This window comes from Gordonia sp. NPDC003422 (assembly GCF_053588675.1).
This window is the reverse complement of sequence record NZ_JBSFQL010000016.1, coordinates 1-56,324: the sequence shown is the minus strand read 5'-3', so window position 1 is coordinate 56,324 and position 56,324 is coordinate 1. Positions and strand designations below refer to the sequence as shown.

General features: G+C 65.4%; 56 protein-coding genes and 2 tRNA genes. 22 read left to right on the top strand and 36 right to left on the bottom strand.

The genetic code is table 11. The features are described from left to right. Nucleotides 1–105: 105 nt before the first annotated feature. The 4 genes from ACWDTF_RS14830 (at nucleotide 106) to ACWDTF_RS14815 (ending at nucleotide 2,846) form a co-directional block, all read left to right on the top strand. A tRNA-Gly gene (locus ACWDTF_RS14830) sits at nucleotides 106–179 on the top strand. Between the two features lie 83 nt (nucleotides 180–262). Then, complete coding sequence (locus tag ACWDTF_RS14825; RefSeq protein ID WP_240859976.1) at nucleotides 263–448, top strand: hypothetical protein; 186 nt, start codon at nucleotides 263–265, stop codon at nucleotides 446–448. Between the two features lie 293 nt (nucleotides 449–741). After that, complete coding sequence (locus ACWDTF_RS14820; protein WP_449754602.1) at nucleotides 742–1,920, top strand: lipase family protein; 1,179 nt, start codon at nucleotides 742–744, stop codon at nucleotides 1,918–1,920. Between the two features lie 287 nt (nucleotides 1,921–2,207). Next, on the top strand, nucleotides 2,208–2,846 hold the full coding sequence (locus ACWDTF_RS14815; RefSeq protein ID WP_308221060.1) for a L,D-transpeptidase: 639 nt from the start codon (nucleotides 2,208–2,210) through the stop codon (nucleotides 2,844–2,846). Nucleotides 2,847–2,912: 66 nt separating this feature from the next. On the opposite strand, the gene sthA is transcribed toward ACWDTF_RS14815, so the two are convergent. Together sthA and ACWDTF_RS14805 are read right to left on the bottom strand one after the other, a co-directional pair. Next, nucleotides 2,913–4,358 carry a Si-specific NAD(P)(+) transhydrogenase gene (gene sthA / locus ACWDTF_RS14810; protein ID WP_449754594.1) on the bottom strand — a complete coding sequence of 482 codons (1,446 nt, stop codon included), beginning with the start codon at nucleotides 4,356–4,358 and terminating at the stop codon, nucleotides 2,913–2,915. Nucleotides 4,359–4,464: 106 nt separating this feature from the next. After that, nucleotides 4,465–5,352: a PE-PPE domain-containing protein gene (locus ACWDTF_RS14805; protein ID WP_240860058.1), complete on the bottom strand. Its 888-nt coding sequence runs from the start codon at nucleotides 5,350–5,352 to the stop codon at nucleotides 4,465–4,467. A 244-nt stretch (nucleotides 5,353–5,596) separates the two neighbouring features. Here ACWDTF_RS14805 and ACWDTF_RS14800 point away from each other — a divergent pair, with 244 nt between their 5' ends. Beyond that, a complete protein-coding gene (locus tag ACWDTF_RS14800) occupies nucleotides 5,597–5,731 on the top strand; it encodes a hypothetical protein (RefSeq protein ID WP_276615064.1) in 135 nt (44 codons plus the stop codon). Between the two features lie 28 nt (nucleotides 5,732–5,759). Here ACWDTF_RS14800 and ACWDTF_RS14795 read toward each other — a convergent pair whose 3' ends face one another. Both ACWDTF_RS14795 and ACWDTF_RS14790 read right to left on the bottom strand, forming a co-directional pair. Beyond that, nucleotides 5,760–6,566, bottom strand: coding sequence for a DNA-formamidopyrimidine glycosylase family protein (locus tag ACWDTF_RS14795; RefSeq protein WP_433259060.1), 807 nt, complete (start codon nucleotides 6,564–6,566; stop codon nucleotides 5,760–5,762). After that, nucleotides 6,567–7,040 carry a ribose-5-phosphate isomerase gene (locus ACWDTF_RS14790; RefSeq protein ID WP_240859985.1) on the bottom strand — a complete coding sequence of 158 codons (474 nt, stop codon included), beginning with the start codon at nucleotides 7,038–7,040 and terminating at the stop codon, nucleotides 6,567–6,569. It lies immediately after the preceding gene. A gap of 22 nt (nucleotides 7,041–7,062) precedes the next feature. Here ACWDTF_RS14790 and ACWDTF_RS14785 point away from each other — a divergent pair, with 22 nt between their 5' ends. Continuing rightward, nucleotides 7,063–8,094: a M48 family metallopeptidase gene (locus ACWDTF_RS14785; protein WP_240859987.1), complete on the top strand. Its 1,032-nt coding sequence runs from the start codon at nucleotides 7,063–7,065 to the stop codon at nucleotides 8,092–8,094. A gap of 8 nt (nucleotides 8,095–8,102) precedes the next feature. On the opposite strand, the gene ACWDTF_RS14780 is transcribed toward ACWDTF_RS14785, so the two are convergent. Beyond that, the gene (locus tag ACWDTF_RS14780; protein WP_240859989.1) at nucleotides 8,103–8,726 is read right to left on the bottom strand and encodes a DsbA family oxidoreductase; all 624 of its coding nucleotides are present in this window, start codon (nucleotides 8,724–8,726) and stop codon (nucleotides 8,103–8,105) included. A gap of 146 nt (nucleotides 8,727–8,872) precedes the next feature. Here ACWDTF_RS14780 and pepN point away from each other — a divergent pair, with 146 nt between their 5' ends. Then, entirely contained in the window at nucleotides 8,873–11,449 is a 2,577-nt protein-coding gene (gene pepN / locus ACWDTF_RS14775) for an aminopeptidase N (RefSeq protein WP_240859991.1), read from the top strand. A 3-nt stretch (nucleotides 11,450–11,452) separates the two neighbouring features. Here pepN and ACWDTF_RS14770 read toward each other — a convergent pair whose 3' ends face one another. After that, nucleotides 11,453–12,172 carry a response regulator gene (locus tag ACWDTF_RS14770; protein WP_240859993.1) on the bottom strand — a complete coding sequence of 240 codons (720 nt, stop codon included), beginning with the start codon at nucleotides 12,170–12,172 and terminating at the stop codon, nucleotides 11,453–11,455. After that, on the bottom strand, nucleotides 12,169–13,749 hold the full coding sequence (locus ACWDTF_RS14765; RefSeq protein ID WP_449754593.1) for a sensor histidine kinase: 1,581 nt from the start codon (nucleotides 13,747–13,749) through the stop codon (nucleotides 12,169–12,171). The genes ACWDTF_RS14770 and ACWDTF_RS14765 overlap by 4 nt, the downstream gene beginning before the upstream one ends. 160 nt (nucleotides 13,750–13,909) lie before the next feature. On the opposite strand from ACWDTF_RS14765, the gene ACWDTF_RS14760 reads away from it, so the two are divergent. Then, nucleotides 13,910–15,316 carry a cation:dicarboxylate symporter family transporter gene (locus tag ACWDTF_RS14760; protein ID WP_240859996.1) on the top strand — a complete coding sequence of 469 codons (1,407 nt, stop codon included), beginning with the start codon at nucleotides 13,910–13,912 and terminating at the stop codon, nucleotides 15,314–15,316. An 86-nt stretch (nucleotides 15,317–15,402) separates the two neighbouring features. Here the strand turns inward: ACWDTF_RS14760 and ACWDTF_RS14755 are convergent, their stop codons facing one another. The 3 genes from ACWDTF_RS14755 to ACWDTF_RS14745 form a co-directional block, all read right to left on the bottom strand. Beyond that, nucleotides 15,403–15,897, bottom strand: coding sequence for a DUF5130 family protein (locus ACWDTF_RS14755; protein ID WP_240859998.1), 495 nt, complete (start codon nucleotides 15,895–15,897; stop codon nucleotides 15,403–15,405). Beyond that, nucleotides 15,884–16,138 (bottom strand): aa3-type cytochrome oxidase subunit CtaJ, encoded by a 255-nt coding sequence (gene ctaJ / locus ACWDTF_RS14750; RefSeq protein WP_276615065.1) that lies wholly within the window; start codon nucleotides 16,136–16,138, stop codon nucleotides 15,884–15,886. Before ctaJ ends, ACWDTF_RS14755 begins: the two co-directional genes overlap by 14 nt. 143 nt (nucleotides 16,139–16,281) lie before the next feature. Continuing rightward, nucleotides 16,282–16,860: an HNH endonuclease gene (locus tag ACWDTF_RS14745; protein ID WP_449754592.1), complete on the bottom strand. Its 579-nt coding sequence runs from the start codon at nucleotides 16,858–16,860 to the stop codon at nucleotides 16,282–16,284. A 127-nt stretch (nucleotides 16,861–16,987) separates the two neighbouring features. Here ACWDTF_RS14745 and ACWDTF_RS14740 point away from each other — a divergent pair, with 127 nt between their 5' ends. Further along, on the top strand, nucleotides 16,988–17,434 hold the full coding sequence (locus tag ACWDTF_RS14740; protein ID WP_355276109.1) for a globin: 447 nt from the start codon (nucleotides 16,988–16,990) through the stop codon (nucleotides 17,432–17,434). A gap of 73 nt (nucleotides 17,435–17,507) precedes the next feature. Further along, nucleotides 17,508–19,454: a glycoside hydrolase family 13 protein gene (locus ACWDTF_RS14735; protein ID WP_449754591.1), complete on the top strand. Its 1,947-nt coding sequence runs from the start codon at nucleotides 17,508–17,510 to the stop codon at nucleotides 19,452–19,454. A 7-nt stretch (nucleotides 19,455–19,461) separates the two neighbouring features. Here ACWDTF_RS14735 and ACWDTF_RS14730 read toward each other — a convergent pair whose 3' ends face one another. The 10 genes from ACWDTF_RS14730 to ACWDTF_RS14685 all read right to left on the bottom strand — a co-directional run bounded on the left by ACWDTF_RS14730 (nucleotide 19,462) and on the right by ACWDTF_RS14685 (nucleotide 33,638). Continuing rightward, nucleotides 19,462–20,154, bottom strand: coding sequence for a hypothetical protein (locus ACWDTF_RS14730; protein WP_240860006.1), 693 nt, complete (start codon nucleotides 20,152–20,154; stop codon nucleotides 19,462–19,464). Then, entirely contained in the window at nucleotides 20,151–20,639 is a 489-nt protein-coding gene (locus tag ACWDTF_RS14725) for an acyl-CoA thioesterase (protein WP_240860007.1), read from the bottom strand. Before ACWDTF_RS14725 ends, ACWDTF_RS14730 begins: the two co-directional genes overlap by 4 nt. Before the next feature lie 62 nt (nucleotides 20,640–20,701). Further along, entirely contained in the window at nucleotides 20,702–25,432 is a 4,731-nt protein-coding gene (locus ACWDTF_RS14720; protein WP_449754590.1) for an NAD-glutamate dehydrogenase, read from the bottom strand. Between the two features lie 54 nt (nucleotides 25,433–25,486). After that, nucleotides 25,487–27,160, bottom strand: a complete 1,674-nt coding sequence (ettA, locus tag ACWDTF_RS14715; RefSeq protein ID WP_449754589.1) for an energy-dependent translational throttle protein EttA — start codon at nucleotides 27,158–27,160, stop codon at nucleotides 25,487–25,489. Between the two features lie 113 nt (nucleotides 27,161–27,273). Next, entirely contained in the window at nucleotides 27,274–27,855 is a 582-nt protein-coding gene (locus ACWDTF_RS14710; protein ID WP_449754588.1) for a recombinase family protein, read from the bottom strand. 963 nt (nucleotides 27,856–28,818) lie between these two features. Then, on the bottom strand, nucleotides 28,819–30,705 hold the full coding sequence (locus ACWDTF_RS14705) for a hypothetical protein (RefSeq protein WP_449754587.1): 1,887 nt from the start codon (nucleotides 30,703–30,705) through the stop codon (nucleotides 28,819–28,821). Nucleotides 30,706–31,107: 402 nt separating this feature from the next. Further along, nucleotides 31,108–31,479 (bottom strand): hypothetical protein, encoded by a 372-nt coding sequence (locus ACWDTF_RS14700; RefSeq protein WP_449754586.1) that lies wholly within the window; start codon nucleotides 31,477–31,479, stop codon nucleotides 31,108–31,110. A gap of 68 nt (nucleotides 31,480–31,547) precedes the next feature. Then, nucleotides 31,548–32,360 (bottom strand): hypothetical protein, encoded by an 813-nt coding sequence (locus ACWDTF_RS14695; RefSeq protein ID WP_449754585.1) that lies wholly within the window; start codon nucleotides 32,358–32,360, stop codon nucleotides 31,548–31,550. After that, nucleotides 32,357–32,716 carry a hypothetical protein gene (locus ACWDTF_RS14690; protein WP_449754584.1) on the bottom strand — a complete coding sequence of 120 codons (360 nt, stop codon included), beginning with the start codon at nucleotides 32,714–32,716 and terminating at the stop codon, nucleotides 32,357–32,359. Before ACWDTF_RS14690 ends, ACWDTF_RS14695 begins: the two co-directional genes overlap by 4 nt. Before the next feature lie 148 nt (nucleotides 32,717–32,864). Next, nucleotides 32,865–33,638 carry a hypothetical protein gene (locus ACWDTF_RS14685; protein WP_449754583.1) on the bottom strand — a complete coding sequence of 258 codons (774 nt, stop codon included), beginning with the start codon at nucleotides 33,636–33,638 and terminating at the stop codon, nucleotides 32,865–32,867. A 942-nt stretch (nucleotides 33,639–34,580) separates the two neighbouring features. Between ACWDTF_RS14685 and ACWDTF_RS14680 the strand changes: the two genes are divergently transcribed. Further along, nucleotides 34,581–36,419, top strand: coding sequence for a hypothetical protein (locus ACWDTF_RS14680; RefSeq protein WP_449754582.1), 1,839 nt, complete (start codon nucleotides 34,581–34,583; stop codon nucleotides 36,417–36,419). Nucleotides 36,420–36,849: 430 nt separating this feature from the next. Continuing rightward, nucleotides 36,850–37,137: a helix-turn-helix domain-containing protein gene (locus ACWDTF_RS14675; protein WP_449754581.1), complete on the top strand. Its 288-nt coding sequence runs from the start codon at nucleotides 36,850–36,852 to the stop codon at nucleotides 37,135–37,137. A gap of 22 nt (nucleotides 37,138–37,159) precedes the next feature. Here the strand turns inward: ACWDTF_RS14675 and ACWDTF_RS14670 are convergent, their stop codons facing one another. Further along, the gene (locus ACWDTF_RS14670; RefSeq protein ID WP_449754580.1) at nucleotides 37,160–37,549 is read right to left on the bottom strand and encodes a hypothetical protein; all 390 of its coding nucleotides are present in this window, start codon (nucleotides 37,547–37,549) and stop codon (nucleotides 37,160–37,162) included. Nucleotides 37,550–37,685: 136 nt separating this feature from the next. Beyond that, a complete protein-coding gene (locus ACWDTF_RS14665; RefSeq protein WP_449754579.1) occupies nucleotides 37,686–38,066 on the bottom strand; it encodes a hypothetical protein in 381 nt (126 codons plus the stop codon). A gap of 132 nt (nucleotides 38,067–38,198) precedes the next feature. Between ACWDTF_RS14665 and ACWDTF_RS14660 the strand changes: the two genes are divergently transcribed. The 4 genes from ACWDTF_RS14660 (at nucleotide 38,199) to ACWDTF_RS14645 (ending at nucleotide 40,949) form a co-directional block, all read left to right on the top strand. Next, on the top strand, nucleotides 38,199–39,308 hold the full coding sequence (locus tag ACWDTF_RS14660; protein WP_449754578.1) for a tyrosine-type recombinase/integrase: 1,110 nt from the start codon (nucleotides 38,199–38,201) through the stop codon (nucleotides 39,306–39,308). Between the two features lie 388 nt (nucleotides 39,309–39,696). Continuing rightward, a complete protein-coding gene (locus tag ACWDTF_RS14655; protein WP_240860012.1) occupies nucleotides 39,697–39,894 on the top strand; it encodes a three-helix bundle dimerization domain-containing protein in 198 nt (65 codons plus the stop codon). 97 nt (nucleotides 39,895–39,991) lie between these two features. Continuing rightward, nucleotides 39,992–40,372 carry a hypothetical protein gene (locus tag ACWDTF_RS14650; RefSeq protein WP_449754577.1) on the top strand — a complete coding sequence of 127 codons (381 nt, stop codon included), beginning with the start codon at nucleotides 39,992–39,994 and terminating at the stop codon, nucleotides 40,370–40,372. Next, the gene (locus ACWDTF_RS14645) at nucleotides 40,365–40,949 is read left to right on the top strand and encodes a hypothetical protein (protein WP_240860016.1); all 585 of its coding nucleotides are present in this window, start codon (nucleotides 40,365–40,367) and stop codon (nucleotides 40,947–40,949) included. Before ACWDTF_RS14650 ends, ACWDTF_RS14645 begins: the two co-directional genes overlap by 8 nt. Before the next feature lie 26 nt (nucleotides 40,950–40,975). On the opposite strand, the gene ACWDTF_RS14640 is transcribed toward ACWDTF_RS14645, so the two are convergent. Next, entirely contained in the window at nucleotides 40,976–41,431 is a 456-nt protein-coding gene (locus tag ACWDTF_RS14640; RefSeq protein ID WP_449754576.1) for a single-stranded DNA-binding protein, read from the bottom strand. A 120-nt stretch (nucleotides 41,432–41,551) separates the two neighbouring features. Next, nucleotides 41,552–43,579 (bottom strand): cytochrome c oxidase assembly protein, encoded by a 2,028-nt coding sequence (locus ACWDTF_RS14635; RefSeq protein WP_449754575.1) that lies wholly within the window; start codon nucleotides 43,577–43,579, stop codon nucleotides 41,552–41,554. Between the two features lie 126 nt (nucleotides 43,580–43,705). Here ACWDTF_RS14635 and ACWDTF_RS14630 point away from each other — a divergent pair. Further along, nucleotides 43,706–43,779: transfer RNA gene (locus tag ACWDTF_RS14630), tRNA-Arg, on the top strand. A 98-nt stretch (nucleotides 43,780–43,877) separates the two neighbouring features. Here the strand turns inward: ACWDTF_RS14630 and ACWDTF_RS14625 are convergent. From ACWDTF_RS14625 to ACWDTF_RS14575, 11 genes are all read right to left on the bottom strand, one after another. Further along, a complete protein-coding gene (locus tag ACWDTF_RS14625) occupies nucleotides 43,878–45,044 on the bottom strand; it encodes a tyrosine-type recombinase/integrase (RefSeq protein ID WP_449754574.1) in 1,167 nt (388 codons plus the stop codon). Next, nucleotides 45,041–45,265, bottom strand: a complete 225-nt coding sequence (locus ACWDTF_RS14620) for a hypothetical protein (RefSeq protein WP_449754573.1) — start codon at nucleotides 45,263–45,265, stop codon at nucleotides 45,041–45,043. The genes ACWDTF_RS14625 and ACWDTF_RS14620 overlap by 4 nt, the downstream gene beginning before the upstream one ends. A 51-nt stretch (nucleotides 45,266–45,316) precedes the next feature. After that, entirely contained in the window at nucleotides 45,317–45,994 is a 678-nt protein-coding gene (locus ACWDTF_RS14615) for a recombinase family protein (RefSeq protein WP_449754572.1), read from the bottom strand. A 37-nt stretch (nucleotides 45,995–46,031) separates the two neighbouring features. Next, the gene (locus ACWDTF_RS14610) at nucleotides 46,032–46,190 is read right to left on the bottom strand and encodes a hypothetical protein (RefSeq protein ID WP_449754571.1); all 159 of its coding nucleotides are present in this window, start codon (nucleotides 46,188–46,190) and stop codon (nucleotides 46,032–46,034) included. Between the two features lie 55 nt (nucleotides 46,191–46,245). Next, nucleotides 46,246–46,767: a hypothetical protein gene (locus ACWDTF_RS14605; RefSeq protein ID WP_449754570.1), complete on the bottom strand. Its 522-nt coding sequence runs from the start codon at nucleotides 46,765–46,767 to the stop codon at nucleotides 46,246–46,248. Further along, nucleotides 46,768–47,109 carry a hypothetical protein gene (locus ACWDTF_RS14600; RefSeq protein WP_449754569.1) on the bottom strand — a complete coding sequence of 114 codons (342 nt, stop codon included), beginning with the start codon at nucleotides 47,107–47,109 and terminating at the stop codon, nucleotides 46,768–46,770. Between the two features lie 464 nt (nucleotides 47,110–47,573). Next, a complete protein-coding gene (locus tag ACWDTF_RS14595; RefSeq protein WP_449754568.1) occupies nucleotides 47,574–47,750 on the bottom strand; it encodes a hypothetical protein in 177 nt (58 codons plus the stop codon). After that, entirely contained in the window at nucleotides 47,747–48,292 is a 546-nt protein-coding gene (locus ACWDTF_RS14590) for a hypothetical protein (protein ID WP_449754567.1), read from the bottom strand. Before ACWDTF_RS14590 ends, ACWDTF_RS14595 begins: the two co-directional genes overlap by 4 nt. A 127-nt stretch (nucleotides 48,293–48,419) precedes the next feature. Continuing rightward, on the bottom strand, nucleotides 48,420–48,737 hold the full coding sequence (locus ACWDTF_RS14585; RefSeq protein ID WP_449754566.1) for a hypothetical protein: 318 nt from the start codon (nucleotides 48,735–48,737) through the stop codon (nucleotides 48,420–48,422). Beyond that, nucleotides 48,734–49,579, bottom strand: coding sequence for a hypothetical protein (locus tag ACWDTF_RS14580; protein ID WP_449754565.1), 846 nt, complete (start codon nucleotides 49,577–49,579; stop codon nucleotides 48,734–48,736). Before ACWDTF_RS14580 ends, ACWDTF_RS14585 begins: the two co-directional genes overlap by 4 nt. Before the next feature lie 150 nt (nucleotides 49,580–49,729). After that, nucleotides 49,730–50,053, bottom strand: a complete 324-nt coding sequence (locus ACWDTF_RS14575; protein ID WP_449754564.1) for a helix-turn-helix domain-containing protein — start codon at nucleotides 50,051–50,053, stop codon at nucleotides 49,730–49,732. A gap of 445 nt (nucleotides 50,054–50,498) precedes the next feature. On the opposite strand from ACWDTF_RS14575, the gene ACWDTF_RS14570 reads away from it, so the two are divergent. Continuing rightward, nucleotides 50,499–50,807 (top strand): hypothetical protein, encoded by a 309-nt coding sequence (locus tag ACWDTF_RS14570; protein ID WP_449754563.1) that lies wholly within the window; start codon nucleotides 50,499–50,501, stop codon nucleotides 50,805–50,807. Continuing rightward, nucleotides 50,807–52,615, top strand: coding sequence for an alpha/beta hydrolase (locus tag ACWDTF_RS14565; RefSeq protein WP_449754562.1), 1,809 nt, complete (start codon nucleotides 50,807–50,809; stop codon nucleotides 52,613–52,615). The genes ACWDTF_RS14570 and ACWDTF_RS14565 overlap by 1 nt, the downstream gene beginning before the upstream one ends. On the opposite strand, the gene ACWDTF_RS14560 is transcribed toward ACWDTF_RS14565, so the two are convergent. Continuing rightward, nucleotides 52,596–53,882, bottom strand: coding sequence for a uracil-xanthine permease family protein (locus ACWDTF_RS14560; RefSeq protein WP_355276125.1), 1,287 nt, complete (start codon nucleotides 53,880–53,882; stop codon nucleotides 52,596–52,598). The two genes, ACWDTF_RS14565 and ACWDTF_RS14560, sit on opposite strands and share 20 nt — an antisense overlap. Before the next feature lie 118 nt (nucleotides 53,883–54,000). Here ACWDTF_RS14560 and ACWDTF_RS14555 point away from each other — a divergent pair, with 118 nt between their 5' ends. The 3 genes from ACWDTF_RS14555 (at nucleotide 54,001) to ACWDTF_RS14545 (ending at nucleotide 56,183) form a co-directional block, all read left to right on the top strand. Beyond that, complete coding sequence (locus ACWDTF_RS14555) at nucleotides 54,001–54,510, top strand: RrF2 family transcriptional regulator (RefSeq protein ID WP_240860041.1); 510 nt, start codon at nucleotides 54,001–54,003, stop codon at nucleotides 54,508–54,510. A 66-nt stretch (nucleotides 54,511–54,576) separates the two neighbouring features. Next, nucleotides 54,577–55,755, top strand: a complete 1,179-nt coding sequence (locus tag ACWDTF_RS14550) for a globin domain-containing protein (protein WP_449754561.1) — start codon at nucleotides 54,577–54,579, stop codon at nucleotides 55,753–55,755. Next, nucleotides 55,752–56,183: a hypothetical protein gene (locus tag ACWDTF_RS14545; protein WP_449754560.1), complete on the top strand. Its 432-nt coding sequence runs from the start codon at nucleotides 55,752–55,754 to the stop codon at nucleotides 56,181–56,183. The genes ACWDTF_RS14550 and ACWDTF_RS14545 overlap by 4 nt, the downstream gene beginning before the upstream one ends. The last annotated feature ends 141 nt before the right edge of the window (nucleotides 56,184–56,324 follow it).

Sequence of the window (56,324 nt, the reverse complement as noted above, 5' to 3'; positions counted from 1 at the left end):
TCCGCCACGACGAAAAACGGGGCGATTTTTTCCTGCGCGCCGAGCCGGGTACAGTCTCAATCTGCACGCGACGCCAATGGCGATCCCATCCGGCGCCGTATGCACGCGGGTGTAGCTCAATGGTAGAGCCCTAGTCTTCCAAACTAGCTACGCGGGTTCGATTCCCGTCACCCGCTCCATCTGCCACCGCACATTTCCGCGACACGGTCGCCGACACATGCGGCTACTGTGATCTGTGCTACATGCGGCGTACGCTGGGGCCATGTCCTCCAGCCACAGCAAGAGCCAGCGCAAGTGTCCGACGTGCGGCGCGAATCTGTTCGTGCGCCGGGATGTCACCCGTTCCGATTCCGGCGTCGAACGTGTCGACGTGATGCTCGTATGCCGGGACGAATCCTGCTCCGAGCAGGTCCGTCACCTTCGCACGGAGCATCCACAACCCGCCTGACCGATCGTTTGTTCGTTGAACGAGCATTCGCGATGACGCATTGGGTCGAGCTGCGACGCGCACCGCGACACATCGCCGACGCCCCAGAATCCCTTGGTCAATCGACCGAGTTGACATGCTCCCGCTGACCCGGATGATTAGCCGAGTCGGGGGTCTGGATCAACTTCATCGGACCTCGCCCTGGGGGATTTACTCGAGCTCCATTTCTTCCGTCGAACTGCGTCACGACGCCGTCGGCAAACACTGGACGCCCGCGCGTACGTGCTGCAGTCGCGGTCACCGCGTCAGCCGCCCTGCTCGGAGCGGGCCTCGTCGTCGGGACCGGAGGTGCACACGCCGAGAACGTCGCATTGCCGACGCCGCTACCGGACAACTTCTACGCCCAGCCCGCAAACATCGCGAAATACAAGCCAGGACAGATCATTCGGGTTCGCGGGCGGGCCAACCCACCCGCGTTCTTCGACGTCCGGACCTATCAGATCAAGTTCCGCTCCACCGACAGCCAGGGCAAACCGATCGCCGCGGTGACCACCGTGCTGGTGCCGAACAACAAGCGCCCCAACGGTCCACTGCTGTCGTTCGAACACATCGTCAATGCCGTCGGCCTGGAATGCGCGCCCTCGCAGGCACTCTGGACGCAGGATCCCAATCTGACCATCCGGGAGGCACCGGCCCTCAACGTGGTCCTCCGGCAGGGATGGACAATCGCCATCCCCGATCACCTCGGTCCGCGCAGTTCCTACGGAGCCGCCAAACTCGGCGGACAGATCACCCTGGACAACATCAGGGCCGTGCAGGCATTCCGGACGGCAAACGTGGCGCACAGTCGTGTTGCGCTCGCCGGCTATTCGGGTGGCGGGATGGCAGCCGCGTGGGCTGCTGCACTCGCTCCGAAGTATGCGCCTGAACTCAAGCTGGTCGGTGCCGCCTACGGCGGTGTGCCGATGAACCTCATCAAGATGGCCGAGGGTCTCGGGTACACCAATCCGCACCCGGCGTTCGGCCTCGCCTTCGCCGCTGCGATCGGCCTCTCCCGCGAGTATCCGCAGCAGATCCCGATGCTGAAGTACCTTTCGCCCCTCGGCTGGCGGATGTTCTCCGAAATGCGCAACGCCTGCACCAACGACATCCTGCGCATCGGCGCCGCACACAGCGCAAAGCAGGTCGCCACCGGCGGCAAGCAGGTGTTCGAGGACAAGACCGCACGACGCGTCGTCGAGGAGAACAGCCTGTCGTGGTATCCCGGGGTTCCTCGTGTGCCGGTCTTCGAGTGGCACAGCCCCACCGATGTGTTGATCCCGGTGGCGTCGATCGACTACACCAAGCGGCGCTACTGCAGCGCCGGAGCGCGGGTGCAGACCCTGCTGACGCCGTCGCCCGATCATCTCAGTGCGGCTGTCATCGGACTCCTGCCGGCACTGCAGTATCTGACCGATCGCTTCAACGGATTGCCGGCACCCAGTAACTGCTGAATTCCGGCGATCCGGACGCCGACGCTCGGCACGACTTATCTGTGATGACCGTCACATATAAGTCGTGTCGAACGCTCGACCATTGCTTTTGCCAACCAGCACCGGCAATTCGCGATCGAGAGGCCGTCGACCGTCGGTAGCTCTTTGGACCCAAGGCAACAGTTGTGTAACGATGGATCAGCGCTCCCGGGGGGTGCGCACGAGACAATCAACCCCGAATCAGAGGTACGAACTCAGTGCTGACCAAGCCCTCTCGCCGAGCCCGACGTGGGCAGGCCCGACGACTGATCGCGGTGTTCGTCGGTGTGATCGCCATGGCGATCACCCTGCCCGGCATTGCCCAGGCTGCTCCGATCACCGTGGTCCCCGGCCTGCCGCCGGTCAACATTCCCGACGGCCTCAACATCCCGGGACTGCCGACCACGCCGCCCAAGAAGACGACTCCCAAGCCGCCGAGCACCACCAAGACGACTCCCGCAGATCCGGCGGCGCCGAATGTCAAGACTTCCACCGGGTGGATCGCGCTCGCGGATGACGCGACCCACAAGATCACCTGGTGGCGCAACGGCCGCGTGGTGAAGACCATGCCGATTTCCATGGGATCGGCAAAGCACCCCACCGCCAATGGCGTCTACCACACCAAGGAAAAGTACCGCGACATGTACATGGATTCGTCCACGTACGGCGTCCCGGTTGACTCCGCGGAGGGATACCGGACCTACGTCGAGTACGCGACGCGTATGTCGTGGGACGGCATCTTCATCCACGCCGCACCGTGGTCGGTGCAGCAGCAGGGTCGTAGCAACGTGAGCCACGGCTGCATCAACGTCAGCACCGCCAATGGGCAGTGGGTGTTCAACAACATCCCGCGCGACACCCCGATCGTGGTGCGCGGCACCGTCGGTGGACGTTACAACGGCACGTAATCTCCAACATCTCCATCAAAACGGGCGGTCGCGATGCGACCGCCCGTTTTGGGTTACAACGTTTGATCAGGCGGGCGCGCCCGCGTCGAGGTCGAGACGATTACCCACGGATCGCACCCGGGCGATCGCACGCATCTTGTTGACCGCGTCGAGCGCGGCCACCTTGTATCCCTCGGCCAGCGTCGGATAATTGAATACCGCGTCCACCAGGTAATCGACGGTGCCACCGAGTCCCATCACCGTCTGACCGATGTGCACCAACTCCGCGGCGTTGCTGCCAAAGGCGTGCACACCCAGCAGTGTGCGCTCTTCGGCATGGACGAGCAGCTTCAGCAAGCCGTAGGAATCCCCCATGATGGCCCCGCGCGCCAGTTCCCGGTAGCGGGCCACACCGACCTCGAACGGAATGTTCGCGGTGGTCAGCTGATCTTCGGTGCGGCCGACAAAACTGATCTCGGGAATCGCGTAGATCCCGATCGGCTGCAGGTCGACGTCGGTCTCGCCGACCGGTTCGCCGAAGGCGTGATAACTGGCGCGTCGACCCTGTTCCATCGAGGTGGCCGCGAGTGCGGGAAAACCGATGATGTCGCCGACCGCGTAGATGTGCTCGACCTCGGTCCGAAAGTGCTCGTCGACCTTCAGCCGGCCGCGCGCGTCCGCGGTGAGACCGGCGTCGGCCACCCGCAGCTCGTCGGACACCCCCTGTCTGCCTGCGGAGTAGAGAACGGTATCGGCCGGGATTTTCTTGCCCGACGCGAGGATGGTGAGTGTGCCCGACGGGTGCGTTTCGACGGTCTGGACATGTTCGCCGAAGCGGAACGTCACCCCGCGCTCACGCAGTTGGTATTGCAGCGCCTCGACGATCTCCCGGTCGCAGAAGTCCAGCATCGCCGGCCGCTGTTCGATCACGGTCACCTTGGTGCCGAGGGCCGCGAACATGGATGCGTACTCGATGCCGATCACCCCGGCACCGACGACCACCATCGATGCCGGGACCCGGTCGAGGTTCAGAATCTGATCGGAGTCCACGACAGTGGCACCGTCGAACTCGACCGATTTCGGCCGTGCCGGGCGGGTGCCCACCGCGACGACGAACTTGTCGGCACTGACGCGTTTGAGATCACCGGTGGCGTCTTCGATCGCGATCTCGTGCGGACCGGTGAAATAGGCGCTGCCGATGAGCATCGTCACCGAGTTGCGGGCGAGCTGGTTCTGGATGACATCGATCTCCTTGCCCACCACATGCATTGTGCGCGCGGACAAGTCGGTGACCGTGATGTCGGACTTGAGGCGATAGGACTGTCCGTAGAGCTCCCGCTGATTGAGTCCGGCGAGGTAGAGCACCGCCTCGCGCAGCGTCTTCGACGGGATGGTGCCCGTGTTGATACACACGCCGCCCACCATGTCGCGACGTTCGACGATCGCGGCGCGTCTACCGAGTTTCGCGGCGGCAATCGCCGCCTTCTGGCCGGCCGGTCCTGACCCGATGACCACGATGTCGTAATGATCCACTGCACATGCTCCGCTCGAGGAAGATACCCGTGGCCACCATGGCCGTCATCAAGTGTCGCGCAGATGGCCGTGACGCACGACTCGAGCGAGCCGATCGGTCCAGTGGTCAGGCGGCCTCGGGCGAGCGGTGCCCGACATCGGAGAAAGTGACCTGGACCTGCAGCCAGTGTGCCATGACCTCACAGCCCGTCGAACTCGGATCCGTGGCCGACGACCGGCGATACGGTTCGACCTCGTATGACGTGTGGCGACCGCCGGTCCGGTTGCGGAATACCATGCCACGCACCGGGATCGTCGCCGGCAGGTAGCACCGCACCGCGTGCCACGCCGAGGAGAGTCGGACGACGTCCCGGCGCCACTGCGACGGACGCAGCGCCGTGCGGCCGGCATTCTGGAAGGCATTGGTACGCAATAGTTCCCAGCCGTCCCGCATCCACTCCCCCATTCCGGTGAGGCACACACCCGCGGTGAGGTCGGCGATGTCGCGCACCAGCGAGTCGGAGTCTGCGTTGCAGATGACGTCGTCGGCCGCGCCCACCCAGCGTGCCGGGATCTGCGGCGGCAGTTGCGGTCCCGGCCCCGCCACACCCCAGCCTGCGCACCCGGCGACCGCACCCGGGGGTTGGTGCGGGTCGGCGACGAATCCGACGGCGATCACGTTGCGCAGCGCCGGATCGTCCTCGCGGGCCATGGCGTGCAGCGCCGTCCGGATCACCACTGCGCCCTGGGAGTATCCGACCATGGCCACCGGGCCGACGATGCCGGATACCGCCGCACGAAGACTCTGGACACCGATCCCCACGCTGGCCAGGAAACTCATCCCCCCGGCGCGTGGCGCGGGGCCGTAGCTGGCCGGATAGCCCACCCAGCGGCAGTCGAATCGTTCGTCGAGCGAGTCGGCCACCGCGCCCAACAGTCCGGTCACCGAGCTGCGCGTGTCACCCTCGAACGACTCCCCGGTGCCGCCCACGAACAGCACAGTGACGGCCGTCATGTTCGCACCGGGAACCGCGAGATCGACTGTCTCGTCGACCGGTGGGGCGATCACCTCAGGTGCCATGACTCCATGATGGGCACGCTCTGTGAGAAAGTCCCCGGGGCGCGCTGAGTGTTCACTGAGTGGTGCTGCCTTCAACCTGATCGGGGTAAGGGAGATCACCCCCGATCAGGTTGATTAACACGTTCGTAACGCGAAGAATCGGATGGGTAGTCAAGTAGTCGCAGGAGCAGTACTCATCATGTCTTTCGCACGAATCCGTGCCCGGTTCCACAACAACGATCAGCGTCGCCTGTACGCGAGCATCCTTCGCGTCGGGAGTTCGACGCAGCGCGAGGAACTCCTCGTCATGGCCCAGCGCGCCGAAGCGTCCTGACCCGACCCTCGGCGACGCGACTGCGCCGTCAGGTCTGACAGACCGGACACCAGTACAGCTTGCGGCCCTCGAGTTCAGCGATCAGCACCGGCGTCCGGCATACCCGGCATGGTTCGCCCGCACGCCGGTAGACATAGGTACGCGGGCGATCCGCCGCGTACGACGGCGCACCGTGATCGTCCTCCGGCCGCACGACGTGGATACGGCCGCGGCGAACACCGACGCGCATCAGCGTGACCAGGTCGGCCCAGATGGCGTCGAAGTCCTCTCGGCTGATCGACGTCCCCGGACGCATGGGATCGACGCCGGCGCGGAACAGTATCTCCGCCCGATAGACGTTGCCGATCCCGGCGACGACCTTCTGGTCCATCAGCAAAGCGCCGATCGAACGTCGTGAGGCAGTGATCGCGGCCCACGCGCGCTCCGGATCGGCGTTTCGGCGCAACGGGTCGGAGCCGAGACGTGCGAGCAGGGCGTCGAGCTGATCGGCGTCGAAGAGTTCACACGCCGTCGGGCCGCGCAGATCCAATCCCACGTCGGGGCCCTCGATCCGCATCCGCACCGCCCCGACGGGCGGTTCCATCGGCACGGGCGATTCGGTGAACGCACCGTAGAGGCCGAGGTGAATGTGGACGAACTGTTCGCGTCGACCGTCGTCGGTGTAGCGGTGTACGAGGTGCTTGCCCCAGGCGTCGGCCTTCGTGAAAACCAGGCCGTCGACGGCGGCAGCACCGGTGGCGAACCGTCCCTGCGGACTGGTCACCCGGACCTGGCTGCCGCCGAGGAGCTTGGTGTGGCGACGCGCCAGCCGATGAAGTGTATGCCCTTCGGGCACTTAGGAACCCGGGACCGCCGGCGGCTGACCGGTGCGCTCGTACTCGGCGAGGATGTCGATCCGCCGCTGGTGGCGCGGTTCCTCCGACCACGGCGTCGCGAGGAACGCGTCCACGATGGCCAAGGCGTCGTCGAGGCTGTGCATCCGGCCACCGATCCCGATCAACTGCGCGTTGTTGTGTTGGCGAGCGAGCTGAGCGGTCTCGACGCTCCACGCGAGTGCACAGCGTGCGCCGGGCACCTTGTTGGCCGCGATCTGCTCACCGTTCCCGCTGCCACCGAGGACGATGCCCAGGCTGCCCGGGTCGGCGACGGTCCGTAGGGCCGCTTCGATGCAGAACGCCGGATAGTCGTCGGCGGCGTCGTATTCGTGGGCGCCGCAATCGAGGGCCTCGTGGCCGTTGGCGGTGAGATGTTCGGCGATCTGATTCTTGAGTTCGAATCCGGCATGGTCGGCACCGAGGTAGACACGCATGGCGTCACTATAGATTGGTCGGGTGGACGCCCAGTCTCCGATCCCCGAATCACCAATCTCTCCGGCCCCGATCCCGAATGTGCCCGGTGTGGCCGATGCGCCGCCGCCGCAGCCCGGCGATCCGAATCGTCAGTGGCTGGCACCGGCGCGTTTCGCGGCTCGGCCGCGCCTGCATCCGTGGGAGATCCCGATGCTCGTCCTCGTGATCCTGACGACGCTGCTGGGCTACGCCCTCATCGTCTTGCTGGTGGCGAGCGGCAGTCTCGACCAGCTGTTCCTCGGTCTTCTGGCCTTCCCGCTGCTGCTGTTCGTCCTGCGTGGTCTGAACTACGCCACACCCCGCGTGAACGGTGTCCAGATGACGCCGACCCAGTTCCCCGAGGGATACCGGATGGTCGTCGAGGCCGCCGCCCGGTTCGGTCTGGAGTACGTCCCCGACGCCTATGTCGTGCTGGGCAACGGCGCGATCAATGCGTTCGCGTCCGGCCATGGGTTCCGCCGATTCGTGGTGGTGTATTCGGACCTGTTCGAGGTGGGTGGTGCAGCCCGCGACCCGGATGCGCTGCGCTTCATCATCGGCCACGAGGTCGGGCACATCGCCGCAGGGCACACGTCCTACTGGCGTCAGCTGTCGACGATCGTCGGCAGCAACATCCCGGTCCTCGGCTCCGCGTTGTCACGCGCGCAGGAGTACACCGCGGACAACCACGGCTATTACACGCAACCCACCGGCGCCCCCGGAGCGATCGGTGTGCTCTCGGCGGGCAAGTACATGCTGTCGGCCGTGGATTTCGACCAGTTCGCCGACCGCGCGACCCACGAAAAAGGGTTCTTCACCTTCGTCGTCAACGCGATGGCGTCGCACCCCGTCCTGACCTGGCGGGCAGCCGCCCTGCGCAACCGGACCAAGGCCGGATCGATGTGGTTCCGTCCCAAACAGATCGTGCGTGGGGTGGGTAGCGGCAACGTCGTACCGATAGAGCCCCCACCCCACCCCGTCACCACCGCGCCCGGCGCACTCCCCAACGGACTGGAGATGCCACCGCGGTTCTAGGGCACGCCCTAGTCGAATGCAGGATCCTCGTCGCGGCTGCGCTTGAGCTCGAAGAAGTGTGGATACGACGCGAGGGCGACCGCACCGTCCCACACCGTGCCCGCAATCTCGCCCCGTGGGATGCGGGACAGCACCGGACCGAAGAACGCCACCCCGTTCACGTGGATCGTCGGGGTGCCGACATCGTCGCCGACCTTGTCCATGCCGGCGTGATGACTCTTGCGGATGGCGTCGTCGTACTCGGTGCTGTCCGCGGCCGACGCCAGGGCGGGGTCGAGGCCCAGTTCGGCCAGGGCGCCCGCGATGACGTCGTCGAAGTCCTTGTTGCCCTCGTTGTGGATTCGGGTGCCCAGCGCGGTGTACAGCGGCGCCAGGATCTCGTCGCCCTTCTGCGCTGCTGCGGCGGCGATCACCCGGACGGGGCGCCAGGCCTGCTTCAGGCCCTCGCGGTAGGACTCGGGAATGTCCTTGCCCTCGTTGAGCACCGCAAGACTCATGATGTGGAAGTTCACGTCGATCGGGCGGACCTGCTCGGCCTCCAGAATCCATCGCGAGGTGATCCAGCACCATGGACACAGCGGATCAAACCAGAAATCGACACGGTCCTTGGTGGTCTGGCCCTCTGCTGACATGCGGTCGTCCTCTCCTCGCGGCAAGTACATACTCGGCAAACATGCCCACGGCCATCGCCGCAGACACTCGTCGATGTAACACCGAATGCGGTGTGCCGTGTTCCCGACCGCCCCGATGATGTTTGCCGGGTCGTTAAGCTGGCCGGGTGACTGCTCCGAACCTCACCCGCGACCAGGCGCGCGAACGCGCCGCCACCATCTCCGTCACCAACTACACCGTCGACCTCGACCTCACCGACGGTGCCGGCGCACCCGGAACCGAGACCTTCCGGTCGTCGAGCACCGTGACCTTCGGTGCCACCGAAGGCGCGAGCACCTTCATTGATCTGGTTGCACCGCGCCTGCTGTCGGCCACGTTGAACGGCACCGACCTCGACATCTCCGACTTCGACGAGTCGGTGGGGATCAAGCTGCCGAATCTGGCCGCCGACAACACGCTGGTGGTCGTCGCCGACTGCGCGTACTCCAACACCGGCGAGGGCCTGCACCGCTTTGTCGATCAGAGTGACGACTCGGTCTACCTGTACTCGCAGTTCGAAACCGCCGACGCCAAGCGAATGTTCGCCTGTTTCGACCAACCCGATCTCAAGGCGACCTACACCCTGACGGTCAAGGCGGCCGCCGATTGGAAGGTCATCTCCAACGCGGCGACCGAATCGGTGACCGACGGGGTACACCGGTTCACCGAGACAGCGCCGATGAGCACCTACCTGGTCGCGCTGATCGCCGGCCCGTACGCCGAATGGACCGACGTCTACACCGACGATCACGGCGACATCCCGCTCGGCATCTACTGCCGCGCATCCCTCGCCGAGTTCATGGATCACGAGCGGCTGTTCACCGAGACCAAGCAGGGATTTGCCTTCTACCACAAGAACTTCGGCACTCCGTACGCATTCGGCAAGTACGACCAGCTCTTCGTCCCCGAGTTCAACGCCGGCGCCATGGAGAACGCCGGTGCGGTGACCTTCCTCGAGGACTACGTGTTCCGGTCGCGGGTGACAAAATACAACTATGAGCGACGCGCCGAGACCGTCCTGCACGAGATGGCGCACATGTGGTTCGGCGATCTCGTCACCATGACCTGGTGGGACGACCTGTGGCTCAACGAATCCTTTGCCACCTTCGCCTCGGTGCTGTGCCAGGCCGAGGCCACCGAGTACACCAGTGCGTGGACGACGTTCGCGAACGTGGAGAAGTCGTGGGCCTACCGGCAGGACCAGTTGCCTTCCACCCACCCCGTCGCCGCCGACATCCCCGACATCGCCGCGGTCGAGGTGAACTTCGACGGCATCACCTACGCGAAGGGCGCTTCGGTCCTCAAGCAGCTCGTCGCCTACGTCGGCCTCGAGGATTTCCTCGCCGGGCTGCGTGACTACTTCGTGAGCCACAAGTACGGCAACGCCACCTTCTCCGATCTGCTTGCGGCGCTGGAGAAGTCGTCGGGTCGCGACCTGTCCGACTGGGGCAACCAGTGGTTGCGCACCACCGGCATCAACGTCATGCGACCCGATTTCGAGGTCGACGACGACGGCAAGTTCACGCGGTTCACCGTCGTGCAGGACGGTGCACTGCCTGGCGCGGGAGAGACCCGTACCCATCGGATGGGTGTGGGCATCTACGCCGACAACGGATCCGGCGCACTGGAGCGCGTACACAGCGTCGAACTCGACGTGTCCGGGGATCGCACCGACGTCGCCGATCTGGTGGGTGTCGAACGCGGTGCACTGATACTGCTCAACGACGGCGATCTCACCTATGCGTCGATCCGGCTCGACCCGGAGTCGCTGGCCACCGCGACCGCGCGCATCGGCGACATCACCGACTCCATGCCCCGCACGCTGGTGTGGTCGGCGGCGTGGGAAATGACCCGTCAAGCCGAGATGCGGGCCCGTGACTTCGTCGAACTGGTGGAACGCGGTATCTCCGCCGAAACCGAGATCGGGGTCGTCCAACGGGTTCTGCTGCAGGCGACCACCGCGATCGAGGCCTATGCCGACCCCGAGTGGGTGAGCGCCGAGGGGCGGTCGGGTTTCAGTGCTCGCCTCCTCGAACTCGCGCGTGCGGCGCAAGGCGGATCCGATCACCAACTCGCGTACGTCAACACCCTGCTCGCCGGTCTGCTCAATGCCGACCAGGTCGACGTGGTGCGCGGGCTACTCGACGGTGACGACCCCGCCGACCACGGCCTGCCAGGACTGGCCGTCGATACCGACCTCCGCTGGAAACTGGTGCGCGCGTTGGCAACTGCGGGAGCCATCGACACCGATCCGGATTCCACCCCGATCATCGACGCCGAGGCCGCCCGCGACAACACTGCCACCGGAACCCGCCAGGCGGCCGCGGCCCGCACCGCGCGACCGCTTGCCGAGGCCAAGGCCGACGCATGGGCAAAGGCCATCGACGACGACTCGTTGTCGAACATCTTCACCCGCACGATGATCGAGGGCTTCGCCCGTCCGGGCCAAGGCGAACTGCTCGAACCCTATGTGGCCAAGTACTTCGACGCGGTCCCCGAGGTATGGGCTCGTCGTTCGAGCGAGGTCGCGCAGACGGTGGTGATCGGCCTCTATCCCAGCGGGGCGATGACCGAGGACGCGCTGTCGCTCGCCGACGACTTCCTCGCCGGCGATCATCCGCCCGCTCTCAAGCGCCTGATCGCCGAGGGCCGCGACGGTGTTGCGCGATCGTTGCGCGCACGGAGGTTCGACCGCGGCGAGTGACTCTCAGGGCGTGACGTGCCACACGTAGCGCACTTGCGGTCGGCCGGTGTTGCCATACTCGGTGACCCGGTCGACCGCACCGTCGTCGGCCAGCCGTTCCAGGTAGCGCCATGCGGTGACACGTGAACTACCCAGCCGCGCAGCAACTTCAGAGGCAGTGAGGCCCGCCGGGCTGTCCTGGATCGCACGCCCGACGGTGTCCTCGGTCTCCGGCACGGCCCCCTTCTTGGCGGTCCGGCGATCGCCCGTCATCCGCAGTTCCGACACCGCACGGTCGACGTCACGCTGGCTGACTGCGTCACCGCTCCCCGACAGCGCTTCCCGATACCGTCGATACTGGCCGATCTTCTCCTCGAACGCTGCGAAGGTGAACGGTTTGAGGAGATACAGCAGGACGCCGTGCGACATCGCAGTCCGAACGGTCGCCAGTTCGCGCTGCGCGGTGATGGCGATGACGTCCGGACCTGGCCGAAGCCCCGACAGCGCCGCCGCGAGGTCGACGCCCCGGGCATCGGGCAGACCGAGGTCGAGCAAGACCAGATCGATCGGCGCCCCGTCCGACACCGCAGCACTGGCGGTACGCATCGCATCGTGTGCGGTCGCCACGGTGGCCACCACCTCGAAACCGCCCATGCGACGAAGATATTCACCGTTCGCCTCGGCGATCACCGGCTCGTCTTCGACGATCAGCACCCGGATCGGACGATCCCCAGACTCGCTCACGGGGCGCCCGTCGATCCGGTGTTGACGGCCCGACCCAACCGGGTCGTGACCACCGAGCCATAGGTGTTCTCCGCACGTAGCGTGCCGTGGTGGCGCGCGACCACCTGCGCGACGAGTGCGAGTCCCAACCCACGTCCCGCCTCGTCGCCGCCGTTCTTGGTCGAGTACCCACGCTCCTGCGCCTTGGTGAACACATCCGGGTCCATTCCCGGACCACTGTCGGCGACAGTGACCTCCAACGACGCGGCGTCGCCGACGATGGTCACCTCCACCCAGGGATCGTCGGGGTCGGCGGCGTCGAGGGCGTTGTCGATGAGATTGCCGACCACCGTGATCATCTCGCTCGGCTGCAGCAGGCCGGCCGTGCGGTCGGTGAGATGTGAGTCCTCGGTCAGGGTCAGCGTGATCCCCCGTTCGGATGCCTGGGCGATCTTGCCCAACAGCAGCGCCGCGAGCGTGGGCTCGGCGACCGCGTCGGTCATGTGGTCGATGAGTTGTTGGGACAGTTCCAGTTCGGTGGTGGCGGATCGTGCGGCCTCATCTGCTCGGCCCATCTCGATGAGCGTGATGATGGTGTGCAGCCGATTCGCGGACTCGTGCGCCCGCGAACGCAGCGTCTCGGCGAACCGCGTCATCGTGTCCAGCTCACCGAGTGCCTCGAGGACCTCACTGCGGTCACGGATCGTGACCACCGCGCCATCCTCGCGGCCGGGCACCGGCGATCTGCTCATCATCAGCACGCGGCCCCGATGCGCGGTCAGGACGTCGTCGAGCGATCCCACCCCGTCGATGAGGAAGCCCGGCATGTCGAGCTGGTTCTCGCCGGCGTCGGCCACAGATCCGAGAAGCCGCCTCGCCTCGTCGTTGGCCAGCACCGCACGCCCGTCGTCGAGCACGATGAGACCTTCTCTGATCGCGTGCAGTACGGCGTCGTGGTGCTCGTACATCAGGCGGAGTTCGGCGGGCGCGAGGCCTCCGGTCTGCGCTCGCAACCTCCTCCGGATGAGCCATAGTCCACCGAACGCGACCACCAGGCTCGCCACGGCGACGGTCAGGATCAGCGGCAGCTGTCCCATCCACGCCTCGGTGAGCTTCTCGATGGTGATGCCCGCAGCGACCATCCCGACGATGCGACCGTCGGGCGCACGCACCGGTGCGATCGTGCGGATCGACGGCCCGAGGGTGCCGGTCTCCTCCTCGGTGTACACCTCCCCCCGCAACGCCTGCGCTGTCGCACCGATGTACTTCTGCCCGATCAGGGCGGGCGTGGTGTGGGTGAATCGGGTTCCGTCGGTCGACATGATCGTGATGAAGGCGATCCCGGTCGCGGCTCGGACCTGCTCGGTGACCGGCTGCAGTGCCGCCGTCGGGTCAGGTGCCTCGAGCGCCGCGGCCACCGACGGCGCATCGGCCAAGGCGACCGCGACGGCGGTGACCTGGTCGCGCGCGGCGCGCTCCTCGTCGATGCGGCTGTCGATGACGGCCAGCACGCTGCCCCCGATCACGATGACCGCGACCACTGCCACCTGCAGTGCGACCGCCTGTCCCGCCAGGCTTCGCGGCAGGAGCTTGCCCATCTCGACTCCTCACGGTGTCCCGACCGCTTTCGGTTCCCGACCGGGCCGTGTGAACGTAATGAACGCAAGGGTGACCCGATTCACAACCAACCATCACCATTTCTACCGAACCCCCGACAACGACGACCGCAGGACATGCGACAACCCGAGAGGTAGGCCGATGACCTTCAGATCGCGAGCGCAGACCCCGTCCGCCGAACCACCGCTGGACAAGCGCATCGAGAAGCGCGACCGGACCCACTGGCTCTACATCGCGGTGATCGTCGCGGTTGCGGCCGGCATCGTGGTCGGTCTCGTGTGGCCGGAGTTCGGCAAGGACATCGCGTTCCTCGGCTCCATGTTCATCGACCTCATCAAGATGATGATCGCTCCGGTGATCTTCTGCACCATCGTGCTCGGCATCGGGTCGGTGCGGAAGGCCGCGACCGTCGGCAAGGTCGGTGGCCTGGCCTTCGTCTACTTCCTCGTGATGTCGACCGTCGCGTTGGCCATCGGTCTCGTCGTCGGCAACCTCATCAAGCCGGGCGAGGGACTCAACATCGACGCCAATGCGGGCAAGGGCGCCGAACTGGCCGAGGAGGCCCACGAGTCGGGCGGCACCATCGAGTTCATCCGCGGCATCGTGCCGGAATCGATGCTCTCAGCCCTCACGGAGGGCAGCGTGCTTCAGGCGCTGTTCGTCGCGCTGCTGGTGGGCTTCGCGATCCAGGCGATGGGACGCACCGGTGAGCCGATCCTCACCGCGGTCGCCTACTTCCAGAAGCTGGTGTTCAAGGTGCTCATTATGATCCTGTGGGTCGCCCCGATCGGCGCATTCGGCGCGATCGCCAACGTCGTGGGACAGACCGGCTGGGAAGCCGTCAAACAGTTGGCCGTTCTCATGTTGGCCTTCTACATCACCTGCATCGTGTTCGTATTCGGCATTCTCGGTGTGCTGCTGCGCACCATGGCCGGGGTGTCGATCTTCCGTCTGGTGCGCTATCTGGCGCGCGAGTATCTGCTGATCTTCGCGACGTCGTCGTCGGAATCCGCGCTGCCCCGGCTGATCGCCAAGATGGAGCATCTCGGCGTGGACAAGACCACCGTGGGCGTGGTGGTGCCCACCGGCTATTCGTTCAACCTCGACGGCACCGCGATCTACCTCACGATGGCCTCGATCTTCATCGCCGACGCCATGGGCGATCCGCTGTCGATCGGTGAGCAGATCGGGCTCTTGGCGTTCATGATCATCGCCTCCAAGGGCGCCGCCGGTGTCACGGGCGCCGGACTGGCCACTCTGGCGGGCGGATTGCAGGCACATCGGCCGGAAATGCTCGACGGCGTCGGCATGATCGTCGGCATCGACCGATTCATGTCGGAAGCCCGGGCGGTCACCAACTTCTCCGGCAATGCGGTGGCCACCCTGCTCGTCGGATCGTGGACCCACACCTACAACCCGGATCGGGTGGAGGATGTGCTGTCGGGTCGCGAACCCTTCAACGAGGCCAACATGGTCGACGACGACCTCGACCATCTACCCAGCACGAAGACCCAGACCGACGATGCGCCGGAGCTGGTCAAACAGTAGCGAGCACACGCAAAGGGCGCTCCCGCCTCGGTGGGAGCGCCCTTTGCGCTGTGTGCTCTCAGAACGGGCCGGATCGGCCCTCGATGTCAGCTCGACGCGGCGGCTGTCGCCATCACATGCAGTGCTGCGATGAGTCCGTCGATCAGCTTGCCCTGCCGGAAGCTGGTGACGGCTGCGGTGACGCCGAGCGCTGCGACACGATCGTTGACCCGGTCGGCCACGGCGACACCGGAAACCACCACGGCATCACGCGAGCTCGGCGAGACCGCGATAAGGGTTCCGTACGCGGGTTCCGGAGCCTTGGCGAGCACGGCCCGGGCGGAGGCAACGGCGTCGTCGCCCAGGTCGCCGAGGTACACCGAGAACCGTACGAGCGCTTTCTCGCTGGCGGCCTTGAGTGCGTCGTCGAGCGCGATCAGTTCGTCGCGGCTGAACGGCGGCGTGGTGGGCGCCTGGCCTGGGTAGCGGGTGGCCGAGACGCGTCCGCTGTTGGTGATCACGGTGCCGATGGGCAGCTCGGCCGGCGACGAGACCGTCAGCTCGCCGTGCGAGATCGGTTGGGTTACCTCACCACTTGCCACTTGCCGAACCTCCATCCACATCGCCGGGTTCTGCGTGTCGCGGCAGGGCCATCGGCTCGATGTCGGTGGCACTGAACAGCAGCGGCGCGCGATCCCACGGCTCGTCGAGTGTGTACTCCTGAACCTTCGGGTACTTCACCCCGAACGAAAACGCCATCGACACGACACACAGCACGACGAAGAATACCGTGATGATCGTGACCGGCACTCCGATGGGGACGATCAGGCTGTCGATGTCCATGTCACCCTTTCGATCGGTTGTGCCTGCGCGGCGCGGACGTGGTCATGAACGCTCCGGCGCAGGTCGTGAAAACAATCTAGCCCACCTAGGACGGTCTGGTGCAGCGGACCCCTACAGCGCGTCGTAGAACTCTGCGGACCCGTTCAGGCTGCGCCGACGGCGAGGTATTGCTCCCAGGAGGGATCGATCTCCTTGATGGTCGACAGCAAACGCCAGTGGTGCCCCTTCGGCGCGGTCGGATTGTGGTGCAGAGTCCAGCCGAGCTCGGCGAGCAGCCGATCGGCCTTGCGGTGGTTGCAGCTCGCGCAACACGCGACGCAGTTGTCCCATCCATGCGCGCCGCCCCGGCTACGCGGTACGACGTGGTCGATGGTGGTCGCCCGGCCACTGCAATAGCCGCATCGAAATCGGTCGCGGTGCATGAGCGCGGCTCTGGTCATCGGCACGACGGCCCGATAGGGAACCCGAATGTAGGTACGTAGCCGGATCACCGACGGGATCGGCACCACCGTGTCGACCGAGTGCACCGCGCGGCCTGCGTCTTCGGTGTGCACCACTTCGGCGCGTTCGCGCAGGATCAACACGATCGCGCGGCGGACCGAGATGGCGGTGAGCGGCTCGAAGGTCGCGTTGAGCAGCAGCACCCGGCGACGGCCCCACAGCGAGGAGCCGGATTCGGTCGTTGCCTGCGGTTTGATCGCCTGCTGTGCGCTGCGTGTCATTGCGCCTCCCGTCAACACCGGACGTGGTCACAGTTCACCACGGAACCCCGACATGCGCACGGCCGGAGAACCTCGATGTTGAGGGACTGTTGGACGCCCGTGACAATGGATGGTGAAAGGTGGAGACATGAGTGGCGAGATCCCGGGCGGCATCGAGCCCGCCAACTCGGGCAGGCAGCAGGCACCCGAACCGCGCAGCTTCTATGAGGCGGTCGGCGGTGCCGAGACCTTTGACCGCATCACGGCGGTGTTCTACCGCGAGGTGGCCAAGGACGACGTCCTCCGACCGCTGTATCCCGAGGCCGATCTGGGACCGGCCGAACGTCGTCTCCGCATGTTTCTCGAGCAGTACTGGGGTGGTCCGCGCACCTACTCCGACGAACGCGGACACCCCCGGCTGCGCATGCGGCACCATCCGTATCGCATCGGGCCGATCGAACGCGACGCCTGGCTGCGCTGCATGCACACGGCGATCGCGTCCATCGATGACGCCACGCTGGATTCCGAACACCGGCGAGCGCTCACCGACTACATGGAGATGGCGGCGCAGTCGATGATGAATTCGCCCATCTGACGTGCCCTCGGCGCGTCGCACCCGACGCGCCGACTTGACCTGGATTTCTCACCGAAAACCCAGGTAGGGCAGAATGACCAGAGTGAGCGATGAGACACATGGTGATGATGTCCCCGCTGAGGAAGGCGACGCCAACCAGCCCAGCGGTGTGGACACAGATGCCGACTCGATCTCGGACGCCGACGCGGCGGTGCGCGGCATTGAGACCGCCGACGCCGATGACGCTGTAGCCACACTCGACGACCAGGCACCAGACGACCAGATCTCCGCCCCCGACGCCCCGGATCAGCAAACACCGGATCACGATCAGGCCCACGAGGAACAGGCCACCGAGGACCAGGCCCCTGCGGAACTGCCAACAGATCTCGACGAGCACCCCGACGATCTCGACGACGTCGACACATCGACCGTGTTGCCACCGCCGCCGGGCGCCGGGCAGCTCGACCCGACCGACACCGAATGGTGGCGCTCGGCCGTCTTCTATCAGATCTATCCCCGGTCGTTCTCCGACCTCAACGGCGACGGGGTGGGTGACCTCCCGGGCGTGATCGACAAGCTCGGCTACCTCGAGCTGCTCGGAATCGACGCGATCTGGCTGAGTCCGATCATGCGCTCGCCGATGGCCGACCACGGATACGACGTCTCCGACCCGCGGGACATCGACCCCCTCTTCGGCGATCTGGCAGTCTTCGACGAACTGATCGAGGAAGCCCACGACCGCGACATCCGGGTCACCATGGACCTGGTTCCCAATCACACCAGCGATCAGCACGCCTGGTTCGTCGAGGCACTGGCGGCCGAGCCCGGCAGCCCGGCCCGAGAGCGCTACATCTTCCGCGAGGGCCGTGGCGACAACGGCGACGAACCACCCAACAACTGGCACAGCGTTTTCGGTGGTCCCGCCTGGACGCGCGTCACCGAGCCCGACGGCACCCCGGGCCAGTGGTACCTGCACATCTTTGCCGCCGAACAACCCGACCTCAACTGGGAGAACCCCGAGGTCTTCGAGGACCTCGAACGTACCCTGCGATTCTGGCTGGACCGGGGTGTCGACGGTTTCCGCATCGACGTGGCCCACGGGATGGCCAAGCCCGCCGACCTGCCCGACATGGATCTGTCCACTGTGGGATTGCTGCAGAACAGCGACGACGACCCGCGGTTCAACAACTACGCGGTGCACGAGATCCACCGCAAGATCCGCAAGGTGATCGACGAATACCCTGGTGCGGCAAACGTCGGCGAGATCTGGGTCGACGACAACGAACGCTTCGCCGAATACCTTCGCCCCGACGAATTGCACCTCGGGTTCAACTTCCGGCTGGCCAAGGCCGACTTCGAACCGGCCGCCATCCGCACGGCCATCGAGAACTCGTTGGATGCCGTTCTGTCCGTGGGCGGTACGCCCACCTGGACCCTCTCCAACCACGACGTGGAACGAGAGGTCAGCCGCTACGGCGACGGCGACGTCGAACTCGGCATCGCGCGGGCCAGGGCCATGTTGCTCGTCGAGATGGCGCTTCCGGGAAGCGTTTTCATCTACAACGGCGCCGAACTCGGTCTACCCAACGTCGATCTTCCCGACGACGCCCTGCAGGATCCGGTGTGGGAGCGCTCCGACCACACCGAGCGCGGCCGGGACGGTTGCCGGGTGCCGCTGCCGTGGGAGGGCACCGAGCCGCCGTTCGGCTTCACCACGGCCGAACGCACCTGGCTGCCCATTCCCGAGGACTGGGCAGGATTCACCGTCGAAGCCCAGCTCGAAGACGTCGACTCGACCCTGTCCCTGTATCGGCAGGCAATCGAGATGCGCTACGACCGACCGGAATTCGCCGGCGACACCGTCGAATGGTACGGCGCACCGGAGGGCTGCCTGGCCTTCCGCCGCTCGACCGGCGGGGTGATCTGTGCGCTCAACGTCAGCGACGCACCCGTCCCGCTGCCGCCTGGCGAACTCCTGCTCACCAGTGCCCCGCTGGTCGAAGGACAGCTACCACCCAACGCCGCGGCCTGGCTGGCCTGACCAAGTTTCAGAGCACCGACACCGACAAGTCTCGGTGCCGTCGCTGGTAAACGGAGCCGAATCGGGCGTCGATTCTTATCCAGCTGGGCGACAATCTGATTCGGACCGGCTCCTGCGGATCGATGCGATCGGTGTCGGAGGTCTCGGTGACCGCCCGACCGTCGGCGTCGCGAATGAACCCCATGCCGGTGAGCGCGAACACCGAACGCATGGTGATGCTCGCGGTCAGGGATTCGTCGTCGGCGGACACACTCAGGACATCCTGATCGAGCAGGCCCGTTGCCGGGCCATGGGCACTACCTTCCGACCGGGCCACACGCGCGCCCTCGCGCGACAACTCGACCACGCTGCGCGCCGGCACGTCGTCGACATGACGGTATCCGGCACGTGCGGGAAGTGCTCCGCGCCAAGCACTGTCGAGGCCGAATCCGGGATCGACCGGTCCCGGCGCCTCGGAACTCAGCACAGCGTGCAGGGCCGCAGCGTCGCAGACGAGGTCGTCGGGCGCCATCGATCCCACCACCGATCGCGTTGCCAGCACATCGAATCCGGTGTGGGTCCACAGCGCGATCAGTCCGTCGGGACGCGACGCGAGGCGTACGACCGCCGCGTCGTCGAGGCGTTGTGCGTGGGCGAGGAACGCGATCGCATCTGTCCGATCGCTGCCGCTGATCGAGACGAACCGCTCGTCGACACTCACCGCGACTCGTCGGTTCTGGTGAACAACTCGAGGTACGCCTTCTCCTCGGGACTCAAGCGCCGTATTCGCTGGGCGTCGACGTCGAAGGCGACGAGCTGTGTGCTCGCCACGACGGCCGGCCGATCGGGTGCCGCCGTCGGTTCGCCGTCACCCGCACCCGAGCGCACCCGTCCCGGCCGCACCTCGTAGCCGACGGTGAAATCGACTGCCCGCAACCGGGACACGTACATCGTCACCTCGAGTGGACCCTCGTCGTGTCGCAACTGCGCCTGATACTTCACATGCAGGTCCGCAACCACGCAACCGTGACGCAGATCAGCGGTCGGCCGCCCGTCGTAGAAGAGCCACGGAATGCGGGCCTCCTCGAGCAACGTCACCATGCGGGCGTGATTGATGTGGGCGAACACATCCATGTCCGACCACCGCACCGGCACCCGCACCACGTAGCCGCGGTCGATGGCCTCCCCCTCATCCTCGACGCGCACTCGCCTACCCCTTCCCCATCATCCACACTGTGTCCGTAATTCGAGTCAGTCGGCCGCCGCCGTCAGCGAATGACGCTGCGCAACTGCCGGGCCGCGACCGACAGCGTCGCCAGGTCCTGTGTCCCGGACTCGTCGATCTCCGACAGCACGGTCCGCACCCGGGCGAGCCGCGACGACTGCGACGATTCCCATTCGTCGATCTTCTCCGCCGACGACTCCTCGGGTTCACTGACCTCGAGGATCTTGAGTGTCAGCGCCCGCAGCGCACCGTGCATGTCATCGCGTAATGCCAAGCGTGCCAGTGCATGCCATCGATCCCCGAAGTCGAGGTTCGACACCGCCGTCAACAGATCCTCGAGACCGAAATGTTCCATCACGGCGAAGTAGAGTTCGCCGACCTCCACCGGGTCGCGGTCGGAGATCTCGGCGGAGTCGATGATGTCCAGCAAACAGAACCGATGCAGGCTCACCGCAACGTCCCGCGCGAGTTCCTCGGGGACACCCCGGTCGCGGTATCCGGCCACCCGGTCGTCGACGTCGCGAGCCGAACTCTCGCCGAACCACTCGTCCATCACCGCCGACAGCCGGCCGATTCGCTCGGTATAGCGCGTGATCTCGGCAGCGATCGCCAGCGGCTGCGGGCGGAAGGCGAGCATCCACCGCGAGGCGCGGAACACCAGTCGGCGCGCGTAGAGCATCATCTGGTCGACGGTCTCCGCGGGGGCATCGGTGCGCCCGATCCGGGAGAACAGCTCGGACATCCCAAAGATCTTGTTGGACACCACATATGCACGCACACCCTCCTCGGTGGTGCAACCGGTGCCCTCACTGAGTCGGAACAGATGGGTCATGCCTGCCTGATCGACCACGTCGTTGACCAGCGTCGTGGTGACGATCTCACGACGGAGCCGGTGATGATGGATCGCAGACTGGTACTCACCGCGCAGCACCTGCGGGAAATACCGTCCGACGCGGGCGGAGAACACATCGTTGTCCGGCAGGTCGCTGGCCAGCAGGTCGGCCTTGGCCAGCAGTTTGACGTGGGCCATCAGCGTGGCGAGCTCGGGCGAGGTGAGTCCTCGATGTAGTTCGCCCTGAGCCCTTTTGCGCAGTTCGATCGCGTCGGGCAGCGCCTCGAGCCGCAGGTCGATGCCACGCTCCCGAGACATCGCATACAGCATCCGCGCGTGCACTTCGAGGCGCTCATGTTCGAAGGTGCGGCTGAACCCCAACTCGGCATTCTGTGAGATGTTGTCTGCCAGAACGAGGTCGGCCACCTCGTCGGTCATCGACTCCAACAACGGATTCCGCTGGTCGGCGGGCAACTGTCCGTTCGACACCACCGAGTCGAGCAGGATCTTGATGTTCACCTCGTGGTCGGAGCAGTCGACGCCCGCCGAATTGTCCAGGGCGTCGGTGTTGACCCGACCACCGGAAAGGTCGAACTCGATACGCCCCCGCTCGGTGACACCCAGATTGCCGCCTTCACCGATGACCTTGGCGCGCACCTGATCTCCGTTGACCCGGATGGCGTCGTTGGACTTGTCCCCCACATCCGCGTCGGACTCGGCGCTGGATTTCACATAGGTTCCGATGCCACCGTTCCAGAGCAGATCCACCGGCGCCTGCAGGATGGCGTGGATCAGTTCGGGCGGCGACAACTCCGTCGTGTCGTCGGGAAGGCCGAGCGCCGATGTCATCTCGGCGCTGATCGGAATGCTCTTGCGATCCCGGGCCCACACCCCACCACCCGCACTGATCAGGTCTGCGTCGTAGTCGGCCCAAGATGACCGCGGCAACTCGAACAGCCGAGTGCGCTCCGCGAAGGACGACGCGGCATCGGGGTCGGGATCGACAAAGATGTGGCGATGATCAAACGCTGCAACCAGCCGGATGTGTTCGGAGAGCAGCATTCCGTTACCGAAGACGTCACCGCTCATGTCACCGATGCCGACGACGGTGAAGTCCTGCGACTGGGTGTCGACGCCGATCTCCCGGAAATGCCGCTTGACCGACTCCCAGGCTCCGCGGGCGGTGATGCCCATCGCCTTGTGGTCGTATCCCGCCGACCCGCCCGAGGCGAAGGCATCTCCGAGCCAGAATCCATACTGTGCCGCAACATCATTGGCGATGTCGGAGAACGCCGCGGTCCCCTTGTCCGCGGCGACCACCAGGTAGCTGTCGTCACCGTCGCGCCGAACGACGGACCGAGCGGGGACCACCTCTCCCGACTGACGGTCGATGTTGTCGGTGACGTCGAGCAGGCCGGCGATGAACTGCCGATAGCACGCGATTCCCTCCGCGCGCTGGGCATCCCGGTCGGCGGCCGGGTCACCGGTCGGTGTGGGCGGTCGTTTGACGACGAATCCACCCTTGGCGCCGACCGGGACGATCACGGCGTTCTTCACGGCCTGAGCCTTGACGAGGCCGAGGATCTCGGTGCGGAAGTCCTCCCGACGATCCGACCAGCGCAGACCGCCGCGCGCGACGGCACCGAAGCGCAGATGCACACCTTCGACTCGGGGTGAGTAGACGAAGATCTCGTGCAGCGGACGAGGTTTGGGGGCCTGCGGGATGTCGCGCGGACGCAGCTTGAACGACATCACCGGTTGATGATCGCCGTTCTCGTCGGCGACGAAGTAGTTGGTCCGCGAGGTTCCGGTGATCACCGATGCGAATGCCGACACGATCCGGTCGGCGTCGAGGCTCAGCACCGCGCCGATGTCGGTCTCGAGTTGCGAAAGCGCCCGTGCACGCGCCGATTCGTCCGCGCTGGCCGGGTCGAAGGAGGCGCCGAACGCCGCCACCAGACCTCGTGTCACATCCCGATACTCACCCAGAACGCGTGCCACATGGGTTGCGCTGTAGGCAAATCCGCATTGCCGAAGGTAGCGGCCGTAGGCCCGGAGCATGGCTGCGGCCCGCCAGTCCAGCCCACAGCGGATGACCAATTCGTTGAAGGCGTCCACCTCGGCGCCCGCAGCCCAGATCTGCCGGAAGGCGTCGGTGAATCGGGCATCCAGATCATCGACGGCCTCGGTGTCGACGGTCATCCCGGTCGCGAGCGTCACCCCGAATTCGTAAGCCCAGCAGACCGTTCCGTCGGCCCGGCTGATCTCGTAGGGATGTTCGTCGAGCACCTCGAGTCCCAGGCTGTGCAGGACGGGCAGCACATCGGTGAGCGTCGCGGACTCATCGCACAGATACAGGGTGAACGACCAACGACTGTCCACGATGTGGTCGCCGTCGCGGTCCGATCGCAGGGTGACCGCCGTCTGTCCCGGCTCGAGCCCGAGCACATTGATCAGGTCGTCGACCGCGTCGCGCGGTGCGCGCTGCTCCTTGTAGTCGCCGGCGAGGGCAGGGAGCTGACGCAGCACGAGGTCGGCGTCGGCCCCGGCCACGCCGGAGAGCTCGGGGTCGGTGGCGATCTCGCGGACCCGTTCGTCCCAGCCCCGGATCGCGTACGTCAGCGCTGCCTGCATTCGTGCGTGGGTGGCCGATCCGGTATCGAGCGGCCCCAGTTCCCGGGCGGTGTCCGCGTCGACCCGAACCAGCACCTGCAGCAGCGCGAGTGGCATCTCGCTGACCCGCGCCGTGTACTCGAGGTCGCTGCCCCCGAGCGTGTCCACCAGGGCGTTCTCCAGAGCGAGTCGGGACTGGGTGTTATAGCGATCGCGCGGCAGGTAGATGAGCGCGACCGCGGTATGCCCGGCCGGGTTGGCGCGGACGAACAGCCGCAGCGACCGTGTGGCGACGGCGTCGAGCATCTCGCTGACCCGCCGGCCCAGCTCGGCTTCCGTCGAGGAGAACATCTCCACCAGCGGGTAGTTCTGCAGCAGTTCGATCATCGACTGACCGGCGAACGAGTCCTCGTCGACACCCGCGTGCTGGAGCACGTCGTGCACCTTGACGCGCAGCACGGGAACGTCGAGCACCGTTTGGTGCAGTCCCGACGAGGTGAAGACGCCGAGGAATCGGTGTTCGCCGTCGTAGTTGCCCTGCCGATCGAAGGCGGGGACCTGCAGCAGCACCGGAAAGTTCGACCGCTGAATGCCGGTCTCCATGTGCACACGACACACCCTGGGCAACAACGGAGAATCCACGACGGCAGGAAACTCGCTGCTCACCGCATCGGTCCGCCACACTCCTCGACGCTGCTCCAAGGTGTCGTCGTTGCCCACCCGGGCGTAGCCGAGCGGGTGAAAGTGGTTGCCGGCGAACCATTCCAGCAGCTTCGAATACTCGTAGCGATCGGTCGCGCGGATACCGGTCGATTCGCGCACCGGAGCGAGCGACACCTCGGTCGCGCATCGGCTCAGGCTTGCACGCATGTCCGCCGCGTCGCGCTCCACATCGGCAACGCGCCCGACCACCTCGAGCAGGTCGGCTCGTAGCGCCTGCGCGTCGATGCCCTGGTGGCGGCCCAGCCCACCGACGAAGATCCACGACTCCCAGACGGCCCCGGTGACGTCGTCGATCGCGACGAGACGCCCATTGTCGCGCTGCACCGGCATCACCGGATGGTCCATCCGGTCAACGGTGAGATCGTGCGCTTCCACGGTCGCGAGGACGGCCTCGACCAGGTGCGGCATGTCGTCGTTGACCACGACGATGTCGATGCCGCCGCTGTCGCCGACGGTCACCTCGACCAGCGCCTCCCCGGGCCGCCGCACCTGCGCGACCTCGAGATGGCGCAACACCTGTTCGGCATCCTGGTCGTAGGCGGCCGCCGACCCATCGGCACGTTGTTTGAAGTAGCGATTCACCGCATCCGGCACGAGCGACGTCACGCTTTCGATGCTATCGACCGCGCGCCGCGAGACCTACCCCATCGCGGGCGAGTTTCAGTCGCGGGTCAGTTTGCGGTGTGTCACGCGATGCGGCCGGGCCGCGTCGGCACCGAGTCGGTCCACCTTGTTGGCCTCGTAGGCCTCGAAGTTGCCCTCGAACCAGAACCACTGGCCCTCCTCGACGTTGCCCTCCCACGCCAGGATGTGGGTACAGGTGCGGTCGAGGAACCAGCGGTCGTGGCTGATCACCACGGCGCAGCCGGGGAACTTCTCCAGCGCGTTCTCCAGCGATCCGAGTGTCTCGACGTCGAGGTCGTTGGTCGGCTCGTCGAGCAGGATCAGGTTGCCGCCCTCTTTCAGGGTCAGCGCGAGGTTGAGCCGGTTGCGCTCACCGCCGGACAGCACCTCGGACCGCTTCTGCTGATCGGGGCCCTTGAAGCCGAAGGCGCTGACGTACGCGCGCGACGGCATCTCGTTCTGTCCGACCTCGATGTAGTCGAGGCCGTCGGAGACGACCTCCCACACCGTCTTCTTGGGGTCGATGTTGGCGCGCCCCTGGTCGACGTAGCTGAGCTTGACCGTCTCGCCGACCTTGACGGTTCCGGAATCCGGCTGCTCGAGGCCCACGATGGTCTTGAACAGGGTCGTTTTTCCGACGCCGTTGGGTCCGATGACGCCGACGATGCCGTTTCGCGGCAGGGTGAACGAGAGGTCCTTGATCAGCACGCGACCCTCGAAGCCCTTGTCGAGATGACTGACCTCGACGACGACGTCACCGAGGCGCGGCGGCGTCGGGATCTGGATCTCCTCGAAGTCGAGCTTGCGGGTCTTCTCCGCCTCGGTCGCCATCTCCTCGTAGCGGGCCAGACGCGCCTTGTTCTTGGTCTGGCGGGCCTTGGCACCCGACCGGACCCAGGCGAGTTCTTCCTTGAGCCGCTTCTGCAGCTTCTGGTCCTTCTTGCCCTGGACCTCGAGACGCTCGGCCTTCTTCTCCAGGTAGGTGGAGTAGTTGCCCTCGTAGGGGATCAGCTTTCCGCGGTCGACCTCGCAGATCCATTCCGCGACGTGGTCGAGGAAGTAGCGGTCGTGGGTGACGGCGAGGACGGCGCCCGGGTACGACGCCAGGAACTGCTCGAGCCACAGAACGCTCTCGGCGTCGAGGTGGTTGGTCGGCTCGTCGAGCAGCAGCAGGTCGGGCTTGGCCAGCAGCAGCTTGCACAACGCCACGCGGCGCCGCTCGCCGCCGGAGAGGTGGGTGACCGGCGAATCGCCGGGCGGGCAACGCAGCGCATCCATCGCCTGCTCGAGTTGGGAGTCGAGGTCCCAGGCGTCGGCGTTGTCGAGGTCCTCCTGGAGCTTGCCCATCTCTTCCATGAGCTCGTCGGAGTAGTCGGTGGCCATCAACTCGGCCACCTCGTTGAAGCGATCGAGCTTGACCTTGATCTCGCCCATCCCCTCCTCGACGTTCTCCTTGACCGTCTTCTCCTCGTTCAGTGGCGGCTCCTGCAGCAGGATGCCGACCGTCGCGTCGGGGTCGAGGAAGGCCTCGCCATTCGACGGCTGGTCGATGCCGGCCATGATCTTGAGGATCGACGACTTACCCGCGCCGTTCGGACCGACCACGCCGATCTTGGCGCCGGGGAAGAAGGACATCGTGACGTCATCGAGAATCACCTTGTCGCCGTGCGCCTTACGCACCTTCTTCATCGTGTACACAAATTCTGGCATAAATTGCACTCCTGACCTGCGGCGGAACGATTCTTGCGTGCAACCCACTTGCAGCCTCATCGTCGGCGGCAGGGGTTGCGAGCGGTTCTTATCCTCGATCCTAGTGGGGCGGGTCAGTCGCCCCTCACGAGACGCTGCACCGTCCGCCGCGAGATACCAAAAGTCTCCGCTAACACCCCCGTAGGCTCCCCCGCCGCGTGCATCCGGCGCAACGTGGCGACCTTCCCATCGTCCAACGCGGCGGGACGACCCGTAGGTAGTCCCCGCTCAGCGCGAGCCTCGCGGGCAGCGGCGCGGCGTTCCCTCCCAAGTTCAAGTTCCAGTTCCGCCATGCTCGCCATCACACCGAAGACGGCGCGACCGACCGCCGTCGATGAATCAACACCCTCACGGAGCGATTTGATGATGATGCCCTTTTCGAGAAGGTCTTTGATCGTGGACATGACCTCAGCAGCACTGCGCCCCAAGCGATCAATGCCCGCCACGACAATCACATCACCCTCACGGGCAGCAGCGAGGAGAGCCGCGAGACCGGGGCGGCTCATCGTGCTCCCGGTGAGCTTGTCCGAATAGATCCGGTCGGCGGGGACGCCAGCCTCAGTCAGCGCGTCAGTCTGCTGGTCGAGACTCTGATGAGTGGTCGAAACCCTCGCGTAACCGAGAACGTACGGGGTGACAGTGGCGGTATCGCTCATGCACCTAGAGTACGCGACAAAACACTTTTGACACAAGGTTTTGGCGCACCCTTTTTGACGCAACTTTTGTCGCGGCGCGACCTGGGGTTTCGCGTGGGCGATGGGTTCCCATGACGCCCGCGACAATGCTCTAGTTTTGTCGCAAGGGATTGAGCATGAAAAAGCCCCAGCACGGGGTGGTGCCGGGGCTCTCGGGGTAACCCCCACTCGCGTGGGGAAGGCAGTGCCTATCCAGTCAACCGTCCAAGGGTCGGGGTAACCCCCACTCGCGTGGGGAAGGTGCCGGTCATGCCGATGCAGATCCAAAAGAACGGGTAACCCCCACCGAAGTGGGGAAGGTGCAGAGCGCTCCGCGCCCTCGCTGAGCGATGGGGTAACCCCCACTTGCGTGGGGAAGATGACTCTTAGAATAGTCGCGGGCGGAGAGCCCGCAAACGAGTCAACGCTTGCGCCGACGATCCCACGCTGCCTCAATCGCCCGGGCAAGCGCCGCCCTCCCCTGGTGACCCGCAGGGTCCAGGTCGAAAGCAGCCCGTGCCAGCCACCGCTGATGATACGAGAGATTGTCAGGGTCCTCGGTGCCATCGAGCGCGAGACCAGCGGCAATGGTCGCCGCACGGCTGGGCTCATCCCCCGTGAGCACCCGCGTCTTCCCCAGCAGGGTCAGCGTGGGGAGGCTACCAGCGTCAATCCTCCCCCGAATGCTATTCGGGTGAACGCCGAGCGCCCGCGCTGTCTCTCGCACCGTCCGCGACGCGGCAATTTGCGCAGCGAACGCCGGGTATTCGCGCAGCGTGGGACGCTCCTCCTCGGGCGCGAGATACACGGTGCGCCAGGAGCAATGGAGCGCACGGGCAAGCGTGGCGACGGGGACGGGCTGGTCTCGGGGGTCTCGGGTCGTGGTTGTCGTGGTGTTCATCATTGTGTTCCTTTCAAGAAGTTCGGGGCGGGTCGCGCGGCGGACTAGCGCCACGTCCCCTCCGCCTGGGGCTCATCAGTGAACTCCAAGAGATCGAACGTGGGATCCGCGATCTCACGGATCTGTTCGCGTAGGTCAGCGGGGGTATCGGTGGTGGGCTCAGCCCCACCCTGACGAGATGCCAAGAGCGGGTCGATCTCGGAATCAGCGCCGCGATCAGCCACCCGCTCCGCGATTTGAGGGATGCTCAGCGCGGGGAGTGGGGTCTGGGGCACTGGACCCAACTCCTGAAGCGCCCTCCTCACGTCACCCGTCACCTCATCCATCCACACAGTTCGGAGCGCCACGGTCTGGTGACCCTCCGCGCTGAGGTAGCCGAAGCCGCGAGGCGTCTGCGAAGTCATCAAATCCGCTTTCGCCTGGCTGATGGTGTCGGCGGTGCCCGCGATGAGCGATTCAATCGTCCACTCATCGTCAATTTTCATGACAAGCTTTGTCTTGCAATTCTTTTGGACATGCATAGGCACCACATCGGCGTTGATTTTCTGACCGATCAAGATGAGGAAAACCAAGGCACCACGACCACGTTGAGCCACGTTCCGCAAGAGGCGGTGCTGAAGATCGGCTTTGACTGCCTCCTCAGGACTCTTTGCGCCAGAGGACTTTTCGAGAAGCCCAATCTCATCGACAACCAGGTAAGTGGGAGTCCAGGAGACTCGCTCAGCCTCGATCTCAGCCTCCCCCGCCCCGTCCATTTCGAGGCGAGCCAGGGTCGCGTAACGCTCGCTCATCAGGTTGTTCACATGGTCCGCTTGACTCCAAAGCCCCTGGATGCTACCCGTGGCGGAACAGAGGGATTCAAGCGCCGCATACGATTTGCTGCCATCCCCGTTCTTGAGATCCGCGTAGTGGGTATCGCAAGAGCGCAAGCGTAATTGGGCGAGCAGCGCGTGGAGGGTCACGGTTTTACCCGCACCCGTAGTCGCGCCGATCAACATGTGGCTGCCCATGTCGAGCCAGACCGGCGTGCGTTCCATCGACATACCGGCGAAGAGTGACCAGTTATCGGGAGCCTGTCCAAGAACTTTACGCAGGTCAGAGAGGGTGGCGCTGGGGATCGCAGGCTGCTCCTGGAAAACCAGCCGCAGTTTGACGTGTTCATGCCCTTCGCCAGCCCCCACCGTGTGACCGATAGCCACGACACGCGCCGCGCCAATCGCCGGGGCGAGCACTTCGGTTCCCCACTGCATTACACGGGGGCGAGTGCTACCCGGAGGGATCGGAATCACCATCGCCAAGTCGACCTTTTCGCTCGCGGGTAACGCCGGATTCAGGAGAGTGGCGAACGGGAGCCTGCGAGAACCCTTCTCCGCGTATGCGATTCGCATCCCCTCGTAGTAGCGGCGGCGGCTCGGATTCCACCCGTGTGAAACATCCAGCATCCCCAGACCCGGTGCGAGATGGCTGGTCCACGCGAGGTTCGCCACCCGCCGTAACGCCGCTTCCTTCGTAGCGCGAGTCCCACCCACAAAGCGGTCAGAGCCCCCACGCCCCAGGAGAACGCTCGCGGCGAGCAACGCGACGCCAGGAGACGCGAAGATCAACGCGGCGAGAAGAGCGCCGGGGGAAGTCGGGGAACCAAGGAGAATCAAGAGCCCCAGGACGAGGAACGGGGCGGCAACCAGGTAAGTAACCCACCAGCGCGAGAGTGCGGCAAAAAGCCCTGGGCGATCCACTCTAGCCACGTAAGCCAAGTCGCGCCACGTCGGGGGGTTCGTCACGCTCCACCCGGCAATCGGTTGCAGCGCACTGAAATTCTTCAGCATGAACTTGAGGTAGATGCGATCCCTGCGGTCCTTCCTCGGGTTGAGTCCAGGAATCTGATGCGACGCAGCCATATTCGAGTCGTAGTCGAAACCTAAGTTGATCATCGTGCCCTCCTTTCGTCTGTGGTGCCCTGGGGCTGGGGCGGGGTAACCCCCACTCGCGTGGGGAAGGTCGATCAGGCGGCGACCGGGACGTTCTCAGCGAGAGCAAGGGCGAGAGCATCAGTCCTCGCCTCCCGCATCTCTGACCAGGCATCCACCGGGGTACCGTCAGCCGCGTAAGCCACGACTACCGGGGCGGCGCGCTTCGCACCAGGTGCCAGATCATCCAGGTCAGCGAGGACACTGATCGCCGCGTCAGAATCGCCGGGGATGACCGTCACTTGACCTGCGCTAATGGCGGCGCTGAGCTTCCGCTTGGTCCTCACGCAACCGGGGCAGAATCCGGCTGGCGCGACCACCAAACGGACATGAACTGGGGAAGTCGATTCACTCGGGTTACTCATCTCAGTCGTCCTCGCCGTCCAGATCATCGAAGTCGCTGGTCACGGCGCTAGGGGTCGGCAGTTCGCCCCGCTTTGCGGCGGCAATCGCGGCGGCACGAGCAGCCTTCGCGGACTCGGCGGCAATCTCCGCGTCGATCTGCGCGGTGACAATCGAGGTCAGCGCCGTCAGCACAGCGGCGGGCGGGGAAAGCGTGTCAATCGTGGCGTCCGCGAACTCGGTGATCGCGGCGAGATCGGCGCTGTTCTTGAATCGACTGCGGGGGATGCTGGACTTGGCGTACTCGCGGTCAGCGACCAGAGCTACGAGGGCGGGGATCAACTCCTCAGCATCGGTCATCCCCTTACGGGCGCTTGCAATTGTGTTGGTACTCATGTGATTTCCTTCTTTCTGTGTTGTGTTCTTACTTCTCCCCGACATCTGGACGGGAAATCTGGGGTGGGTCAAGGCAACTCGTACTCGCTGACCCATGCAGCGGCGGCAGCGCACGCGGGGTAACTCTGACGCGAGAATCCCGTCTGCGTGGTCCCCTGGCTGGTCAGCGGGTCGACACACGCCCCCTGGAAAGTCGCTAGCTGCGTGAGGGTGGGCGCAGGCAGATTCGCGCTGTTCAGAGGCTTGATCGCCGCCGCCCACGCGTTCCTCACGTCCACCTGGTAACGGCAGAATCCCCCACCGCTCGCCGCATCCGGGCAGACCGCGACACTCGCCGCCCACCACTTCGCGCTCGGGAGCAACCCCGACCAGGGGCTGAGCGGCATCTGCATGACCTGCGGGAATGAAGTGTCACTCGCTAGCAACTGCTTCTGAGCGGGCGTCATCTGAGGCGACGCATCCTGGTCTTTCACGATCACCTGAACGGGCGAGAACCACCGCTTGCCCGACTTCGACACCACGGGAAACACCCTGTCGCGCAGAGCATCTGCGGCAGTCACGACCTCCTGAGGAACACCCCAGAGCCCCGTGGTACCAGGGTTGAAAACACCACCCGATGGCGCGCGGCGTCTCACCTCCGCGAACGCTTGATCGGCAGTCATGTCGCTGGTCAGGTAAGAAGCCGGATCGGATGATCCCACGCGGGTGGTGGGCTGGGGCTGACCGGATTTCACGGCATCCCAATCGACCTCGGAAACTTCACTGATCGGGTCCTGGAACATGGTCTGGATCGCGCCGATCACGAGACCAGCACCCACCCAAACCACGAGGAACAGAGCGAGGGTCGGGAGGAAGCGACGGCGATTCTGGGGGCTACTCATCGCGCACCCCCGTCCTGCGCCTGGCGCTTCATCTCATCGCGGATTTGGCGAGCGAGGCTATTCAAGTCAGCGGGTGACTCTTTGGCGGACTCCTGGCGCTCCTGAGCCTGCTTCTGGGCGTCTTCCTGGGCGATCTGGTGGTTGGACTTATCGGGGAAAAGGAAACCCACCGGGTTGCACCCGCCAGCCAGCACCAAGGCGATAGCGATGACCAGGAAAAATCTGATCTTCCCTCGGAAAAACCACCCGCCAAAACGGGCGGTGGCGCGAGCGCCGCGAGCAGTGGATTTGACGTTATCACCGAAGGTCGGACCCTCCTCGGCGAACGGGTCATAGGGGGAAAGGGGGCTACTCATCGAAAACTCCTCTCGGGGTAAGGGGCGGGGACGGGCTGGTGGGCGACCTCGGCGGCGCGCGCCATGACGGTTAGCGGGCAATTCGGACGGTGAACCGCGACACGGAGCGCGGCAACCACCGGGGGAACAGGCGGGGTGGACTGGCGATTCACTGGTCATCCCCTCCCTCGAAGTCCCCGAAATCGTCCTCATCGGTAGTGAGAGCATCAGCAGGAACAGGGGAATCGAAATCGCCGAAATCATCCTCAGCGCCGTCCTCGCGGTCCTGGGGTGCGGCAGCCTCGGAAACCGCCTCAGGACCCGCCAGGAACACGCTCAGCGCCGCCTGGACCTCGTGGGCGACCTCAGCGCGAACCCTCGCGGTGACCGACGCGGTGATCTCCTCGCGCAAACGAGCCGTCTCATCAGCGCGAACCTGGGCAGCAATCGCGGCGATTTCCTCGGGAGACAACGCGGCAGCGACCTGGGCTTCCGCAGCCTCGGTTGCAGAGCGGGGGCGGACGAGTTCACCCGTGGCTTGCGCGAACTTCCCCTTCACGGACAGCGTGCCAGGGATGACGCGGATGAAAAGTCCCTGCTCAGCCAGCCCTTTTACCGTCACCGTGGGCAGCCACAAACGCAGGTCAATGACCTCGCCACCGGGAAACTTCGCCGTGATGTCATGAGCGGCGAGAGAGCGGTCCGGGTCAATCATCACCGACAAATCAGGATGCCCCTTCGCGCTCACCTGCTTCGGGGCAACCCGCAGAATCTCAATAACCCCACCCTGACCGATTGTGTGATGAGCCCCAGCATCAGGAGCAAGAATCGGCTCACGCAAAGAATGTGATTCCAGCACTTTTCGGTGGCTGTTTGTCAGCCCCTGATCAGCGGCACGCACGACGATAAAGTCGGTGTCGCCAGGAGCATTTTGGTCAATCATTCGGGAAGGTTCCTCTCGTTTTCACCTAGTAATATAGCCAGGGAGAGTCTCGGACTTAGACCCTCGCAATAACCCCAGGTCACACCCCCTAAAATGACCAGAAACCCAATCGCCGGCTCACACTCTCACTAGGGGAAAGAATGGGATCAATCGCACCGGGGAAACCACGCAACGACAACCAGGGAATCACCATCACGATTACTCAATGATTATCGTGACGAATAACCACGGACAAGCGCGACGACAACCTGGGGATGAGTCATGAGGATATGCCGTCACGGCAAAGGGGAATCAGATGGGAATAGGAGGGAGAATGGGACCAGGGGCAGGAGGTCCAGACGGGTCAGCGTCACGAGGGAAAGAGGAAGCGCGACGAGAGGAAATTGGGAGAAGCAGAGACGGGGCTTTTCAGGCATGATCACCTTCACGTCATCTATGCAGGTCAGCCAACAACAAACCGATGACCCGTTGCGACACGAATCGAGCAGAGCGCCGCGAGCAAGCGGAGGCGGGGAGATGAGCGGGAGGAGTCATCGCGGAGCCAGCGGAGCGAATGACGACGACTCGCCTCATTCTCCTCCTGCCGAACGCGATGCAAGTCGGTGATTCTGCCGGATTCTGGGAGTCAACGAGGTCGAGTGTTTTTGTATGGTCTGACCTGCATAGATGACGTGAAGGTGACAATTAAATACTTAGGGGCAAATCGGGGGGTGGAAACCGGACTCGAAGCCAGTGGCACCATCGAGCATCGCGGCTATAATGATTCATGGAAGGTTCGAAATCACTCGGCAGGAGCCCCGGTTGTTAGCCGGGGCTTTTGTCTTTCTACGACAAGCTGAGCAGACCGCCCTATTCTCCTGAGTAGACCGCTCACGATTTCGAGCCTTCCCACCTCAGAAATCGCGCCCGGTCGTCACCGATAAACGCGACGGAGGTGATCCGGTGACGAACCCCATAACCGCCGCCCTGACGCGGTACTACGCCAGTGTGACCGGGACCACTCCCACGGATGGCGCGGACTTAGATTCCCTCATCGCCCGCCGCCGAGGCTCCACCCGCCGCTCCCTCGAAGCCGCCGCCGCGTTGACCGCGTGCCGCCCCACACACTCCCCCAAGCTCGACATTGACCCGCACGGTCGCTCCGCCCTCCTGACCAGCAGCGGTTCTCTGGGCGTGTGCTCTGCCCGCCGCCCCGACTGCCCCCATTGCGCCCACCGCGTGAGTGAGGTTGCCTGGGACACGGCGATGACCCACCTCGACTCAGAAGCTGACTCCTGGACTGGGCGGCTACCAGGAAGACTCTGGCTCATCACCGCCACGACCAGGGATGACGCCCCCCTCCGCGAGCAGTTGGAAGCGGTAGCCGGGTACATGGACGCGCTGGGAGTAGACACCAGGGGGCGCGGGATGCGCCTGCTCCTCGCAACCCGTGAAATCAACGCGAAAGTGACCTGGGGGACATTCCACCCCCACCTCCACGCGGTGGTCTGGACCCACGACCATCACGCCCCTGAACTGGGGAAACTCAATCGAATGGTCCGCCGCCACTGGCAAGCGCGGCGGGGAGACGCCGTGATGAACACCGCGTTAGATGTCCGAGGCGGAGCACCCACACCCGAAAACGCCGAGAGCTTAATTGCCTACGCGCTCAAGGAGTTTCAGCCCGCGGGCGCGCGATCAGTCGAGAGTATCGCCACGCATGGAACCGGGCTGACTGGACTACTGCGCGTGGCGGAACTTGAGGAAGGGTTGGGCGAGGCGGCGCGAGGGATGCTGGACGACCTCATGATCGCAGAGTTCGGGCGTGGCGGTGAGGGGCTATTGCCCGGATCGTCGGTGATGATGACGCAGCGGCGACCCGCCAAACTCCCAGGTCAGGTGTACTTCCGAGCGCGGAAGTTCAAGGACTGGGAGGAATACGACCGAGATCACGTCGCCCAGGTCAAACAGGGTGTCGTAGACGCGGTGGGCTGGCGGGGGTACTGGGCTCTGCCTGAGGGGATCGACCCGCGTGCGATCCCGAGCGACGGCGAAGTCACTGACCGCGAGCGCTGGGCAGAGGACCTGGGTGACCCCGCCGCCGAGGCATACGCGGCGTCCACGCGCTGGGATGCCGCAATGCGGGAGGAGCGGGAGGCGTGGGATCGGGAGAGCCCCACCCCCGAAATGGTCGCTGACCAGGCACGGGAGGAGCGGGAGTGGGGCGACGGAGCGGACGCTGAGCGGGCTGCATGGGAGAGCTTCTGGGCAGCAGAGGGGTCAGACAACTCGACCCCCGCACAGGGTGAGCGCGAGGGTCGAGAAGAGCGGGTGGGGTCAGCGATTGACATGCACCGTGGGGAGGATTCGCCGCGCCGCATCCATCGCCGTACGAGGCGCAGAATCGCCAGACTGCGCATCGACCGAGACGACCTGAGGGACAGGTCTCCTCCCATCCGAACACAGGTCGCGACTGGTCTGAACTGCGAAAAGGCGAGCAACCCCATACTCGTACGAGTCGATATCTTGCGTAGCCGTCTCGGTCCGCGTCCACCACCCGTCAGCCCACACCGAGTCAGCGGATGTCGAAATCCCGTTCGTCTCATCGCAATTCACGGCGGTCAGCGCGATGATCGCCAGCGGACGGCGTACCCCAGCCTCCCCGTTGATGAACTTCCGCATCACCGAAACCAACTCATCCACCGAGCGGGAATCCGTGACCGGGCTGAGAAGATACTCCCCGCCCGAGGGCACTTCGCGCATTTGCCACCCGCTTGGTACTGCCAGCGAGCCCGAGATTGAGACCCCGCCCTCACTCATCGTGAAGGGCTGCCCCTCCGCCTCATCCCCGAAAGCGGCTTTCGCCCCGACCACAGCGACGGTGATGGTCAAGGTCGCGGCGAGGACGGCGGCGACAATCGCGGCGATGACCCCACGCGGAGTGCGGAGGAAGCGGAAGAGCCGGTCCAGGAGCGGCTGAGACGGTCCCTGAGGGGGCTGAGGGGATGCAGAGGGGGGGAATGGGGGTTGGGGCGGATACGGGGGCTGTGGGGGTTGCTGGGCGTAAGCGCCGGTCGGACCCCACGGGGGCTGATGTGGCGGTTGTGGCGGTTGCGGCGTGGTCAAGGCAAGTCCTCCCCAAATCGGTCATTCGGTAGCCTGGACCGTACCCGAAAATCGGGTATCTAAGCCAGTCTTGGGCTATGACAACCGGCAGGGGACGATCAGATGCATGACGTTGCGAGGGCGTGGCTACGTGGAGCGCAGTGAAGCGCTTTGCCGCGTGCTCCGTAGTTACCGGGTGCTCGCCGGTCTCACGCAGGCGGAACTCGCTGCACGACTTGACATCCCCCAGACCGCCGTCAGCAAAATTGAGGTTCGCGAACGCCGCCTCGACATCGTGGAGATGGAGGCATACTTGCGCCCGCTCGGCAGGACGGTTCACGATCTGCTCGAAGACCTCGACCGCGAGGTCGAGAACACACCAAAACGCAGAAAAACCCCTGGTCACGGTCGATAACCAGGGGTTTCTCGGTGGGGTCTCAGCGCTTGGGGACCATCCTCACGTCAGCGGTCTTGATGCCGAGGAAATACGCTTCCCCCACGTAACCATTTCCTTTGGCACGCAGGACAATTCGCCCACCCACGCCGTTATCCGCCCAGCCACCCGAGCGGGTCTGATGCAAGGCGTAGCGCACCCACGGGTTGACGCTGGGGTCGGACAAGGATCCCTTCTGACCGCTGATCGGGAACATCTCGCGCCCCGTCACCACCCACGTCGCCCGCGCTGAGCCAGGGGCACTGGTGGTGTAAGTGTATTTCCCGCTTGCGACCTGGGCTGATGCCTCCCCCGATCCCGTGATCCCGGTGGCGAGGGTCGCCGCACCAACCGTGGCGAGGGCAGCGGCGGTGATGCGAGATCGAGTGTTCATGGTGGTAGTCCCTCCCTGGGTAATCAGTTCAGGGTTACCGTACCCGATCTTGGGGTAGCGATTGCTGAGACAGCAGTGAGCCCCCGGTCGCAGATGACCAGGGGCTCACGTAGGAGGGCGGGGACTTCGCGGTGCCTCAACGCGGCGTCAGGGCGATGTCAGCAACGCGAACACCAGCCAGATACTGCTCGCCCACATAGCCATTTCCGCTAGGGCGCAGGACAATTCGACCACCCCAGCCGTTATCCGCGTAACCACCATTGGGCGTCTGATGCAGCGCGTAAACCGTATAAGCCGCAACATGATCCGAGGGGAGATCCGCGTAAACGAATCCATCAGCGACCGCGAACGGCACGCCATTCAAGCCGTTCGCGGACCCGGACTGGCTCATCGTGTAATCGCCCTCCCGGACATCCGCGTGAGCGGGCGTGGCGGCGAGGGTGGAGAAGCCGAGGGCAGCGCCTCCGGCGATTGCGAGGGTGGCAGCGATCTGCGCTGCACGTTTGGTGAGTTTCATTGGGGATTCCTTTCACTCACATATCACTATAGCCAGGGAAAGTCAAGGACTTTTTAATAAGATAAACCCCCAGGTCAGAGAACTATTCGTGCAACCCGCGTCCCCGTGCAACCGGGTAGATAAACTCGATCTATGAGCGTAAGGGCGAAAAAGGACGCGGCAGGGAACGTCACCGGGTATCAGGCGAGGTACTTGGACCGTCGCACGGGGAAACAGCCCTCGAAGACCTTCCGCACGAAACAGCAAGCCTTAGCCTGGGAAGCCGAACAGCGCGGCAGAGTGCACAGAGCCTTCGCCGGTCCCCTTGTCGATATCCGCGAACTCGCTTACGAGGTCGTGGATGGCACCTGCTCGGTCGATGCGTTCTTGGAGATGTGGGCAAAAGAGGCGGCGACGGCGGGTACACGCGGGCAACGGGAACACCTGCGGAAAAACATGGGTGACCTGCAATTTCGATCCATGCTCGCCGTGACCACCGCCGAGATCGTCGTATGGCGTGACGGGCTCCGGGGAGAGCGCGGGGTCGGGCGGAAATCCGGGCTCGCCGAATCCACCATCCGCACCATGACAAGGCAGTTGAGGGCGGCTTTCGAAGTCGCCATAGCGCGGGGGTACGCGGATACCAACCCGGTCGCCCACCTCACGTCGAAGCGGATTCGCGCCAAAGCGGTTATGCCCGAGGACGTTTTGAGCGTCGCGGAGATAAAAGCCCTGGTCAGCGCGTGGGATGACCCGATCTCGACCATGATTCAAGTGGGGGCGACCACCGGGCTCAGGATCGGGGAGATCGCAGGGCTCAGGGCGAAAAACGTGGACCTACGCACGGGGAAAATCCACGTTGTGGAACAGGCACGGGGCGGGAGGGAATGGGTCTGGGGACCGCTGAAATCGGCTAGCGCACAACGGATCATCGCCATGCCACCGTCCACCATCGCCATGATCACCGCGTACCGGGAGCGGGTCGAGCGGTCGAAAAATGACCCCCTATTCCAAACCGAGACCGGCGCAATGTGGAACGCCAGCAACGCGGGGCGAGTCATCCGGCTGGCGGGGGCGACCTGGACGTGGCACGACCTCCGGCACTCTTACGCAAGCCATCTTTTCAACGCGGGGACCGACGTTGCGACGGTCAGCAAGCTCCTGGGTCACAGCGGCACGTCGATCACGCTCGAAACCTATGTCCACATTCTGCCTGGGAGCGAAGAGAGCGCCGTGGAGAAGATGGCAAAGCTCTACGGGTGACCGGTCGTGCAAGCGTGCAACCCGCGTGCAAGTGGAACGCCGATATGGCGGGTTCCATAATGCTCTGAAGAGGTAGTTTGACAAACGGGATGCTCCATGCACCCCCCTATTTCAGTTCATGGTGTAGATGAACTCAGCCACTTACGAAATCTCCTTCAGGCTCTGATCTCATCGCCTCGTGGGCGCATCCGCGGATGGGCACATGGGCGCCGTCTGACTCCCAACCAGCCTAGTGGTCGGCGAGGGACTCCGGTCGCCGAGTCCCCGATGACCGCGCCCGCGGCCTCGGGAGTGGGGGTCGGCGACACCTTCGCGGTTGCGCAAATCACAGCCTGATCAGGTATTTGTGCCCGATGGGACGGATTCGAACCGACGTACCATCGTAGTTGTGAAGAACACCGACGAAGCTCGCCTCCTTGCCGAAGTCGGTAGCCAGTTGCAGGCCGACTACCGCGACCATCCGACCGCCGACGTTCAGGCGACGATCGACGAGTGCGTGACTCATTTCGACGGGGTGCGCATTCGCGACTACGTCCCGCTCCTCGTCGAGCGCCGCGCCCGGTCGATCCTGGGTAGCCCGTCCTGACCGTGCGCCCCGTTGACCGTGCGTCCCAAACCGTTGACCGTGCACAGATGATCGACTTTCCTGGCTTTGGAACGACGGTGTGCTTAGCATCGGTGGCATGAAAATTCGACTCGTCGGGGGTCTGGCCATCGCAGGAGCCAGTGTCGCAATCATCTCGTCCGGAACCGTGCTCGGCGCGGGTCACGCAAGCGCTGCTCTGAATCCGGGCACCTATCGCCAGTGCATTACGTTCCCCGTTGCCCCCGGCGCCGGGCCACAGTGCACGACCGCGACTGCGCAAGCATTCCTTGCCGCAGACACCAGCTACGGAGGGTATGGCGCATTCGTCTCGACCCCGACCGGCGGGTACCGGGCGTTTGCCGTCCTCGGGGCCGAGAATGGCCGAAAGGTGTACCGCAAGAACACCTCTGGTTATGACGTGACGACCTACTCGTACGGCGTACCGGTCACCCGGGCGACGATGACCCGCGTTGGATAACGGGTCCGACGCAGGCGACCATGATCAGTCGGTCGTCGACCCTGTCTTCGGCGACATCACGCTGACGTGGCGACACACCGACGACGACGTCACCTTGACCGCCTCCGGCGATCACGTTCCGATTGCTCGCCTGGTCCGCTCGGGAGCGCAGCCATCCCGTACGGACGTCCCGATCGGCACTCGCGATCCCGAGCGCCTTCGACTCTTCGTCGACGACGTCGAATGCGACATAGTGCCCTCCCCCGGTCAGCTGTCCCGACGATCTTATGGAGTCCGTGTCGAAGGCCTCGGCAACACAAGGCTTTTCACGCCGTCGAGTTCGACGGGCCATCGTCTCGTCTCGGGGTCGAAGTACGGCGGACGCAACGAGATCGGCGTCTTCACCAGCACCGACAACCATATCGGCGTCGAGTGGTCGGACGAACTGCGAATGGCGGGGCTCGTCTCAACCGTGGTCGAGCCGGCGCCCTTCGACAGCGCGCTCGGCATCCTGCTCGCCGGAGCATTTGGTACAGGAGCACGCTTCTTCGTCGGCAACGTCGTCGTCGGTGTCGTGCAGTCGATCTTCCCGCAGTGACCCGCCACCAATGAGACGACCGGGAATCAGGCCGCCGGACGACGGTGGGTCGAGGCGGTCGCTTCGCGGCGGGGGTGCTCGATGACTGTTCGCGTGTTCTCGGACACCGGACGTGGGTGAGCGGCAACGCCCCGGTACTCGACCACGCACCTGCTGAGGTCGAGCCCGACCGACACCGCGGTCATCTCCAGGTCGCTGCGCCGCGACCCGTCGGCAGCCTCGAACTCGTTCGTCTTGATCTGTCCGTGCGCGATGATCGGACGTCCCTTCGCGATCGCCTGACCCACACCCGCGAGCAGGCGTCGCCAGCAGCTGACTGTGAGATACAGCGTCGGCCCGTCCACCCACTCCTGCGTCTGCTTGTCCACACGACGTGACGTGCACGCGACCCGGAACGAGATCACGTCCTCACCGGTGGTGGTCTGGCGCCGCCTCGGCTCCGACACCACGGTTCCGATTACTGTCGTGTAGGTCTCGTACATGGCCGGTCTCCTGAGTTGTGGGAGCCGCGATCTGCGGCTGCACAACAGCATCGGCCATCAGCTCACCATCTCCGCCGATCCGCGTGAATCTGTGGACAACTCACGCCGCGGACCGCACAGTCAACGTCGGCTGTTGAGTTCCTTCAGCATGTCGTTGTAATCGGTGAGTTCGGCGTCGTGGTCACGTTCGGCGCGACGGTCGTAGCGCCGGGCCTGCTTGTCGTCGGACCGACGCCACTGCACGAGCAGCGCCAGCATGATGACGACGAGCGGTATTTCGCCTGCAGCCCAAGCGATTCCGCCGCCGACGCGTTGGTCTGCATACAAGTCTTCGTGCCACGGTAGGTTGAGTCCGCGGTAGTAGGACTCGGCGATGACGGCGCTCGTCATCATCAACGCCACTCCGAAGAATGCGTGGAACGGCAAAGAGCCCCAAACGATTCCGAGTTTGGCCACCGGTGACACCTGCCTGGGCGCGGGGTCGATACCGATGACCAACCAGTAGAAGAGATACCCGCTCAGCAGGAAGTGCAGGTTCATCAACAGGTGCGCGGCGTGGAAGGGCACCACCGCTTCGAACAATCCCCCGAGGTAGAGCAGGTAGAAACTGCCGACAAACATCACCGCGGCGATCCCCGGATGGGTGAGGAACCGCGACACCGGGCTGTGGATGGCCGACTGAATCCATTCCCGCGGACCGGGTGGATTGCCACGCCCGGCGGGCCGCAGTGCGCGCAAAGCCAAGGTCACGGGGCCGCCGAGCACCAACAGCACCGGAATCATCATCGACAACAACATGTGCGCGATCATGTGCACGCTGAACATCGCCGGTCCGTAACGCCCCAGGCCCGACGACGTCGCGAACAGCAGCAGCACGCACCCCAGCAGCCAGGCCACGGTCCGGCCGATCGGCCACTCGTCGCCACGCCGCCGCAGCCGCCACACCCCGCGCAAATACACCACCGCGAGGACGATCGCGAGCGTGCCGAAGATCAGGTCGAACCGCCAGTCGGTGAATATCCGCGCGAAGGAAGGCGGCTCGTCGAGGCGGTACCCGATCTCGCTCTCGACCACGCTGATGTCGGGATTGGCAAGATCTGGCGGCGGGGTACGCGACAACCCGACCGCGAGGCCGAACGTGACCGCGAACACCACGATCTCCGCGAGTCCGAAGCGGACAAACGTCGACCGGATGCCCGACTCGGTCTCGAGCCGCGCGATGGTCGACCGCCGATGCCACGCGCCCAACGCGCCGAGCACCACCAGTGCTGCGGTCTTCAACAACACGAGTCGTCCGTAGGTGTCGGTGAACAGGTCGCCGATCGGCACCCGAACAAGCGCATTGACGACGCCGCTCACGCCGACCACGACGATGCACCAGAACGCGACCCGCGAATACCGCCGCACCGCGAGGGTGCGCCAGCGTCCGTCGGCGAGCGCGTAGAACACCACCGCGACCAGACCGCCGAGCCACAACGTCGCGCCGACGATGTGCAGGATCAGACTGTTGGTCGCGACGTCGTGGTTACCGCCGGTCGACGAGTGCCCTCCCAGCGCCGGCGGCATCAGGCTGAGCAGCACGAACAGTACGGTGGCGAAGGTGAAACCCCAGCGCAGGGTGACCCGCGCGATGACGGCCGCCACCAGCGCGAACACCGCGGTCCAGAACCAGGTCCGAACGTCGGCGACCTGGCCGTAGACCCGAATGAGGTTGGCGGGCCTGATCGTGGTCGACAACGGCTGTCCACTTACGTCGGACACCGACAGCGGCATGAGCAGCAACGCGCTGATCGACCAGATCAATGCGGCGGTCGACGCGATCCGAATCGCGCGGAAGCCTCCGACGTCGAGCACCCCGTCGGCTTGCGGCGGCACGAAGAAGGCGGCGAACACCGCACACCCCAGCGCGACGGCTGCGGCGACCTCCCCGATCGCGGTGACCGCGGGCAGGCCGTAGGTGGTCAGCGCCCCCGGGTCGGGCACGCCGGTCAGGCGCAGCGCGGACGCGGCAGACACCCCCGTGACCGCAATCGCCACGATCGCGGCGATCCAGGTCGCCGCCCAGAGAATCCCGGCGACCACGCCACGCGGCTCGCGCATCGCGTCGCGAGCCGCGTCCGCCTGGACTGTCGGGCTCGTGCGGGTCATCCCTCAACTGTAGGTCCATCCGTGCGCGACTCTGCCGCCCGGCCTGCGCTGATCCGCTCACCGATGTCGTAGACTCCAACTGCTCGTCCGGCCTGCCACCGGACGGCGGCCGGGTCCCCCGGCCTCGCCTCCGTAGCTCAGGTGGATAGAGCAAGGGCCTTCTAATCCCTAGGTCGCAGGTTCGAGTCCTGCCGGGGGCACGAAAAAGCGACCCCGACCAGCACATACGCGATGTGAGGTCAGGGCCGCTCGGTTCAGTCAGACGGTGAGGTCGACGTTTAATCGACGGTTAAGGCACTCAGGACGCCTCGGCGGACGGGTCGAACTGCTCGACCACTTCGCGGTGATCGGCGCGGCGTGCCCGGTCGATGTAGTGGGCGCGGGTCACCTGATCGTCGGCGTGCCCGAGCTGCTCGGCGGCGGCGTCGGCACCCTTCGCGCTAGCCACAGCGGTCGCGACGGCCTTGCGGATCACGTGCGGAGTCACCCACGATTCCAGCCCCAGGCGGTCGCGAGCTGCGCGCCACTGATCGCGAGCGTTGCACGGATCACGCAAAGTGTTTGCGGCACTTGGGAATACAACGCCGTGAGCGTTCGGCAGCGCGGCGAGCTTCCGACGCATGAGCACCGGGACGACCCATGACGGCAGGCCCAGGACCAGCGCGTCGTCGTCCGCCTTGCCCTTGGCGTGGTCCTGAATGACCAGGCCCTCACCCTTGATTCGCACGACGGTGCCTCGGATCGTCGCGGTGGGCACGTGACCATCACCAGGCGTCAGGTCCAGGTCGGCCCAGCGCAGTGCCAGCGCCTCACCGAACCGAACGCCGGTCGCGGCGAGCACCGACACCAAGTCAGGCAGATCAGCGCGCACCGCCTTGTCATCGGCGCGCAGGCCCGCGAGCATATCGCGCACCTGCTCGACGGTGAGCGCCCTTGGCTTGGCGCGCTTCGTGACGACCTTGACATCTCGGACGGGATTCGCGGTCACCGCCCCGTTCGCGAACGCGACACGAAACATGCCACTGAGGACCGAGCGGGTTACCTTGGCGGTCGCGTCGCCCTTGGTGTCGGCGAGCTTCTGCACTGCGCCATTGAGCCGGTGCGGGGTGCACTCGCGCAGCGTGAGGCCACCGACTGCCGGGAGCACGTAGAGCGCCACGACCTCGGCGTAACGCTGTTTCGTCTGGATCGCCCGGTCGGACCGCTCGACGTCGGCCAGCCAAGCGGCGGCGAGCGCGCTGACCTTGGTGTCGGCGGTGATGCCATGGTCGGCGGGCGCAACGCGGTCGCTCAGCTTGCGCTTGAGGCGCTGCTCAGCGTCGAACCGTGAGCGCCCGGTGGCCGTGACCACGCGAGTGACGCCGTCGAGATCACGAAACCTGCACCACGCCTTAGCATTTGGCGGATTGCCGCGTGAGCTGATACGCCCATAGGTGCCGACGTCGAGCTTGGGTCGCCCCCTCACGACAGCAGGCCGTCGATACCGTCGCGCAGTGCGCGGAGCTGTCGGTCATCGACGTCGACCGCGTAATCGAGCATCTCGTCACCCAAGTGCAGGGCCACGCGCCAGCGGCGTCGACCAGCGGGGCCGGGATCGTCGGCGTCGCTGTCCGGGGCCTGCTCGATGACGAGTTGCCCGCCATCTCCGTCGACGGCAACCCAGGGTGTCAGCAGGTCATCGGTCATGGTTCTATCCGTTCCTCTCAGGTGGGCGCAGGGTTGCGTCCGGAGTATTTGTCAGGCCAGTGCGGCCGCGTCCTGGCTTTTCAGCACCGCGCGCACGGTCGACGCGTGCCAGGTCGCCCCGCCGCGCACGGTGGGGACACCGGCCTCGGTCAGCTCGGCGGCGATGGCGCGCAGGCTGAGGCCGCGTGCCTTGGCATCGACCACGCGCTGAGTGACCTCGGCAGGAGTCTCACTCGGCCGGCCTAGACGGACGCCCTGCGCCTTGCGCGCAGCCAGTGCGGCCTTGGTGCGGTCGCTGATCATCGCGCGTTCGAGTTCAGCAACACCACCCATGATCTGCGTGGTGAACCGGCCCGCCGCGGTGGACGTGTCGACCGTGCCATCCACGGCGACAACCGCACCCTTGGCTGACTCGACCCGGTCGATGACGTCGAGCAAGGTGCGCAGGCCACGCGCGAGCCGGTCGGATTTGGCCACGACCAGGGCAGCGACCTGTCCCGACTCGACCGCCCCGAGGGCGGCGCTGAGGCCGGGTCGCTTGTCAGCGGCCTTGCCGCCACTCACGCCTTCATCGGCGTACTCAGCGACGATCGTCCAACCGCGTCGAGCGGCCTCGGCGGCGATGGCCGCGCGTTGAGCGTCGAGCCCTGCGCCGCTGTCGGCCTGCTCGGCAGTGGACACGCGAACGTAGCTGACGACCTGATCGGCGGGGGCGGTGCGCTTGCTCATGTCCTTACTGTACACGAATCGACCGTTTTATGTACACCTACTCGGCGGTGAGCGTGTCGAGCGCGGCGACTGCGCCCGCGATATAGGCCCGCTCGGTCGCGGTCGCGGTCAGTTCCTCGGCATCGATCGCCGCGAGGACTCGTCGCAATTGCTCGGCGGTCGCGCGGGCCTCGGCGTGGATGTCGCGGTGGGTCATGGGATTGATCCTCGCACCGACGTGCACGCCTCGGCGCGTATCCCACAACAGGTGCTCAGTCGCCATCCGCGTCCCAGCGCGCGACCTGCGCCCGGATGCCATCGGCCAGGGCATCGACCATCGACCTCGCAGCGGCGGCCCCTGAATCTGCGTCGTGACCAGCATGTTCGGCGACTCGCGTCAATCTCTCAATCGCGTTCGCCAAGTCGGCGACGGCACGCGCAGACGGTAGCTCGGTCTCGACCGTCTCGACTCCCTCGCGAGTCGCGATGTGCTCTACCCCCTTGTCCCACAACCGTTTTCGCATGTCGAGAGCGTCGGATAGGGCGGCCTCGGCGAGGTGCTGGCGAGCGAGACGCAGCCGCTCGGCCTGCACTTGGCCGGCCATCGGCGCAGGCGACCAACTCAGGCCCCAGCGGCGCGACGCCCTGCTCAGATCCGGTTGCGCAACCCCAAGGCGGCGAGCGGCCTCGGTCTGGCTCAGGCCCTCGTCGCGCAGTCGGCGGGCGTCGGTTTCCAGGTCGTCGGGTACGCGGTTGCGCGCGGATCGATGAGCGCGCTTGCCCTGGCTTGCCATTTACGGCACCGCCTGCGCCATGGCCCGTACAGCTACGTCGAACTCGTCGCGGCCATCGGCGGCGAGACCGTTGCGGAAACCTGTCTGCCCAAGGGCTCCAGTCAGTGCCCAGACCGCAGCACGCGCGTGGGCGGCGCGCTGATCGGCCGTCAGCGGGCGACCCAGCGGCCCCAGGTCGTCCCCCAGGTCGGCGCGGTCGATCGTCTCGGCGGCCAGGCGGGCATCGGCGATCCGGGCGACAATCTCGCGGCCGTCAGCGGTGGCCGGGGTCGCGTTGGGCTTGTAGGTGAGGGACCGCGACACGATCGCGGCCAGGGCATCGATGGCCTCAGTGAGAGTCATATGTGTAATCCCTTCTGAGAGTTGCACTTTGGTCTAGTGGTGATGATGGCAGGATGGATCGGGGCACGACTCGCGCGGTCCCCGGTGGAAGAGATCCGGTCGACTTCGCAGCTTGGCGGCGCACGCCTCGCAGAAACCCGCAGCAAGGCCGGTCTGGAAGTTGTCCATCGTGCCCCCGCTATCCGCCCGTGGCCAATCGATGGCACCCAGCCTGGGCGCGGCGGGGATCAGGCCACCGTCGCGACGCGAGGTGATCGACTGGAGTACCCCGTTCAGAGCGCCAGGGAGCGTTGCCGCTGCCACCGGTGCATCGGTCGCGGGCGCCGGATCGCGACCCCACCGCAGAACGCCAAGTGTCTTCGTGGAGGGGTCGGCGTCGTGAATCCAGCCGCGTCTCGACCCCGAGTCCGATCCGTGCAGCCGGTCAACGATGCCGCCGAGTGCATCGAGGCCGGACAGCGGAATCATGCCGACCCCCGGAACTCGACGCCCAGGCGCACGAAATCAAGCCAGGCGTCGACTGCGGCGCGGTAGTGCCGTCGGCGTTCTTCGGGGACGTCGCACACGCCGTGGGCGGCCCTGGCAGCGTCGAAACGGCCCTTGAGCGCGACGCTGCGCGCGCGGTACTCGTCCCTGGTCACTCTGCTGCCCACCGCCCAGCAGCGCGACGATGAGCGGCGCGGCGGCGTTCGGCGCGAGCTGCGTTCTCCTTGGCCTGCGCAGCGCGTGAGGGTGCCGACTTGCGGTCCCGGATCGCCTGGACCGCCTCGTCGGTCGACCGCTGCCGGGAGCGGCGCAGCTCGCGCCGACCGAACGAGGACAGCATCGACTCATCGACCGTGATGTTCTTCGAGGTGCACGCAGGGCAGATATCCGAACCGGGCTGCGCGGGACGGTCCTCGGCGTCGGCCTTCGCGTGGTGACGCAAGCGTTCGGCGACGTCCTTCTGCGCGGCGACCTCAGGCAGATCGCCGGCCATCTGTGCACGGCGTGCACGACGGGCCAGAATCGCCTGCTCGATGCTCTGGTTCGGCGCGTCCGCCCTGAGCATCGAGCTGTCGACGTCCTCGGCGCTGACCAGCGTGTGACACGCAGGGCACGGCGTGGTCCGCTTGGGCGGCGGGGCGTGGTGATCAGCCTTGGCCTTGCGACGCGTGTCAATTGTGTTGTCGGCGTTCATCATTCAATTCTCCTTTGTGTGAAGTTCAGGCCACCGGTGGCCCCGACTGACAGACGGGACAGAAGCGGGGCCACCGGGGCGATCCCGGACACCAACGTGCGGGTGGTCGATGTCCGCGTGTCCGGGAGCTTCATCGGTCCGCCACCTCGGCGGCGCGGACAAGTTCAGTCGCAAGCTCATACGCCTCGGCGGGCAGCAGGTCGGCGACGCGATCACCGACGCGGATAGCCACGTAACCGGAGTCGACGGGCCAGACGTGGATCGCAGGGCCACCGCCCACCGTGGTGATCGCGGATTCAGCATCGACCTCGGCGCGGGCACGATCCGCGATCAACGACCGGGTCACCTGGCCCGCGACGGCCCTATGCCAGCGCGCCGCGATCCAACGATCGAGCGCGACGAGGCGAGGTTGCAAGCGGGTCGTCACCCACAGCTCCAAACGGATCATGCGACCTCCAGCAATCGGGGCCGCAGCAGCTCGGCGGCCATCTCGGATCGGCGCTCGACGCCACGCTGGTCGTCGGCGATCAACGTCAGCCGGTTGCGCGTGTCCTCGTCGGCGCGTGCGAGCAATTTCAGCAGGTCCGCATACCCCACGCGACGTCCTGCACGGGAGAGCCTCGGGACCGTCGCGATAGCGAGCGCGTGGCATCCGTCGCAGTACGCCTGACCCGGGCGGACCTTTGCGGCGCTGCACCAGGCACAGCGCTTCGACCCGTCGGCCTCAGCGCAGGCAGTGTGGATCGACTGGCCTGCCGGGACACCTGACTCACCACAGACGCGACAGACGTACGCGGTGGTGTCCCGGTCGGCGTCGGACGTGCCAGTAAGTGCCTGCTCACCTCCTCGCGGCCCTGCCCTGCCCTGCCCGTCCTGTCCCGTCCCGATGTCACGGGGACTGTCACGCGTGACATCACTTGCGACGTCACAGGTCTCGGGGTCGCAGTAGTAGTGTTCGCCAGCCTTGTGCGAGCGCTCGCGGCGCTTACGGTCGCGCTGAGCTGTCTTGCGCTCGTCGTCGCGCAGGTGGGGCGGCGGTACGTGCTGGTCGATCCTCACGACGGCAATATGGCTGCCGGAATCCGTGACGAGACCAGCGGCGGCCAGCTCGGCCAGCGCGGCGGCGGGGTCGTCGACGTCTGAGGCTCGGAGGGCATCGACGCGGCGCAGGACGCCGTCGTATTTCTTGGTGCGGCTGCACGTGTGGACGACCGCGAGGTAGTGCCACCGAGCGGCCAGGCTCAGGTCGGCCAGCTCTGGCCAGTCAGTCCACCCGTCGTCAGTCCGCACCCACCCCACGCGTCACCTCCTCGTCGTCGGGGAGTCCTCGGTCGTCAAGCGCGTCACGGCTCGACTGATCGGCAACAGGCCGTGAATCGGCCCTCAGATCGCCGTAGAGCGCCAAACCGGGACGCTCGCGAGTGACAGGGTGGCCGATCATTACGCGGCCCCCTGAGGCCGCACCACGCCCTGCGCCATCCAGGCGTCGAGATCGGCGCGCCTGTACCTGATCATTCGGCCTTGGCGCACGTAGGCGGGACCGCGCCCCTGAGAACGCCAGTTATCGAGCGTCCCCCGCGAGACGTCGAGATAGCTTGCGGCTGCCTGCACCGCCAAAATGTCGCTTGCCGACACCTTGCCCAACCTTCCAGCGTCCGCAGACGCTCGGTGATGCCCGGGAGCCGGATGCTCTCGGGTCGTCCTGTTCAGTTGGGTGCCGAGGGCCACGATACCAGCGAACGATGAGAAGGCGTGAATACTCATGTGCGCGAGCGTGTTTCATCTCCATTATCTCAGAGCCAGGCTCGCGGGCGACAACCTGCTCGAAACTCGACGCTTATTCGACGCTTAGTCCCTGAGAACGGGTGAGAACCGGTGAGCGTCCCGTCAGACGAGTGAGCGCAATCAGACTGCGGCGGAACTGATCAGTGAGACCCGATGAGACACAGTGTGATTCGGCCCCGTAATCCCTAGGTCGCAGGTTCGAGTCCTGCCGGGGGCACCGTGACACCCTTGCCGGCCTCCGGCCGGTGTGCGCCCACTGTGTCGTTTGAAAGAGATTCACGCGGGCGCGCCGTAGACAGTTCCGGCCACGGCCGTTCCCCTTGTGAATCGACGGTGGAACCGGATGGCCACTCGCAAGCGTCGAACTGACATAGCCGGATACCCGGCGACGTCTCCACCCTTCCGACGTCTCGATGGAGCATTCATGAGCCCGTTCACTTCGATATTCCACTTCGGCATCGATAAGCAGGAGATCACCGAGATCGCCGACACCTGGCATCGTCAGCACGTGGCGGTGCACGCCATCAGCTTCGAGGCATTCGGATCGTGCGTCGGTCCGTCGAGCGCCGTTGTCGACGCTCTGGGTGCCGCGCGGCAGCCGGCGGCGAGCGCCACGGCGTCGATCGGCAAACGGCTCGGGGACATGAGCGGTCTGTTGCGGGCGTTCAACGTCGAGGCGACCGATTCCGACGCACGTGCCGCAGCCGGATTCGACCAACTCCGGACACGCTGATGCGGCCGACCATTTCTCAGCTCCAGCAATGGGATACGAACTCGATCGGCAGAGCTGCCGCCGCTGCGGGCAATGCCGCGTTCGCCCTCGACACCTCGCTCGACACGGTCGTGCGGTCGATGGATGACGCCCGCTTGTGGTTCGGTGCCACGCAACGCGCAGCGTCTACCCGCGTGACCCAAGAACAGGACCACGCTCACGAGGTGCGTAACGTTCTCCAGCAGATTGCCGACTCGGCCGCCGATGCCTGCACAGATCTCGCTCACATGCGTGACCACGTGCTGGGCAACGTGCAGATCGCCGAATTCCTCGGCTACCGCGTGTCCGACGCGGGCGACGTCGCCCTGCCCGACGGTTCGACCACCACCGACACCGAGCAGTTCGCCACCGCGATCAACGGTGGACTCGACTCGCTCGAGAAGTCCGACACCGCGTACGGACGTCAGATCTCCGACCTTGCAAGCGATCTCGCCGCCATGGTGAACGGCCAGCCCGATGTGACCATTCCGGGCGGCGAGAGGCTCGACCCCGATCAAGTGGTGGACATGTTGCGCCATCTGACGCCGGATCAGCGTCGGGCGATCCTGCGCCAGATGAGCCCGACCGACATTCGTCGAGTGATCCAGGCCGACCCCGAGGCGATGGGGAACATGGACGGCGTCGGATTCGAGTATCGAATCACGGCCAACGAGACCAACATTCGCAACGCGCTCGCGAACGAGATCCAGGCCGGACGCGGCACCGGACGCCGCGCGGATCAACTCCGCAAGATGCTGGAACAAACCGCGGACCCGTACCCGACGGGCACGGACGGGACATCGGAGCGCCAGTTCCTCGTGTTCGAGAACACCGCGAACGGCCGGGTCGTCGAGATGATCGGCGCCCTACGACCAGGCACGCGCAACGCCACCGTGTACGTGCCGGGGACCGGAAGCAACCTCAGCGGCGTGGCATCGCCGGACCGGAGCAACCGGAAGGCCGCGTGGAACCTCGCACACCAAACGGGCGGCCCGGTCATCGTGTACATGGACGGCGACCTCCCGCAGCGCATCGGCCACGAACACCTTCTGGATTCCCTGCGAAAGGGTCTGGGCTCCTCAGTGGCCGCCGTCCCGCAACTCGGCGCCGGACAAGCCCTTCTGCACGCCACGGCAGGTCTGTCCGGCAGCGCCGTCGACCCGCACTTCGCCGCGGACATGGCACCACGGCTGGTCTCCTTCGGCCACGAGCTCGACGTCGAACTGGCCGAGCATGCACCGGGCGCCAAGACCACCTACATCGGGCATTCGTACGGCGGGTCGATCGTGGGTACTGCCGACCAACTCGGATTGCGCGCCGACAACATCATCTACGCATCGTCGGCGGGCACCGGGCTCTACGACGGCAATCCGACAAGTCCTGATACGCATAGATTCTCGCTGACGTTTCCCGGGGATTTCATCCATCACGTGCAATCACTGCCCGGCAATCCCCATGGCGCCGACCCTGATTCGGCCCCGGGCATCACCCGACTCGACACCGGCACGTATGAACGTGACGGCGTAACCCACGACTCGGGAGCACGGGCACACGGCGACTACTGGGACGATCCGAATTCCACCGCGTTCCGCAACATGGTGAAGGTCATCACCGGGCAGCAGCCGGATCTCTACATCTACCGGGAGCCCGACATCGTCACCCCGCAACGGTTGGGGCATGACGTGCTCAACCCCGTCGACAAGCTGCTCGATGTCCTGAACGGACGCGACACTGCGTACGGATTGCTCAGTCCCGAATGGTCGAGGCTGCTCAGGTCTTCCGAACGCTGACGCCCGCGGTGCCACGCCACCCGCCGATCTGGTGCATGACGTGATAGATGACGAGTGCGGCGATCGAACCGAGCGCGATCCCGCCGAACTCGAGATCACCGATCTTCCACTGGAAGTCGGCGATACCGATGACCAGCGGGATTGCTGCGGTGAACTGGTTGATCGGCAGACCGAAGTCGACTCGGTTCGTCACCCAGATGTGCACACCGATCACGCCGACGAGACCATAGAGCGCCGTGGTGACCCCACCGAGCACACCGGCCGGAATCGAGTTGATGACGGCACCGACCTTGGGCGACAGCCCGAGGAGAATGGCCGCGAGACCGGCAACCCAATAGGCCGCCGTCGAGTAGATCTTGGTTGCCGCCATCACGCCGATGTTCTCCGCGTAGGTGGTGGTGGCCGATCCGCCGCCACTGCCGGCGAGCATGGTGGCCAGACCGTCGGCCGCCAGCGCACGCCCGATGCGGCGGTCGTAGTCGACACCGGTCATCATGCCGACCGACTTCACGTGGCCGATGTTCTCCACCACGAGCACCAACACCACCGGCAAGAACAACGGGACCACCGAGAGGTGAAAGGTCGGAGTCTGGAAGTCCGGCAACCCAACCCACGACGCGGCGCCGATGGGAGCGGTGTCCACCTCGCCGCGCGCGAGCGCGAACAGATAGCCGAGAACGACGCTCGCGAAGATCGCCAGACGACCGATCAGGCCGCGGAACAAGACGACGCACAAGATCAGCAAGACGAGCACCACGGTCGCCGTGACCGCGTCCTGCGCATAGTTGTTCTTTGCACTCGGCGCGAGGTTGAGTCCGATGAGCGCGACGATGGTCCCGGTGACGATCGGCGGCATCAGCACTTCGATCCAGCCGGTGCCGGCGACATGGCTGACGACGCCGATGATCACGAGAGATGCTCCGACGAAGACGATTCCGCCGAGTGCCGACGACTGACCGTGCGACGCCGTGGCGGCACCGACCGGCGCGATGATCGCGAAACTCGAGCCGAGGTAGCTCGGCAACCGGTTTCGCGTGATGACGAGGAACAGCACGGTGCCGATACCGGAGAACAGCAGCGTGGTCGACGGCGGGAATCCGGTGAGCACCGGCACCAGGAAGGTCGCGCCGAACATGGCCACGACATGCTGCAATCCGATCCCGACCGTGCGCGGCCAGCTGAGCCGCTCCCCCGGCCCCACCACCTTCCCCACCCCGATCTCGTCTATCCGCTGCCACCGGAAGAACTGCCCTGGGCCATCGCTCATCGCCTCAGTCTGCGGTATCGCCGTCCGTTACGCCGCGTCTGCGCAGAACGTCATGGAGTGACCGGGATCACCTGAGTTAAATATGCATTTCAGATTCCAATTATGGTTGACTCGCATCATGCAGCTGACCCGGTTCACCGACATCGGACTCCGGGTCGTCATGCGCCTCGCGGCTGCCGACCGTGCGGATTCCAAGAAGCATTCCGACAGAAGAACTCTCACCACGCGTGATCTCGCCACCGAGCTGTCGGTGCCGTACACACATGTCGCCAAGGTGGTCAGCCGGCTGTCGGAGATGGGCGTCGTGCATTCGCGGCGCGGCCGCAGCGGCGGTCTGATGATCACCGAGCTGGGGCGCGACGCCCGGGTCGGATGGCTCGCGGAAACCCTGGAGGGTCCGGGTGAGGTGGTCGACTGCAACAGCCCCGAACCATGCCCGCTACGCGGTGCCTGTCGCCTGCGTGGGGCATTGGCGCAGGCGCGGACAGCCTTCTTTCGAAGCCTCGACGATCAGGTCATCGCCGACCTCGTCGCCGACCCCACCGGCGCAGTACTGCTCGCGCTGCGCGCACCCCAAGTGACCCCAGACCACACCGCCGCGCGAGCGCGGGACCACACCGCAGACTGACGCCCGCACCCACAACGAGACTCGACCCGATCCACCGTGGACGGGCCAGATGGAACGGAGACAGCAGTGCTCACCGATTCTCAACGCGAAACCCTCGCCGCCACCCTGCCCGCGGTCCAAGGCGCGCTCGGCGACATCACGCCCACGTTCTATCGACGGCTCTTCGCCGCGCACCCCGGGTTGCTCAACAACCTGTTCAACCGGACGCACCAGAAGACGGGAGAACAACCACAAGCGCTGGCCGGCTCGATCGCCGCCTTCGCCGCACTTCAACTCGAGCCCGACGTGCGACGCCAACGGTTCATCATTGACCGCATCGCGCACAAACACGCCTCGCTCGGTGTGACCCGCGAGCAGTACGACGTGGTGCACGAGCATCTGTTTGCCGCGATCGTCGAGGTACTGGGTTCGGCAGTGACGCCGCCCGTCGCCGACGCGTGGGACCAATTGTATTGGGACATGGCCGATCTCCTCATCACCGCCGAGGCCGATCTGTACGCCGGCGCCGGGGTCGAGTCCGGCGCGGTATGGCGCGACGCGCGGGTCGTCGAGCGGACACAGGTTGCACCGGACACCATCGCATTCACCGTCGCGGGTGTCGAGCCGCTACCGACATTCCGTCCGGGTCAATATATCTCGGTCCAGGTCGAACTCGCAGACGGCGCCCACCAGATCCGTCAGTACAGCCTCACGGGCTCGCCCGACGCGACCACCTGGACGTTCAGCGTCAAGCTCGCGGGTGAGGTGTCCGGCCAACTGCACGAGCAGGTCTTCGAAGGCGACATCCTCCGCGTGAGCACGCCATTCGGCGATCTGGTTCTCCCCGAGGATGATTCGCCAATCGTGATGGCGTCGGCCGGCATAGGATGCACACCGGTGATCGGCTTGTTGACCTCGATGAGCGCCGACCGTGATACACGGCCGATAACGGTGCTCCACGCCGACCGCTCGCGCAATCGGCAACCGCATCGAGGGCAGCTCGCCGCTCTGGTCGAATCGCTGCCCAACGGCCGGCTGATCCAGTGGTACGAGCACGGTGCGGGTCATCTGACTTCCGAGCAGATCCGCGTCGGTCAGATGTCACTGAGCGGGATCGACGTCGATCCGACATCGCATGTGATGCTCTGCGGCCCTACCGGATTCATGGCGTCGGTCCGTGACGAGCTGCTCGATCGCGATTTCACCGAGGCGCGCATTCACTACGAGACCTTTGGGCCCGAACTCCTTCGGGCCGGCGCGCGATGAGCTCCTCAGGCGCGATCGTCGTCGCGGCGACGTTCGTCTGGCTCGGCATGGTCCTTGCGATCTCCTTCATGGAGGCACCGCTCAAATTCCGCGCGCCCGGCGTGACCGTGCCACTCGGGCTGGGAATCGGCCGGATCGTCTTCCGGGCACTGAACGCGGCCGAGCTGGTGTGGGCGGTACTCGTCATCGTGGCCGTCGCCATCGGATCGTGGGCCGGAGTCACCGTCCCGATCGCCGCCGGTGTGGCGTGCGGTGCACTGGCCCTGCAGCTGGTCGGGGTGCGGCCCGTTCTCACTCGACGGTCCGACCACATCCTGGCCGGAGAGGAAGCACCGCGCAGCCGGGCACACCTCGCCTACGTCGCCCTCGAGGTCGTCAAGGTCATCGCGCTGCTGTGGTTGGGAATCACAGTGCTCGCCGCGGGCTGACCCAATTCGACCCAGGCCTCGCCAGGAGGACGACCTGCGAGAACTCGAGTTGAGTTGGAGAACGCGAGTGCTGCAGCACTCGCGTTCTCCAACTCGGCACCGGTTGTCGCGAGAACGGTCGCTCCGTATATGCAGATCGGA

Bases quoted from the DNA above. Each gene is read 5' to 3' on its own strand.
- ACWDTF_RS14825 (WP_240859976.1), top strand. From the start codon at position 263: ATGTCCTCCAGCCACAGCAAGAGCCAGCGCAAGTGTCCGACGTGCGGC.
- ACWDTF_RS14805 (WP_240860058.1), bottom strand. From the start codon at position 5,352: ATGACGGCCGTCACTGTGCTGTTCGTGGGCGGCACCGGGGAGTCGTTC.
- ACWDTF_RS14800 (WP_276615064.1), top strand. From the start codon at position 5,597: ATGTCTTTCGCACGAATCCGTGCCCGGTTCCACAACAACGATCAGCGT.
- ACWDTF_RS14790 (WP_240859985.1), bottom strand. From the start codon at position 7,040: ATGCGTGTCTACCTCGGTGCCGACCATGCCGGATTCGAACTCAAGAAT.
- ACWDTF_RS14780 (WP_240859989.1), bottom strand. From the start codon at position 8,726: ATGTCAGCAGAGGGCCAGACCACCAAGGACCGTGTCGATTTCTGGTTT.
- ACWDTF_RS14765 (WP_449754593.1), bottom strand. From the start codon at position 13,749: ATGGGCAAGCTCCTGCCGCGAAGCCTGGCGGGACAGGCGGTCGCACTG.
- ACWDTF_RS14760 (WP_240859996.1), top strand. From the start codon at position 13,910: ATGACCTTCAGATCGCGAGCGCAGACCCCGTCCGCCGAACCACCGCTG.
- ctaJ (WP_276615065.1), bottom strand. From the start codon at position 16,138: ATGGACATCGACAGCCTGATCGTCCCCATCGGAGTGCCGGTCACGATC.
- ACWDTF_RS14745 (WP_449754592.1), bottom strand. From the start codon at position 16,860: ATGACACGCAGCGCACAGCAGGCGATCAAACCGCAGGCAACGACCGAA.
- ACWDTF_RS14740 (WP_355276109.1), top strand. From the start codon at position 16,988: ATGAGTGGCGAGATCCCGGGCGGCATCGAGCCCGCCAACTCGGGCAGG.
- ACWDTF_RS14735 (WP_449754591.1), top strand. From the start codon at position 17,508: ATGACCAGAGTGAGCGATGAGACACATGGTGATGATGTCCCCGCTGAG.
- ettA (WP_449754589.1), bottom strand. From the start codon at position 27,160: ATGCCAGAATTTGTGTACACGATGAAGAAGGTGCGTAAGGCGCACGGC.
- ACWDTF_RS14710 (WP_449754588.1), bottom strand. From the start codon at position 27,855: ATGAGCGATACCGCCACTGTCACCCCGTACGTTCTCGGTTACGCGAGG.
- ACWDTF_RS14705 (WP_449754587.1), bottom strand. From the start codon at position 30,705: ATGATCAACTTAGGTTTCGACTACGACTCGAATATGGCTGCGTCGCAT.
- ACWDTF_RS14700 (WP_449754586.1), bottom strand. From the start codon at position 31,479: ATGAGTACCAACACAATTGCAAGCGCCCGTAAGGGGATGACCGATGCT.
- ACWDTF_RS14695 (WP_449754585.1), bottom strand. From the start codon at position 32,360: ATGAGTAGCCCCCAGAATCGCCGTCGCTTCCTCCCGACCCTCGCTCTG.
- ACWDTF_RS14690 (WP_449754584.1), bottom strand. From the start codon at position 32,716: ATGAGTAGCCCCCTTTCCCCCTATGACCCGTTCGCCGAGGAGGGTCCG.
- ACWDTF_RS14685 (WP_449754583.1), bottom strand. From the start codon at position 33,638: ATGATTGACCAAAATGCTCCTGGCGACACCGACTTTATCGTCGTGCGT.
- ACWDTF_RS14675 (WP_449754581.1), top strand. From the start codon at position 36,850: ATGACGTTGCGAGGGCGTGGCTACGTGGAGCGCAGTGAAGCGCTTTGC.
- ACWDTF_RS14670 (WP_449754580.1), bottom strand. From the start codon at position 37,549: ATGAACACTCGATCTCGCATCACCGCCGCTGCCCTCGCCACGGTTGGT.
- ACWDTF_RS14665 (WP_449754579.1), bottom strand. From the start codon at position 38,066: ATGAAACTCACCAAACGTGCAGCGCAGATCGCTGCCACCCTCGCAATC.
- ACWDTF_RS14660 (WP_449754578.1), top strand. From the start codon at position 38,199: ATGAGCGTAAGGGCGAAAAAGGACGCGGCAGGGAACGTCACCGGGTAT.
- ACWDTF_RS14650 (WP_449754577.1), top strand. From the start codon at position 39,992: ATGAAAATTCGACTCGTCGGGGGTCTGGCCATCGCAGGAGCCAGTGTC.
- ACWDTF_RS14640 (WP_449754576.1), bottom strand. From the start codon at position 41,431: ATGTACGAGACCTACACGACAGTAATCGGAACCGTGGTGTCGGAGCCG.
- ACWDTF_RS14635 (WP_449754575.1), bottom strand. From the start codon at position 43,579: ATGACCCGCACGAGCCCGACAGTCCAGGCGGACGCGGCTCGCGACGCG.
- ACWDTF_RS14620 (WP_449754573.1), bottom strand. From the start codon at position 45,265: ATGACCGATGACCTGCTGACACCCTGGGTTGCCGTCGACGGAGATGGC.
- ACWDTF_RS14615 (WP_449754572.1), bottom strand. From the start codon at position 45,994: ATGAGCAAGCGCACCGCCCCCGCCGATCAGGTCGTCAGCTACGTTCGC.
- ACWDTF_RS14610 (WP_449754571.1), bottom strand. From the start codon at position 46,190: ATGACCCACCGCGACATCCACGCCGAGGCCCGCGCGACCGCCGAGCAA.
- ACWDTF_RS14605 (WP_449754570.1), bottom strand. From the start codon at position 46,767: ATGGCAAGCCAGGGCAAGCGCGCTCATCGATCCGCGCGCAACCGCGTA.
- ACWDTF_RS14600 (WP_449754569.1), bottom strand. From the start codon at position 47,109: ATGACTCTCACTGAGGCCATCGATGCCCTGGCCGCGATCGTGTCGCGG.
- ACWDTF_RS14590 (WP_449754567.1), bottom strand. From the start codon at position 48,292: ATGATGAACGCCGACAACACAATTGACACGCGTCGCAAGGCCAAGGCT.
- ACWDTF_RS14585 (WP_449754566.1), bottom strand. From the start codon at position 48,737: ATGATCCGTTTGGAGCTGTGGGTGACGACCCGCTTGCAACCTCGCCTC.
- ACWDTF_RS14575 (WP_449754564.1), bottom strand. From the start codon at position 50,053: ATGAGTATTCACGCCTTCTCATCGTTCGCTGGTATCGTGGCCCTCGGC.
- ACWDTF_RS14570 (WP_449754563.1), top strand. From the start codon at position 50,499: ATGAGCCCGTTCACTTCGATATTCCACTTCGGCATCGATAAGCAGGAG.
- ACWDTF_RS14565 (WP_449754562.1), top strand. From the start codon at position 50,807: ATGCGGCCGACCATTTCTCAGCTCCAGCAATGGGATACGAACTCGATC.
- ACWDTF_RS14560 (WP_355276125.1), bottom strand. From the start codon at position 53,882: ATGAGCGATGGCCCAGGGCAGTTCTTCCGGTGGCAGCGGATAGACGAG.
- ACWDTF_RS14555 (WP_240860041.1), top strand. From the start codon at position 54,001: ATGCAGCTGACCCGGTTCACCGACATCGGACTCCGGGTCGTCATGCGC.
- ACWDTF_RS14545 (WP_449754560.1), top strand. From the start codon at position 55,752: ATGAGCTCCTCAGGCGCGATCGTCGTCGCGGCGACGTTCGTCTGGCTC.